The organism is Pedobacter sp. JCM 36344, from assembly GCF_046546555.1.
Classification (GTDB): domain Bacteria; phylum Bacteroidota; class Bacteroidia; order Sphingobacteriales; family Sphingobacteriaceae; genus Pedobacter.
This window is the reverse complement of sequence record NZ_JBKHKK010000002.1, coordinates 57,672-115,342: the sequence shown is the minus strand read 5'-3', so window position 1 is coordinate 115,342 and position 57,671 is coordinate 57,672. Positions and strand designations below refer to the sequence as shown.

General features: G+C 39.0%; 50 protein-coding genes and 1 pseudogene (1 of these 51 only partly in view). 24 read left to right on the top strand and 27 right to left on the bottom strand.

Annotated elements, in window-relative coordinates:
• Window positions 1-274: the end of a ribosome recycling factor gene (gene frr / locus ACHFIZ_RS02255; RefSeq protein ID WP_410882444.1), read on the top strand. The gene continues 290 nt to the left of window position 1, outside the view; 274 of the gene's 564 nt are visible here — the last part of the coding sequence; its start codon lies off the left edge, out of view; it ends in the stop codon at window positions 272-274.
• A gap of 44 nt (window positions 275-318) precedes the next feature.
• Window positions 319-2,067, top strand: coding sequence for an ABC transporter ATP-binding protein (locus tag ACHFIZ_RS02250; protein WP_410882442.1), 1,749 nt, complete (start codon window positions 319-321; stop codon window positions 2,065-2,067).
• Here ACHFIZ_RS02250 and ACHFIZ_RS02245 read toward each other — a convergent pair whose 3' ends face one another.
• From ACHFIZ_RS02245 to ACHFIZ_RS02220, 6 genes are all read right to left on the bottom strand, one after another.
• Window positions 2,068-3,342 (bottom strand): MFS transporter, encoded by a 1,275-nt coding sequence (locus tag ACHFIZ_RS02245; protein ID WP_410882440.1) that lies wholly within the window; start codon window positions 3,340-3,342, stop codon window positions 2,068-2,070.
• Between the two features lie 55 nt (window positions 3,343-3,397).
• Entirely contained in the window at window positions 3,398-4,033 is a 636-nt protein-coding gene (locus tag ACHFIZ_RS02240; RefSeq protein WP_410882438.1) for a thiamine phosphate synthase, read from the bottom strand.
• A gap of 4 nt (window positions 4,034-4,037) precedes the next feature.
• Entirely contained in the window at window positions 4,038-6,491 is a 2,454-nt protein-coding gene (locus tag ACHFIZ_RS02235) for a TonB-dependent receptor (RefSeq protein WP_410882436.1), read from the bottom strand.
• Window positions 6,492-6,692: 201 nt separating this feature from the next.
• On the bottom strand, window positions 6,693-7,214 hold the full coding sequence (locus tag ACHFIZ_RS02230; protein ID WP_410882434.1) for an AAA family ATPase: 522 nt from the start codon (window positions 7,212-7,214) through the stop codon (window positions 6,693-6,695).
• A complete protein-coding gene (gene pnuC / locus ACHFIZ_RS02225; protein ID WP_410882432.1) occupies window positions 7,198-7,812 on the bottom strand; it encodes a nicotinamide riboside transporter PnuC in 615 nt (204 codons plus the stop codon). Before pnuC ends, ACHFIZ_RS02230 begins: the two co-directional genes overlap by 17 nt.
• A 69-nt stretch (window positions 7,813-7,881) precedes the next feature.
• Complete coding sequence (locus ACHFIZ_RS02220; protein ID WP_410882430.1) at window positions 7,882-8,406, bottom strand: hypothetical protein; 525 nt, start codon at window positions 8,404-8,406, stop codon at window positions 7,882-7,884.
• Window positions 8,407-8,607: 201 nt separating this feature from the next.
• Between ACHFIZ_RS02220 and carB the strand changes: the two genes are divergently transcribed.
• Window positions 8,608-11,424 (top strand): carbamoyl-phosphate synthase large subunit, encoded by a 2,817-nt coding sequence (gene carB / locus ACHFIZ_RS02215; protein WP_410882428.1) that lies wholly within the window; start codon window positions 8,608-8,610, stop codon window positions 11,422-11,424.
• Window positions 11,425-11,454: 30 nt separating this feature from the next.
• On the opposite strand, the gene ACHFIZ_RS02210 is transcribed toward carB, so the two are convergent.
• From ACHFIZ_RS02210 to ACHFIZ_RS02180, 7 genes and pseudogenes are all read right to left on the bottom strand, one after another.
• The gene (locus ACHFIZ_RS02210) at window positions 11,455-12,120 is read right to left on the bottom strand and encodes a DUF3137 domain-containing protein (protein WP_410882426.1); all 666 of its coding nucleotides are present in this window, start codon (window positions 12,118-12,120) and stop codon (window positions 11,455-11,457) included.
• Between the two features lie 295 nt (window positions 12,121-12,415).
• Window positions 12,416-12,973, bottom strand: a pseudogene (locus tag ACHFIZ_RS02205) (LemA family protein).
• Window positions 12,974-13,114: 141 nt separating this feature from the next.
• Window positions 13,115-13,588 (bottom strand): DUF4920 domain-containing protein, encoded by a 474-nt coding sequence (locus tag ACHFIZ_RS02200; protein ID WP_410882424.1) that lies wholly within the window; start codon window positions 13,586-13,588, stop codon window positions 13,115-13,117.
• A gap of 322 nt (window positions 13,589-13,910) precedes the next feature.
• Window positions 13,911-15,287 (bottom strand): DNA repair protein RadA, encoded by a 1,377-nt coding sequence (radA, locus tag ACHFIZ_RS02195; protein ID WP_410882422.1) that lies wholly within the window; start codon window positions 15,285-15,287, stop codon window positions 13,911-13,913.
• 113 nt (window positions 15,288-15,400) lie between these two features.
• Window positions 15,401-16,951: an Rne/Rng family ribonuclease gene (locus ACHFIZ_RS02190; RefSeq protein WP_410882420.1), complete on the bottom strand. Its 1,551-nt coding sequence runs from the start codon at window positions 16,949-16,951 to the stop codon at window positions 15,401-15,403.
• 255 nt (window positions 16,952-17,206) lie between these two features.
• Window positions 17,207-18,076 carry a tetratricopeptide repeat protein gene (locus tag ACHFIZ_RS02185; RefSeq protein ID WP_410882418.1) on the bottom strand — a complete coding sequence of 290 codons (870 nt, stop codon included), beginning with the start codon at window positions 18,074-18,076 and terminating at the stop codon, window positions 17,207-17,209.
• Window positions 18,077-18,082: 6 nt separating this feature from the next.
• A complete protein-coding gene (locus tag ACHFIZ_RS02180; RefSeq protein WP_410882416.1) occupies window positions 18,083-18,385 on the bottom strand; it encodes an HU family DNA-binding protein in 303 nt (100 codons plus the stop codon).
• 173 nt (window positions 18,386-18,558) lie between these two features.
• Between ACHFIZ_RS02180 and mutY the strand changes: the two genes are divergently transcribed.
• Both mutY and ACHFIZ_RS02170 read left to right on the top strand, forming a co-directional pair.
• Window positions 18,559-19,614 carry an A/G-specific adenine glycosylase gene (gene mutY, locus ACHFIZ_RS02175; RefSeq protein WP_410882414.1) on the top strand — a complete coding sequence of 352 codons (1,056 nt, stop codon included), beginning with the start codon at window positions 18,559-18,561 and terminating at the stop codon, window positions 19,612-19,614.
• Window positions 19,615-19,624: 10 nt separating this feature from the next.
• Complete coding sequence (locus tag ACHFIZ_RS02170; protein ID WP_410882412.1) at window positions 19,625-20,050, top strand: single-stranded DNA-binding protein; 426 nt, start codon at window positions 19,625-19,627, stop codon at window positions 20,048-20,050.
• 55 nt (window positions 20,051-20,105) lie between these two features.
• Here ACHFIZ_RS02170 and glmS read toward each other — a convergent pair whose 3' ends face one another.
• The 3 genes from glmS to ACHFIZ_RS02155 form a co-directional block, all read right to left on the bottom strand.
• Window positions 20,106-21,944: a glutamine--fructose-6-phosphate transaminase (isomerizing) gene (gene glmS / locus ACHFIZ_RS02165; protein ID WP_410882410.1), complete on the bottom strand. Its 1,839-nt coding sequence runs from the start codon at window positions 21,942-21,944 to the stop codon at window positions 20,106-20,108.
• Between the two features lie 78 nt (window positions 21,945-22,022).
• A complete protein-coding gene (locus ACHFIZ_RS02160; RefSeq protein ID WP_410882408.1) occupies window positions 22,023-23,495 on the bottom strand; it encodes a DUF4270 domain-containing protein in 1,473 nt (490 codons plus the stop codon).
• Between the two features lie 17 nt (window positions 23,496-23,512).
• On the bottom strand, window positions 23,513-24,337 hold the full coding sequence (locus ACHFIZ_RS02155; RefSeq protein ID WP_410882406.1) for a glycogen/starch synthase: 825 nt from the start codon (window positions 24,335-24,337) through the stop codon (window positions 23,513-23,515).
• Window positions 24,338-24,491: 154 nt separating this feature from the next.
• Between ACHFIZ_RS02155 and panC the strand changes: the two genes are divergently transcribed.
• From panC to ACHFIZ_RS02140, 3 genes are all read left to right on the top strand, one after another.
• A complete protein-coding gene (panC, locus tag ACHFIZ_RS02150) occupies window positions 24,492-25,331 on the top strand; it encodes a pantoate--beta-alanine ligase (protein WP_410882404.1) in 840 nt (279 codons plus the stop codon).
• Window positions 25,332-25,344: 13 nt separating this feature from the next.
• A complete protein-coding gene (panD, locus tag ACHFIZ_RS02145; protein ID WP_410882402.1) occupies window positions 25,345-25,695 on the top strand; it encodes an aspartate 1-decarboxylase in 351 nt (116 codons plus the stop codon).
• Between the two features lie 96 nt (window positions 25,696-25,791).
• Window positions 25,792-26,931, top strand: coding sequence for an acyl-CoA dehydrogenase family protein (locus ACHFIZ_RS02140; protein ID WP_410882400.1), 1,140 nt, complete (start codon window positions 25,792-25,794; stop codon window positions 26,929-26,931).
• Here the strand turns inward: ACHFIZ_RS02140 and ACHFIZ_RS02135 are convergent, their stop codons facing one another.
• On the bottom strand, window positions 26,932-27,279 hold the full coding sequence (locus ACHFIZ_RS02135; protein WP_410882398.1) for a phage holin family protein: 348 nt from the start codon (window positions 27,277-27,279) through the stop codon (window positions 26,932-26,934). It abuts the gene before it with no gap.
• 17 nt (window positions 27,280-27,296) lie between these two features.
• On the opposite strand from ACHFIZ_RS02135, the gene ACHFIZ_RS02130 reads away from it, so the two are divergent.
• The 4 genes from ACHFIZ_RS02130 to infB all read left to right on the top strand — a co-directional run bounded on the left by ACHFIZ_RS02130 (window position 27,297) and on the right by infB (window position 33,035).
• Window positions 27,297-27,728 (top strand): hypothetical protein, encoded by a 432-nt coding sequence (locus ACHFIZ_RS02130; protein WP_410882396.1) that lies wholly within the window; start codon window positions 27,297-27,299, stop codon window positions 27,726-27,728.
• Between the two features lie 488 nt (window positions 27,729-28,216).
• Window positions 28,217-28,681: a ribosome assembly cofactor RimP gene (gene rimP / locus ACHFIZ_RS02125; RefSeq protein WP_410882394.1), complete on the top strand. Its 465-nt coding sequence runs from the start codon at window positions 28,217-28,219 to the stop codon at window positions 28,679-28,681.
• A gap of 2 nt (window positions 28,682-28,683) precedes the next feature.
• Window positions 28,684-29,919 (top strand): transcription termination factor NusA, encoded by a 1,236-nt coding sequence (nusA, locus tag ACHFIZ_RS02120; protein ID WP_410882392.1) that lies wholly within the window; start codon window positions 28,684-28,686, stop codon window positions 29,917-29,919.
• 83 nt (window positions 29,920-30,002) lie between these two features.
• Window positions 30,003-33,035, top strand: coding sequence for a translation initiation factor IF-2 (gene infB / locus ACHFIZ_RS02115; RefSeq protein ID WP_410882390.1), 3,033 nt, complete (start codon window positions 30,003-30,005; stop codon window positions 33,033-33,035).
• Window positions 33,036-33,143: 108 nt separating this feature from the next.
• Here infB and ACHFIZ_RS02110 read toward each other — a convergent pair whose 3' ends face one another.
• Window positions 33,144-34,034, bottom strand: coding sequence for a glycosyltransferase family A protein (locus tag ACHFIZ_RS02110; RefSeq protein ID WP_410882388.1), 891 nt, complete (start codon window positions 34,032-34,034; stop codon window positions 33,144-33,146).
• 28 nt (window positions 34,035-34,062) lie between these two features.
• On the opposite strand from ACHFIZ_RS02110, the gene ACHFIZ_RS02105 reads away from it, so the two are divergent.
• Entirely contained in the window at window positions 34,063-35,139 is a 1,077-nt protein-coding gene (locus ACHFIZ_RS02105; protein ID WP_410882386.1) for a glycosyltransferase, read from the top strand.
• Window positions 35,140-35,141: 2 nt separating this feature from the next.
• On the opposite strand, the gene ACHFIZ_RS02100 is transcribed toward ACHFIZ_RS02105, so the two are convergent.
• The 7 genes from ACHFIZ_RS02100 to ACHFIZ_RS02070 all read right to left on the bottom strand — a co-directional run bounded on the left by ACHFIZ_RS02100 (window position 35,142) and on the right by ACHFIZ_RS02070 (window position 42,182).
• Window positions 35,142-36,074, bottom strand: a complete 933-nt coding sequence (locus ACHFIZ_RS02100; RefSeq protein ID WP_410882384.1) for a nucleotide-diphospho-sugar transferase — start codon at window positions 36,072-36,074, stop codon at window positions 35,142-35,144.
• 3 nt (window positions 36,075-36,077) lie between these two features.
• Window positions 36,078-36,869, bottom strand: coding sequence for a DUF5672 family protein (locus tag ACHFIZ_RS02095; protein ID WP_410882382.1), 792 nt, complete (start codon window positions 36,867-36,869; stop codon window positions 36,078-36,080).
• Entirely contained in the window at window positions 36,866-37,579 is a 714-nt protein-coding gene (locus ACHFIZ_RS02090) for a glycosyltransferase (RefSeq protein WP_410882380.1), read from the bottom strand. The genes ACHFIZ_RS02095 and ACHFIZ_RS02090 overlap by 4 nt, the downstream gene beginning before the upstream one ends.
• A complete protein-coding gene (locus tag ACHFIZ_RS02085; RefSeq protein WP_410882378.1) occupies window positions 37,572-38,621 on the bottom strand; it encodes a glycosyltransferase family 4 protein in 1,050 nt (349 codons plus the stop codon). Before ACHFIZ_RS02085 ends, ACHFIZ_RS02090 begins: the two co-directional genes overlap by 8 nt.
• 16 nt (window positions 38,622-38,637) lie before the next feature.
• Complete coding sequence (locus ACHFIZ_RS02080) at window positions 38,638-40,470, bottom strand: ABC transporter ATP-binding protein (protein WP_410882376.1); 1,833 nt, start codon at window positions 40,468-40,470, stop codon at window positions 38,638-38,640.
• Between the two features lie 89 nt (window positions 40,471-40,559).
• Window positions 40,560-41,462 carry a glycosyltransferase gene (locus ACHFIZ_RS02075; RefSeq protein WP_410882374.1) on the bottom strand — a complete coding sequence of 301 codons (903 nt, stop codon included), beginning with the start codon at window positions 41,460-41,462 and terminating at the stop codon, window positions 40,560-40,562.
• A 57-nt stretch (window positions 41,463-41,519) separates the two neighbouring features.
• Entirely contained in the window at window positions 41,520-42,182 is a 663-nt protein-coding gene (locus ACHFIZ_RS02070; RefSeq protein ID WP_410882372.1) for a glycosyltransferase family 32 protein, read from the bottom strand.
• 90 nt (window positions 42,183-42,272) lie between these two features.
• Here ACHFIZ_RS02070 and meaB point away from each other — a divergent pair, with 90 nt between their 5' ends.
• The 5 genes from meaB (at window position 42,273) to recG (ending at window position 48,290) form a co-directional block, all read left to right on the top strand.
• Window positions 42,273-43,172 carry a methylmalonyl Co-A mutase-associated GTPase MeaB gene (gene meaB / locus ACHFIZ_RS02065; protein ID WP_410882370.1) on the top strand — a complete coding sequence of 300 codons (900 nt, stop codon included), beginning with the start codon at window positions 42,273-42,275 and terminating at the stop codon, window positions 43,170-43,172.
• A 272-nt stretch (window positions 43,173-43,444) separates the two neighbouring features.
• Window positions 43,445-44,782 (top strand): OmpA family protein, encoded by a 1,338-nt coding sequence (locus ACHFIZ_RS02060; protein ID WP_410882368.1) that lies wholly within the window; start codon window positions 43,445-43,447, stop codon window positions 44,780-44,782.
• A gap of 107 nt (window positions 44,783-44,889) precedes the next feature.
• The gene (locus ACHFIZ_RS02055; RefSeq protein ID WP_410882366.1) at window positions 44,890-45,270 is read left to right on the top strand and encodes a RidA family protein; all 381 of its coding nucleotides are present in this window, start codon (window positions 44,890-44,892) and stop codon (window positions 45,268-45,270) included.
• A gap of 25 nt (window positions 45,271-45,295) precedes the next feature.
• Window positions 45,296-46,180 (top strand): EamA family transporter, encoded by an 885-nt coding sequence (locus ACHFIZ_RS02050; RefSeq protein ID WP_410882364.1) that lies wholly within the window; start codon window positions 45,296-45,298, stop codon window positions 46,178-46,180.
• A gap of 4 nt (window positions 46,181-46,184) precedes the next feature.
• Window positions 46,185-48,290 (top strand): ATP-dependent DNA helicase RecG, encoded by a 2,106-nt coding sequence (recG, locus tag ACHFIZ_RS02045; RefSeq protein WP_410882362.1) that lies wholly within the window; start codon window positions 46,185-46,187, stop codon window positions 48,288-48,290.
• Here recG and ACHFIZ_RS02040 read toward each other — a convergent pair whose 3' ends face one another.
• Window positions 48,291-49,511 carry a serine hydrolase domain-containing protein gene (locus tag ACHFIZ_RS02040; RefSeq protein WP_410882360.1) on the bottom strand — a complete coding sequence of 407 codons (1,221 nt, stop codon included), beginning with the start codon at window positions 49,509-49,511 and terminating at the stop codon, window positions 48,291-48,293.
• 205 nt (window positions 49,512-49,716) lie between these two features.
• Between ACHFIZ_RS02040 and fumC the strand changes: the two genes are divergently transcribed.
• From fumC to ACHFIZ_RS02025, 3 genes are read left to right on the top strand one after another with little or no spacing between them, the layout of a single operon-like run.
• Complete coding sequence (gene fumC, locus ACHFIZ_RS02035) at window positions 49,717-51,114, top strand: class II fumarate hydratase (RefSeq protein ID WP_410882358.1); 1,398 nt, start codon at window positions 49,717-49,719, stop codon at window positions 51,112-51,114.
• A 6-nt stretch (window positions 51,115-51,120) separates the two neighbouring features.
• Window positions 51,121-51,615 carry a fumarate hydratase gene (locus ACHFIZ_RS02030; RefSeq protein ID WP_410882356.1) on the top strand — a complete coding sequence of 165 codons (495 nt, stop codon included), beginning with the start codon at window positions 51,121-51,123 and terminating at the stop codon, window positions 51,613-51,615.
• Between the two features lie 14 nt (window positions 51,616-51,629).
• Window positions 51,630-52,418 (top strand): S1/P1 nuclease, encoded by a 789-nt coding sequence (locus ACHFIZ_RS02025; RefSeq protein ID WP_410882354.1) that lies wholly within the window; start codon window positions 51,630-51,632, stop codon window positions 52,416-52,418.
• Here ACHFIZ_RS02025 and cphA read toward each other — a convergent pair.
• Window positions 52,415-55,030: a cyanophycin synthetase gene (gene cphA / locus ACHFIZ_RS02020; protein ID WP_410882352.1), complete on the bottom strand. Its 2,616-nt coding sequence runs from the start codon at window positions 55,028-55,030 to the stop codon at window positions 52,415-52,417. The two genes, ACHFIZ_RS02025 and cphA, sit on opposite strands and share 4 nt — an antisense overlap.
• Before the next feature lie 208 nt (window positions 55,031-55,238).
• On the opposite strand from cphA, the gene ACHFIZ_RS02015 reads away from it, so the two are divergent.
• From ACHFIZ_RS02015 to ACHFIZ_RS02005, 3 genes are read left to right on the top strand one after another with little or no spacing between them, the layout of a single operon-like run.
• A complete protein-coding gene (locus ACHFIZ_RS02015; RefSeq protein WP_410882350.1) occupies window positions 55,239-56,114 on the top strand; it encodes a cyanophycinase in 876 nt (291 codons plus the stop codon).
• 1 nt (window position 56,115) lies between these two features.
• Window positions 56,116-56,958, top strand: coding sequence for an isoaspartyl peptidase/L-asparaginase (locus ACHFIZ_RS02010; RefSeq protein WP_410882348.1), 843 nt, complete (start codon window positions 56,116-56,118; stop codon window positions 56,956-56,958).
• Window positions 56,959-56,982: 24 nt separating this feature from the next.
• Window positions 56,983-57,669 carry a hypothetical protein gene (locus ACHFIZ_RS02005; RefSeq protein ID WP_410882346.1) on the top strand — a complete coding sequence of 229 codons (687 nt, stop codon included), beginning with the start codon at window positions 56,983-56,985 and terminating at the stop codon, window positions 57,667-57,669.
• Window positions 57,670-57,671: the final 2 nt, after the last annotated feature.

The window sequence follows — 57,671 nt, the reverse complement described above, 5'->3', positions numbered from 1 at the left end:
TGGTATAGTAATCAGATTGGTTGTTCCGCCGCTTACTGAAGAAAGAAGAAAAGATCTTGTGAAGAAAGTGAAAGAAGAAGCAGAAAGAGGTCGCATCACCGTACGTAACATCCGTAAGGATGCGAACGAAAAGATCAAAAAATTGAAAGGTGAGAGCGTTTCTGATGATGAAATCAAAACTGGTGAGGGAGAAGTTCAAAAGATTACTGATGCTTACATTATTAAGGTTGATAAACATTCTGAAGCAAAAGAGAAAGACGTGATGACCGTATAAACAGAAATCACCCACCTGATCTTCTATAACCGAATAACAAGTTAATGAAAATACTTTTTAGCTATTTAAAAAACTATAAGAGCCTAATCCTTCTGGCGCTTTTTCTTGCCGCAATCAATCAGATTTTTTCTTTCCTGGACCCGTACGTATTCCGTTTGATCATAGACAAGTACGTGACCAACTATAAGAGTTTTACTACTCAAGAGTTTATTAAGGGCGCAGGGGTATTGATTTTATTGGCTATGGGCGCTGCCATGGTTTCAAGAATTGCTAAAGCCTTTCAGGATTATTATGTAAACGTTATTACACAGCGACTGGGTGCAAAGATTTACTCAGATGGGCTCGCTCACTCGTTGGAATTGCCGTATCAGGTTTTCGAGGATCAAAGAAGTGGGGAGACCTTAGGTATTCTGCAAAAGGTAAGGACGGATGTAGAGAAGTTGGTTCAGGCAGTAATAAACGTGTTATTTACGAGTTTAATCGGGATAATATTCGTTACAGTGTATGCAATTACAGTTTACTGGGTGATTGCTGTGGTCTATTTCTCGTTCATCCCATTATTGGGAATCTTAAGTTCTCTGTTAAGTAAAAGGATTAAGGTCGTACAAAGAAGTATTGTTGATGAAACGACAGCGCTTGCTGGTTCTACTACAGAATCTCTTAGAAATATTGAATTGGTAAAGAGCTTGGGTTTGGCGCAACAAGAAATTGGACGTCTAAATACGACTACAACTAAAATTCTGGGCCTGGAGTTGAAAAAGGTGAAGTACATTAGGAGCTTAAGCTTTATCCAAGGAACTTTTGTGAACCTATTAAGGAATGGTCTGCTATTTCTGATGATGTACTTGATCTTCGCTGGTCGTATAAGCGTTGGGGAATTCTTCTCCCTTTTCATTTACTCCTTCTTTATTTTTGGTCCTTTGCAGGAGCTTGGAAACATTATTAATGTATATAGGGAAACAGAGATTTCGATAAGCAACTTTTCAAGAATCATGTCTATGCCTAAGGACAAGAAACCCGATCATCCTGTTCATGTAGATAAAATCACTAAGCTGGAGTTTGATCACGTAGGATTTAAGCACCAATCAGCTTCAACTAATGCGCTTAATGGTATTAGTTTCCATACCAATATAGGAGAAACCGTAGCGTTTGTAGGCCCTTCAGGCTCCGGCAAAACGACCCTTGTTAAATTACTGGTGGGCCTGTATAATGCTAAATCCGGTGACATTAAGTACAACGGTGTAAGTAGTAAAAATATTGACTTGGATCTTTTGAGAGAGAAAATAGGTTTCGTGACACAAGATACACAGTTGTTTTCAGGTACGATCCGGGAGAATCTTCAGTTTGTTAGACCAGGTGCCAGTGATGAAGAGTGTTTGAAAGTACTCAATCAGGCCGCTTGTCAGAACCTGCTTGCTAGAGCAGAAAAGGGTTTGGACACCGTTATTGGAGAAGGTGGTGTAAAGGTTTCTGGTGGTGAAAAGCAACGTTTATCTATTGCAAGAGCTTTGCTTCGTAATCCTGATATCCTGGTATTTGATGAGGCGACCTCCTCCTTGGATTCATTGACCGAGGAAGAAATTACTGCAACGATCAGAGATGTATCAGACTTGACGGATCATATCACCATTTTGATCGCGCATAGGTTGTCGACCATAAAGCATGCAGACAGGATTTATGTGCTGGAGAAAGGTAATGTGATAGAACAAGGTACACACGACGAGTTAGTGATTGGAAACGGCTTATACTACGCTATGTGGAGGCAACAGATTGGTGAGCGGGAGAGCGTTTAGTTAGGCTGTCTGCTCATTAATTTCCTGTAGGCTCAGTTTTGTAAGCTCTTTGGTCTTGAAGTAAGTGATTCCCGCAATGAGGATTGTCATGCTTCCACCAAATACAACTGCTGGCACTGTTCTCATCAGTTTAGCTGTTAACCCAGACTCGAAAGCACCGATTTCATTGGAAGAACCGATAAACATACTGTTAACCGCAGAGACACGCCCACGCATTTCATCAGGAGTTAGTAACTGCATGATGGTAGAGCGTATGATTACGCTGATGCTGTCGAATGCGCCTTCCATAAACAAGAAAAACAATGTGAGGTAAAAGCTTTTGGATAGTCCGTAACAGATGATGCTTGTTCCAAAACCAATCACAGCAATGATCAGGTTCCTCCAGGGTTTATTCATTGGCGAGAAGCGGGTCATGGCCAACATCGTAATTACTGCGCCGCTTGATGCAGCCGCACGCATAAATCCTAAGCCTTCTGAACCTACCTTTAATATGTCATTTGCAAACACAGGTAGGAGTGCAACAGCGCCACCGAAGAACACGGAGAAGAGGTCTAAGCTCATTGCACCCAGCATCATTTTACTTTTAAACACGAACTTAACGCCTTCGGTTAAACTGGTAACGATACTTTGTTTCGGGATAAAAGTCGGTTCATGTGGTTTCAAGAAGAAGATGCATATCAACGCAATCAGTATGAAGGTAACTATTACCACATAAGTTGCTGTGATTCCATAAAACCCATATATTAATCCACCTACCGCGGGTCCTAGTATAGATGCGGCCTGCCAACTCGAGCTGTTCCAGGTGCTAGAATTGGGATATAATTTTTTAGGGATGATTTGTGCCATCAGGGAAAAGGTAGCAGGACTAAAAAAGCCTCTAGCAATACCTATTCCGAACACCATCAGGTACATGATCGGGATGATTGAACTCGTTGGAACGTACACTTGCATTTGCTTGGTAGTCACGATGAGCATCACCAGTGAGCAAAGAAATACACCAGAAAAGATCTTTAACAGGAGCCCTCTTTTTTCTGATTTATCTGCCACATATCCTCCATATAGTGCAATGCTGATTGCCGGGATCGCTTCGCAAAGGCCGACGAAGCCAAGTGCCAATGGGTCTTTTGTCAGGTGATAGATGTGAAAGCCGATGATTACAGCTTGCATTTGGTAAGCGAATGTAAAGAAAAAACGCATGCCTAGATAGGATCTGAATTCGGGGTAACGAAGCGCCGCGTACGGATCTGGTTTTTCTATCGGGTCTATAGTATCCAATTTGCAGAGAATTTGCGCAAAGGTAGGTGATCAGTAAATCAGTTGCGAAGATAAGTTAAAATATGACTTTGTCGTAGAAGTCAAGGTATGCATCTCTCATGTTTTCAGCCTGGTTGATGGCTGAAGATGCTGCAACGCCAAATACACCAGTTGCCATTATAGCCTCTAAATCTTCTAGTTTAATACCTCCGACAGCTAAAAATGGCATTTTAATATTCTGATTTTTCAATATGATAACTGCATTTTCGTAACCTTCAATTCCCAATAAAGGAGCGTTGTTTGGTTTCGTTGTGGTCACTTTAAATGGACCAAAGCCGGCATAGTCGGCGCCTTCATTGGCAAGTCGGAGGAGACCATCAACGGTATTTGCAGATCCCCCAATAGTTACTGCCTCACCAAGTGTTGTTCTTAGCTCTGTGAAATCAGCATCCATATCTTCTATATGAAAACCCTGGATATCTGCTTTTCCATTCAGGTGAATGTGATCTGTAACGATCAGAGTAGCTCCCCAATCGTCACAGATTTCAGCAATCACATTGATGTCTTTTAGAAGGTCATCATCGCCTTTAGTTAAGCACCTGTATTGGATCCATTTGGCACCTGCCTCACAAGCAATTCTTGCTTGCTCTATGTGCGTGTGTTGTTCAATATCATGGGTGATAAACTGCAGCTTTTCAATGAACTTCTTCATGTATTTAGAATTTGATGTTAAGCGAAAGTAGGAAATTTGTTCCTGCCTGCGGGAAATAAAAGTTTTCTGCAGTCACTGTTCCCTGGTAGGCATAGCTATACGTATAACCATTACTCTCATACATTTTGTTGAACAGGTTGTTTACCAGCAATCCAAGGTTCAGATTTTTAACACCTTTAAAAGCGAAATCATAACCCAATCTGGCGTTGTTTACCCAATATGCGTCCAATTGGCGGCTGCTATTCTGGGTGTTGTCCATGTATTGTTTGCTCACATACTTGCTTTGGAAAGCCACCGCAAAACCTGTTAATGGTTTGTAAATAAGCTCCCCAAATAATACAGATGCTGGAGAGAAGGAGATGTCTGGGTTTTTGTAGTTTGTAGTAAGGAGATTGACCACATCGCCATTATCATCATACTCAGAGACATAGTCTACATAGTCTTTAATCTTGTTTTTGCTTAAGGCCGCATTGGCATTAATGGCGAACTTAGTGCTAATGGTATAAGATGCATCAAGCTCCAGACCTGCACGGTAACTTTTGTCTACATTCTGACGGTAAGCGTCGGCGAATTCATTGATCTCACCAGTGAAGATTAGTTGGTCTTTATAGAACATGCCATAAACGTTTGCTCCTATATTGAAGTCTTGATTCTTGAACCGATAACCCAATTCGACGTTATTCAAGCTTTCAGATTTTGGCAATAAGCCTGTTTTGATGTTGGTGAAATCGTCTCTGTTTGGCTCTTTATTCGCCACGCTAAATGAAGTGTAGATATTGCTCTGCTCATTTAAGGAATATGTTGCCCCAAACTTAGGATTGAAGAAATCATATTTGTTGTTAAAGGCTAGCGTCTTCAGGTTTTTATCCGTTCCGGAGATGTCATAGTTTACCCTTCTATACTGAACATCGCCGAATAGGGTCAGTTTCTCGACAGGACTGTAGTTTATTTTTCCGTAAATATTAAAGTCGTCTTTGTTTCCTATTCCATCATAATAATGACGGAAGTTGTCTCCTGTAGAAGCGTACTCTGCCCAGGTAATTTGTCCGAAATGCTTTCCTCTGTATTCATTGTATGCTCCGCCTAAAGTGAAGTTTACCGTTGATTGAGGATTATAATTTAAGGCAAAGGTGGTACCGTAGAAATCATTGTCTAACCAGCGCCTGCGCACCAGATTGGAACGGTTAATAGTTACGCCACCCTGAATAATATTTGGCAAGCCGTACTTGCTTAACCTGTCTTTATTTTTGTATTCTTCGAAATAGCCTTCACCATTTGTATAGTGTAAAGCGGCATTGAAAGATAACTGGTCGTTCAGCTGTCTTGCGTAAATCGCCTGATAGTGTGCTTGCTTATAGTTGTCGTTCTGATCTCTGTAGGTAAAGGAATTGTAAGTTCTGCTATTAGAAGTTAGCAGATGCTGGGCATCTGCTTCTTCCAGATAGTTTCTGTCGATGTAAGCCTGCATTTCTGCAGTGTTGCCATTTAGCCGGGATTCCGGAACACCATTCCATGCTTGGTAGGTCTGCTCTTTTCCCGCAAAGATGTTTACTCTCAACAGGTCGCTTTTGCCGTGGTAAGCACCGGATAGAAAGTAGGATTGAAGATCTGAAGCAGCACGATCGATGAAGCCATCTGATTTGATTCTAGACAAACGACCGTCAAAACTCCAAATGTTGTTAATTAAGCCTGTTCCAATTTTCAGGGTATTTTTCAACGTATTGAAAGAGCCGAAAGTATTGTTCAGCTCTGCGTAGGTATTCTCAGAAGGGGAAGCGGTTTGAATGTTTAAACTTCCACCAAAGGCACCGGCACCATTGGTAGATGTACCTACACCCCGTTGGAGCTGGATATTATCTACCGAAGAAGCAAAGTCGGGCATGTTTACCCAGTAGGTTCCCTGACTTTCACTATCGTTATACGGGATGCCGTTGATGGTCACGTTTACCCTGCTGGCATCACTACCTCTAATTCTGATTCCGGTATAGCCAACTCCCGCACCAGCATCTGAAGTTACGACAACACCGGGGGTGTTGTTTAAAATAAAGGGAAGGTCTTGTCCGAAGTTATTCTGCTCTAGCTCTGTCTTACCAATGTTTTTGTAGGTTGTGGGTGATTTCTCACTTGCTCTTGTAGCCCTAACGATCACCTCATCTGCGAGAAATGTGGAAGGTGACAATTCAAAGTCAAGCTTTTGATCTGCACTTAGGTTGATGGACTTTTTAAGGGATTGGTAACCTACATAGCTTAGCGTTAACATATAGTTACCTGCTTTTACATTGGTAAATCGATAGTTTCCGTCTGTGTTGGTTTTAGTTGTTTTACCGTTAAGTTTTACGGTTGCACCCGATAGGATGTTTGCGGATTTATCGGAAATTTTGCCCGATACGGAAAATTGCGCTAAGGACATCAGCGGCAGCATAAACACAGCAAATGCCATGATCATTAATCTTTTCATTGTTTCTTGTTAAGTAAAACCACTGTAAGTAAGGGGCACTTACAGCCCAGTTAAACTCCATAACTCCAATCCCTACACCGGCATTATCCGGATCAGGTTCATATATCCTCTCGAATATAATGGGTATGTTCTCAGCCTGTTTTTGTGTTTTCGTAAAAAAACAAGGCACCCCCCTTTTGATGTGGCAAAAGTATAGAATTTTTATTTAAAATCATCAACAGCCTTAATGGCATTCTCCAAACGGTTTTCAATGCCGCCTATGACTACATAATTTGCCTGAAGCAATTGTAGCTCTTTGTGCCATATGTCCATGAAATGTTCCCGCTTATGGGGAAAGTCTCTTAAGGGATCTTCCTGCCAGGGAAGGTCGATGTCCATCAACAGATACAGGTCGTAATTGTGAATTGGTAAGGCCTCCAATACGATTTCTGGAGTTTCGCCGAACACCTCATCGCTCCAGATCTTAACGGTAATAAAGGTAGTATCGCAAAATATGAGGTTTTTCTCTGCGATTGCTAAAATAGAATCTTCTAATGCGAGTTGCCCATGGAACATATTCACTTCATCCTGAAGATTGCAAGGTTCTTTAAGCGCTGCGCAATAATAGCGCGCATATTCAGGAACCCATAGCGTGTTGTAATGTTTAGCAAGTTGTTGAGTAATGGTAGATTTTCCGGTGCTTTCCGGACCAACAATAGCGATCTTTTTAATTTGTTTGCTCACGATAAGTTCTTCTCCATGCCAGGTAACCAACAGTTGCTATATAAACGTAAAGTGCATACATAAATGCTGTTGCATATAGGTCTTTTGATAAGTACACACCCACATATATGATGTCAACAAATATCCAGATCAACCAGTTTTGTAACACCTTTCTTGCTAAAAAAATTTGGGCGATCAAGCTGCAGGCGGTACAAAAGCTATCTATAAAGGGAAAGGATGCATCAGTATTTTTGTGTAGTATAAATCCAAGGATTGCAGTGAAAGAGATGATACCAATAGCAGACAATACAACTTCTTTTTTAGTGATCATACTGACGGATCTTTCCGCTGTTTGATTGTTCTTATTTTTACTCCAGAAGTACCAGCCATAGAAGTTCATTGCAAGGAAGTAAAACTGTAGGCCCATATCCGCGTACAGTTTAGACTCAAAAAAGATGAATATGTAGATCACTACACTAATAACCGCAATGGGCCAATTGTAAATGTTATTCTTGGCCGCAAGCCACACACATAATATGCCCGTGAAAACGCCGAACCATTCCAGTATGCCAGTTTGTATAAAGAATTGCTGAAAACTGTCAGACACGCTTTGAATCATGTTTCAAATGTAATCAACGGGAAGTTAATCGCAATAGCTGCCTAGTTAATCTTTTTGTCAAGTAGCGGTTTATTGTTGTGTTTTGGGTACTGAGGTAAAACTTAAGGAAGTTTTGATACTGACATCGGCAGTCGTGTTATTTCTCAGTACATATTCAAGTCTTAAGCTGATACTACTACCCTGAACATAGGTGTCTAGAAAACGGGAATTGTCAATGTCCAGAACAAGGTCTGAACCAATATTTTCCTGTACTTCTGTTCTGGATGCAACAAGGATTTCGCCGCTACTGCCACTATAGATGTATAGTTTAATGGATTTAAACATCCCCAGACTAGTATTAGTTGGATTGTATGCGGTTAATTTAGCTGATGCGATGCGAACATCTTTTATGTAATTGGTTCCATTTTGGTTACCAAATACCTGGTCAATGCTGGTTGCCGACGACTTAGCGGAGGTGGTGGTACTGGCCTTCGTTGATGCAGGGATGACGATTGTTGCAGTATAAGGAAAGGTTGATTTTATAATAGATTGAACTGTCGCACATCCTGAGATGGCGATGATTAATGCGATTAGTATTGGAAATGTTTTTCTCATGGAAACATTATTACAAATCTTGTTCCAATAGGACGCGGTTACTTGTATGTAAGCAGTTGGATGTATTTTTTGCTTTTTGAAAAAATACCTAATTTATAATGTTCAAAAGCTTAACTTTGCATCCCGACAGAAGAGTCGGTGATCTATACTAAAAGATCAGTGTATTCTCACAGGCAATTCCGTCTTTAAATAGATCATTTTATGCCAAAAGACACCTCCATACGCTCAGTATTAATTATCGGATCTGGACCAATTATCATTGGCCAAGCCTGTGAATTTGATTACGCAGGGTCGCAAGCCGCTTTATCTTTGAAAGAAGAAGGAATTGAAGTATCAATTATCAATTCGAATCCTGCAACGATCATGACAGACAAGGTGATAGCAGACCATGTTTATCTGAGACCGCTGACCGTTGATTCCATTGAGCAGATACTAATTGAAAGAAAAATTGATGCTGTTTTGCCTACTATGGGCGGACAAACTGCTTTAAATCTTTGCAAAGAGGCGGAAGAACGTGGTGTTTGGGAAAAGCACGGCGTGAGGGTAATTGGTGTTGATGTTGCGGCAATTGAGAAAACTGAGAATAGAGAAGCATTCCGTCAGCTGATGATTGACATAGGTATTGGCGTAGCTAATTCTAGGATTGCGAACTCTTTTCTTGAAGGTAAAGAAGCAGCACAAGAAATAGGATATCCTTTAGTCATTCGCCCATCTTATACCCTTGGTGGTTCAGGAGGTGGATTTGTTCATAAGAAAGAAGAGTTTGATCAGGCTTTGAAACGTGGTCTGGAAGCTTCTCCGACCCACGAGGTTTTGGTAGAACAGGCGGTTATAGGCTGGAAAGAGTTTGAGTTGGAGCTATTGAGAGACAACAATGACAACGTGATTATTATCTGTTCGATTGAGAATTTTGACCCAATGGGTATTCATACTGGAGATTCCATTACTGTAGCGCCTGCTATGACATTGTCAGATCGTTGTTATCAGGATATGCGTAATCAGGCTATTAAAATGATGCGTGCAATTGGTAATTTCGCTGGAGGTTGTAACGTTCAGTTCTCAGTAAACCCTGATAACGATGAGATCATTGCGATTGAGATTAACCCAAGGGTTTCTCGCTCATCAGCGTTAGCAAGTAAAGCAACGGGTTACCCGATTGCTAAAATTGCTTCAAAGCTAGCAATTGGTTATAATCTTGATGAGATAGAAAATCAAATTACCAAAACTACTTCTGCTTACTTCGAGCCTACTATTGATTATGTGATTGTAAAGGTGCCAAGATGGAACTTTGATAAGTTTAAAGGTGCCAACATGGAGCTGGGTCTGCAGATGAAATCTGTTGGCGAGGTGATGGCAATTGGTCGCAGTTTTATTGAAGCATTACAGAAAGCTTGTCAGAGTTTAGAGATTGGCAGAGCAGGTCTGGGTGCTGATGGAAAACACAATAGGAGCATTGATGAAATTATGTACGGCCTCGAGCATGCAAGTTGGAATCGTTTGTTTCTAATTAAGGATGCGATGAGCATGGGGGTGCCGTTAGAATCTATCCGTAAGGTAACGCGCATAGATAAATGGTTTCTTACGCAAATTCAAGAGCTTGTTTCATTAGAAACCGAGGTTAAACGTTATTCATTAAATAATATTCCAAAGGACTTTCTCTTTACCCTTAAGCAAAAAGGATTTTCTGATATTCAGATTGCTTACCTGTTGGGCAATGTGACGGAAGATGAAGTGTACGACCGAAGAAAATCTTTAGGGATAAGCAGGGTTTATAAAATGGTTGATACTTGTGCTGCAGAATTTGCTGCGCAGACCCCATATTTCTATTCAACGTTTGAGGAGGAGAATGAGTCTATTCCATCAGATAGAAAGAAAATCATAGTATTAGGCTCAGGCCCTAACCGAATTGGGCAAGGGATTGAATTTGATTACTCTTGTGTTCATGGTCTTTTGGCTGCTAAGGAAAGTGGTTTTGAGGCAATCATGATCAATTGTAACCCTGAGACGGTTTCTACGGATTTCAACATGGCAGACAAGTTATACTTCGAGCCCGTATTCTGGGAGCATGTTCGCGAAATCATTGAGCTTGAGAATCCTGTAGGGGTTATCGTTCAGCTTGGTGGACAAACGGCTTTAAAAATGGCAGAAAAGCTTCATGAAAGAGGAATCAAGATCATCGGTACTTCTTATAATGATATGGATGTTGCTGAAGATAGGGGCCGTTTCTCTGATCTGTTAAAAGAGCTGGGTATACCTTACCCCAGATATGGTGTAGCTGAAAACGCTGAAGAAGCAATTGTTGTAGCCAATCAAGTTGGTTACCCGGTGTTGGTTAGACCAAGCTATGTTCTAGGTGGACAAGGGATGAGCATTGTCATCAACGATGAGGATCTTGAAAAAGCGGTTGTAAAATTACTTGGTGACCTTCCTGGAAACAGGGTTTTGATTGATCATTTCCTTGATAGGGCAGAGGAGACTGAGTCTGACTCCATTTCTGATGGCGAAGATGTACACATCGTTGGTTTGATGGAACACATTGAGCCTGCAGGTATTCACTCAGGTGATTCATTTGCAGTTCTTCCACCGTTTAGCTTATCTGAAAAGGTAATCAACGACATGGAGACTTATTCTAAAAAGATCGCGAGAGCATTGAACGTTATTGGACTATTGAATATTCAGTTCGCTGTAAAAGATGAGAAAGTGTATGTGATTGAAGCGAATCCGAGAGCTTCAAGGACTGTTCCTTTCATTGCTAAAGCTTATGATGTTCCTTACATTAATATTGCGGCTAAAGTAATGTTAGGAGTGAATAAGCTGAAAGATTTCAATATTGTTAGGAAGCTAGAAGGTTATGCAATCAAGGAACCGGTATTCTCTTTTGATAAGTTTCCTGAAGTAATTAAGGAGCTTGGCCCTGAAATGAAGTCTACGGGAGAATCTATTAGATTTATCAAAGATCTGGAAGACCCATACTTTAGAAAGTTATATAAAGACAAATCGATGTATCTATCGAAATAGTTATTGAAAGTTCCGAAAGGAACTTTTTTTTTATTTCTTAGTCCAGATTCTTGTGTTGAGATCAAGTTCTGCAATAATGTTGTACATGAAACGGATTATTTGCAGGTCCTCTTCAAGAAATTTGCTATCCATTAAGCTTTTAAATACAGGTGGCTCAAAGTAGTCTTTTGACAAGGGAAATGCGATATAGAGGTACGATTCTGTAAATGATATGGAAACGGTATCTCTTGTTTTATTGTTTAACTCGCAGAGGCGTTCCATCATGCTGGGAGTGAGAATATATCTTGTTTCTACCTGATCAGTGGAATAGGTAACAAATGCTTCGCAAAAAGCAATATTTTCCAACTTTATTACCTCTTTTCCTGAACTGGAAAATATCGGGATCTTTTCGGATATCCATGCTCCGATTGCCGCAACTATGTCTTTTGGCCGAATTACGATAACGTAATTGAAATTCTTGTTAAAGTCTGCTTTAAATACAATTCCTTTAAGAATAGTGTGCCAATGCTCTTGTATGCCGTTTTTAGTTTGCGTAACCGTTTTGTATTCGGCATGCACCTCAGAAAATGAGAACCTGGTTTTTCCAGCAGTTCCATAAACTTGGTCTTGGGCTTCATACCGATCTGGGCACTGAGAAAAAAGTTGAGAATTAATGAAATCTGTTTCAGAAAGACCTTTATTGTATTCCAGTTCCATGGATTCATCAATAGTTTTTAGGGCTGTCCAATAACACGTTGTTTAAAATCGTGTCGGTAGTGGCTGAATTTATCACCGGCCTTTTTTGAGAAATACAGGCCTACCAACAAAATTATGCCACCGACGATGGCAGCGTAAATAACTAAGAATGACAGAGCAAATGCGATCAATACGACTCCAATGCCAACAAATATTAAAAAGTAACTTTTAATTCTCCCAGCGGAAACTTCCTTTCTCAGAGTTTCTAATTCGTTTAAAGTATCATGAAGTAATACATTTTTAACAACGGCGTCCATTAGCTATTGAAAAAGTCTTTTGCACTCACGTTTTTACGTTCCTCGTCTATGTTAGAAAACACATTAATTGGTTGATAGTTAAGAATGCCAGCTAACAGGCTTCCTGGAAGGACCATGATTGCATCGTTGTAGTCAGTCACCGAGGCATTGTAAGTTCTTCTAGCTGCAGCAATTTGTTCTTCGCTTTCTGTCCAAGTGCTTTAAAGGTTGTTAAAGTTCTGGTCAGCTTTCAAATCAGGGTAATTTTCCACGGTGAGCATTAGCCCTCTAACTCCAGAACTTACCTGCTTGTCTAACTCAATTTTTTCGTTAGTATTAAGACTCCTTGCAGTAGCCTGACTTCTGAGCTCAACGATTCTAGAGAGGGTAGCAGATTCATGCTGCATATATTGTTTTACGGTCTCGATCAGATTCGGTAGCAGATCGAAACGTTTTTTAAGCATGACATCGATGCTGGAAAATGCATTTGTTATCTGATTTTTTTTTCCAATCAAGGAGTTGTAAAAGCCTATTCCAATCAGAAATATTACACTGAGGACGATAATTGCGATGATCATAGATAATGAGTTTGATAAATGGTTCATACTAATATATTGAAATATTAGAAATCTACGAGTGTTGTGGCGGATTTTGTCAAAAAGACCCTGTTCCGGAGAGAACAGGGTCATCAATCAATATTAAAAGGAGAATCTCTCCAGTTAATTCAAAATTACAACTCCTTTTGCTTCAAATGTAAGTTCTTTTTTAGGGTTAGTGATTCTCGCGATTTCTTCTGTGGATTGATGGGCATCCTCAGCATAGTGACGTAAAGTTTCGGCTGAAATTATTTGTTTTTTTGCAATGCCATCAAGTGCTACTTTTTTTCCAACTATATCCATTGGCATGAAAAATCCATAATCTTTAAACGTGATGCGGATGGTCTCTCCTTGTGGCATTTTTAGCGACATCCAGCATCCTTTTTTCTTACATACTTCAACCACCTCTCCAGTAATTTGTAAATCGGCAGTTTTTTTATTACCCATCGCAGCTTCCATTTCTTCCACTGGGAGCTTCTTTCCTGGTTTAACACCTTCACCGAAAGTAGTTGGATTTACAGACTTTGTCTTTTGAGCAAATGAGCCAAAAGTGATTAGAAAGAAAGCAAGACTAAATATTATGGCTTTTAATTTCATTATATTGTAATTTAGGAGTATTAGATCATGTATTAACGAAACAAAAATATTTAAATTTCTATTAATTGGTATTGTTACGGCATAAAAAATCCTCGCCATCTTACGATAACGAGGATAATCATCCCTATTGTTAGTCGTCAATCATAAATGGCTGACAACGATAATATTAAGACAATCTATAAGCCATATATATTGTAGCATATTTATTTTTGCAACCTATTGATAAACAATTTGTTATATCTTATCTTTGTAGGACTAATCAATATGGTCTGTAGAAATAATTTCTCTTTTCGAGTAGTTTTGTTGCCTATTCTCCTTTAGTTTACCCAAACAGATCCGAAAAAACGTCATCGATTTTGTTAACTTCTTTTATTTCAATATTGAACTTTTGTCTGGAAAGAGCTTTCATATTAAAGGTGGAGATAAAAATCTTTTCGAATCCGAGCTTTTCAGCTTCTAAAATTCTTTGCTCAATTCGATTAACAGCCCTTACTTCACCTGAGAGCCCTACTTCGGCAGCAAAACATGTTTTTGAAGAGATGAATACCTCTTCATGGGAAGAAACAATCGCCGCGACAATTGCGAGGTCGATCGCAGGATCTTCCACTTTTATCCCACCCGCAATATTTAGAAATACGTCTCTTGTACTTAGCTTGAAACCGCATCGTTTTTCTAATACTGCCAGCAACATGTTCATCCGTTTGGTGTCGAAGCCATTTGCAGATCTCTGGGGTGTTCCGTAAGCTGCAGTACTGACCAATGCCTGGGTTTCGATTAACATAGGCCTTGAGCCTTCTAAAGTGGCAGATATCGCAATGCCACTTAATTCTTCTTCGCGTTGTGACAGGAGAATTTCTGAAGGATTGGATACTTGCCGAAGACCTGTGCCATCCATTGCGTATATTCCTAATTCAGCTGCCGCCCCAAACCTATTTTTTATAGACCTTAATATTCGATAAACATGATGCCTGTCGCCTTCAAATTGCAGAACGGTATCAACCATGTGCTCAAGGATTTTGGGCCCGGCAATGGTTCCATCTTTTGTAATATGTCCAATAAGAAATACCGGCGTGTCAGTTTCTTTCGCAAATTTTAGCAGTTCAGCAGCACATTCCCTAATTTGAGATACACTACCTGGTGTTGATTCAATATGAGCTGAGTGGAGTGTTTGAATGGAGTCTACTATTACCAAATCTGGCTCCAGCTCTTCTAGCTGTTTAAAGATATTTTGGGTAGATGTTTCTGTCAATATAAAACAGTCTGCCTTCGGATCAGTTGTTATCCGTTCTGCCCGCATCTTTATCTGATGTTCACTTTCTTCCCCGGAAATATAAATGATCCTCTTTCCGACAATATTTAAGGCTAGTTGCAACATTAGTGTGGACTTACCTATTCCAGGTTCACCCCCAATTAAGATTACTGAGCCGGCAACTAATCCTCCCCCAAGAACACGGTCTAATTCCATATCGCCGGTAAGCGTTCTTTCCTCTTTGGTGGAATGAATTTCTTCGAGTTTCGAGGGCTTATTAACCCGAAGTGAAGCTCCGACTGATTTCCAAGATGGGACTTTTGGGCTAGATTTCTCGACTAATTCTTCAACCAATGTGTTCCACTGGCCGCAAGAAGGACATTTACCTAACCATTTCGGAGACTCATATCCGCAACTTTGACAGAAATACGCTGATTTACTTTTAGCCAATTTATATGATGTTAATTGCCGTTTTGAGAAACTAATTTAGTTTTAAATTCCAATATAAAACTATATAAAAAGGCCTGATCTTGTATAAGATCAGGCCTAGCGATTGTTATTATTTACAACTTGATTTCTTCGTCCTTAGCCGAAAGAAAGTGAAACTCAGTAAGGTTATATGAAGAGACAGCGCGTATCTTAATTCTCTGGCCAAACTTGAAGAACCATTTCCATTGCAGAGAAATAATTCCTTTTTTAATAAACGCTTCGATGTAAGGGTGCACACAAAGCGTAATGTTTTTTTCATTTTGCTCCTGCAAAATATAGTTTAGATTGTTTTCAATGTCATCCATTAAAACAATACTAGCCTTTATTTCTCCCGTACCATCGCAAGTAGGGCATTTTTCACTTGTAACAATGTTCATTTCCGGTCTAACACGCTGGCGGGTAATTTGAACTAATCCAAATTTACTTGGCGGCAGTATGGTATGCTTGGCACGGTCTAAAAGCATGAGGTCCTTTAGATAGTCGAACAAAATTTTACGGTTAACAGGCTTATGCATATCGATAAAATCGATTACGACTATACCACCCATGTCTCGTAGCCTCAGCTGTCTGGCAATTTCTTTGGCGGCTTCTCTGTTTACTTGTAAAGCATTTTCTTCCTGATTCTCTTTACTTGCTGTTCTGTTACCACTATTTACATCAACAACATGCAAGGCTTCGGTATGCTCAACAACAAGATATGCTCCTCCAGCTAGATTTACCGTTTTACCAAAAGAGTTTTTGATTTGTTTTTCAATGCTGAAATGCTCGAAGATATGCTCTTTGTGCTTGTAAAGTTTCACAATTTTTTCCATCTCAGGAGAGATCTCGTGAACGTATGAACGAATGTCTTCAAAGAGATTCGGGTCGTTTACATAAACATTAGTAAAATCCGTACTTAAAATATCACGGATTAATGTGGATGTACGATCCATTTCTCCCCAAACACGTTTTGAGGGCTCAGCTTCGGGTAATTTTTTGATGAAACTTTCCCACTTAGCAACTGAATCCAAAAGGTCTTTTTGAAGCTCAGCAACACCTTTACTCTCAGAAACAGTTCTGATAATGACACCAAAGTTCTTAGGCTTAATACTTTCTATAATCTTTTTTAAGCGATTACGTTCCGTATTGCTTTTGATCTTTTTTGAAATGGATATTACATTTGAGAAGGGGACTAAGACAATGTAGCGACCTGCGATAGACAGATCAGAACTTAACCTTGGGCCTTTCGTTGAAATTGGCTCTTTGGCGATCTGAACAGGAAGCACTAGATTCTTACTTACTACTTCAGAAATTTTACCAGCTTTATTAATATCACCTTCTAATTTGAAATTATCCAATAAGGTGCCGTTAACAGAGCCATTACGCTTAATTTTCGTGAGCTTTATTAAAGACTGAACTTGTGGTCCCAGATCAAAATAATGCAAAAAAGCATCTTTTTCATAACCAACATCTACAAAAGCAGCATTCAGGCCGGGCATAATTTTTTTAATGCGGCCTAAATAAATATCGCCAACGGCGTAGTTGTTGTTGATCTGTTCCTTATGAAGTTCTACAAGTTGTTTGTCTTCAACTAAAGCGATGGTCACTCCCAGAGGAGAGGAATCTATAATTAGTTCTTTTACCAAAAGCTACAGAATTAAAGGCTTTTAACGCCTAATTAACACATGGACAAAAACACAAAAAACTATGCAATCAGGAATTAGGGATATAAATATTTATACCCCTAATTATTGATGCATTATACTAAGAAAAACTATTTTTTCTTATGTCTATTTTTTCTAAGACGTTTTTTACGTTTGTGAGTAGCCATTTTATGTCTCTTTCTTTTTTTACCACTTGGCATAGCTTTGAATTTTAAATATTTTTTATAAATCTGTTTATTAACGTTTACTTTTCAGTTCAATGATCTTATCATCAATGAACTTCGACAATGTAGGGTTGCCTGCAAGATTTTTACTTTTACCATAGGCGTCAATTGCTTCCTCGTTTCTGCTCAAATTCTCATAGGCCGTAGCAAGATAGAAATAAGCATCGGGTGATGGTTTAATGGCAATGATCTCATTGAAACGTGTAATTGCCTTGTCAAACTGTCCCGATTTAATTGCAAATGTGCCAAGACTCATGTTAGCCTTAAGGTTTTTTGGATCTTTCTTAACTACGTCCAGCAACATCGCTATACCTTGCATTGGCATTCCCATGCCATCCACTATAGTGATGCCTAATCCTGTTTTCGCATCAATACTTGAAGAATCAATCGCTAAGGCTTTTTTATAAGATGTATTAGCTCTTTGCAACAGCGCTGACTGTAAAACACTATCGCGCGTGTTGTCAAAAGCCTTTACGAACCTATCACCAGCGGCTAACCAATTTGTTATTGATCGTTCTTTGCCAGCAAGAATTTCCAAATATAAAGCACTAGGTACGTCCTGGTCAACCGAATCCCACTTCTTAGCAAGCGCTTTAGCCGCAAAGCCCTTTTCACTTTCAGATGCAGAGTTATAGACTTGTTCCAAACTAGTTATTTCTGTAGCTATATTACCTCCAAGCGAGTTTTTTGCAGCTGTAGAAACTTGTAAAAGATCAATATCGGCTGGTATTTCAGATTTCAATCCAGCTCTGACAGCAGGCCCTTTTGTCGTTTCTCCTTTTGGTTTCACTAAACCTTTAATATCACGTGTAAACAAAAAACCTATAAGTAGCATTACTGCTCCTATCGCTATTATTTGTTTTGAACGGATACTGTTTAGCATAATTGATTAAGCCTCTATGCTTACTATTTTAGAATTGCTTTTCACTTTGTCAACAAAAACTTTAGCTGGTTTAAAGCTTGGAACAAAATGCTCTGGAATAATTATTGCAGTGTTTTTAGAGATATTTCTAGCAGTTTTTTGTGCTCTCTTCTTAACAACAAAACTCCCAAAACCTCTTACATAAACATTCTGTCCACTGATCATGCTAGTCTTGATCACTTTAAAAAATGCTTCAACGGTTTCCTGTACATCTACTTTTTCAATTCCTGTTTTCGTTGATATTTCTGAAATAATATCTGCCTTAGTCATATTTTACTTTATTTAATTTATTGTGATTATTACTATTATAACTGATTTGGGGTTGCAAAAGTATTGCTTTTTAATGAGATAGGAAAATAAAAGATGATTTATTTGTTCGTCATATATCAGGATATTGCAAGTTTTGCTTAAAAACAATTTTATAACGTCGTATTTTTGTCCTTATGAGTTTTCAGCATGAAATCGTTAATTGGTATGCTATAAATAAACGTAATCTTCCTTGGCGAAATACTAAAGATCCTTACGTAATTTGGCTTTCGGAAGTTATTCTTCAGCAAACAAGAGTTGAGCAGGGACTACCCTATTTTCATGCCTTTCATGAGGCTTATCCTACTGTCGAAGATTTCGCAAATGCTAGTGAAACTGAGATCTTGAAGCTTTGGCAGGGTCTAGGATATTATTCGCGTGGCAGGAATATGTTATTTACCGCGAAGCAGGTGTTGGAACTTTACAACGGAATTTTTCCTTCTAACTATAGCGTTTTAATTCTTTTGAAAGGTATAGGGGACTATACTGCTGCGGCAATCTCGTCTTTTTCATCTGATGAAAAGAAGGCGGTTCTAGATGGTAATGTGTTCCGCGTGTTAGCTCGGTATTTTGGAATCTCTACGCCGATAAACACTACGAATGGTAAAAAGGAATTTGGAAACCTCGCCCAACAGCTGATCGAAGGACAGCTACCTTCACTCTATAATCAAGCCATTATGGAATTTGGAGCATTGCAATGCAAGCCGAAGTCTCCGTCGTGTCCAAATTGTCCTCTGCAATCAGGCTGTGTAGCCAATAATCGCGAACTAGTGAATGTGCTTCCTGTAAAAGTTAAAAAGTTAGTGAAACGAATTCGATATTTTAATTATTTTGTAGCAACACAACAAGACAATATTTTAATTCATCAGAGAACTGAAGGAGATATTTGGCAACAAATGTTTGACTTTCCACTTATCGAAACAACTACCCCATACGATGAACTTTGGTCAACTTTTCTCGATGAAGCCAAATTGATTTTTGGAGAAAAGGTAAAACTAACTCACCTATTGCATAAAAAGCATTTATTGACGCACCAAACTATATATGTTGATTTTTTTGCTTTAGATAATTATATAGTTAACTTTAGTAAGGTTGCAGCCGTCAAATGGGTGTCATTCCATGATTTCGAACAATTACCCCAGCCAAAGGTTATAGCTAATTTTATGGACTTTTATCAAACTAACCAATTATAAACTACAATTCATGTCAGGTATTAACAAAGTTATTTTAGTAGGCCATTTAGGTAAGGATCCAGAAGTCAGGCATTTGGATGGAGGTGTAACAGTCGCCAGTTTTCCTTTAGCCACCTCAGAGACTTACAATAAGGACGGTAAGCGGGTTGAGCAAACGGAATGGCATAACATTGTCTTATGGAGAGGTCTTGCAGAGGTGGCGTCAAAGTATTTGCAGAAAGGGAAACTCGTTTACATAGAAGGCAAGCTTAGGACTCGCTCATTCGAGGATAGAGAAAAAGTAAAAAAATATGTGACAGAAGTAGTTGCAGAAAACTTCACAATTTTAGGAAGGAAAAGCGATTTCGAGAACACACCTGTAACGACAGATAACAGCACCCCAAAAAGTGAAGGTGATTATCTGGATGTTGATCCTTCCGGAGACCTACCTTTTTAATACAAAAAGGCTCATGTTTGCGACATGAGCCTTTCTTTAAATAACCAATCCGAAACTATTCTACCGTAACAGACTTCGCTAAATTTCTCGGTTGATCCACATTACATCCTCTCATTACAGCAATATGATAAGAAAGTAACTGAAGTGGGATTGTCGCCAGCAATGGTAAAAACGCTTCGCTTGCATCCGGGATCTCAATACAGTAATCAACCATTTTTCTAACGTCAACATCACCTTCAGTGACGATTGCCAGCACAATACCTTTTCTGGCTTTAACTTCCTGAATATTGCTGATCACCTTTTCGTAGGAAGAGTTTTTAGTCGCTATAACTACTACAGGCATCTCTTCGTCAATCAAAGCAATTGGGCCATGTTTCATTTCAGCAGCAGGGTATCCTTCAGCGTGAATGTAAGAAATCTCTTTTAGCTTTAAGGCGCCTTCCAAGGCAACTGGGAATCCGCTTCCTCTTCCTAAAAACAAGCAATTACGTGAATCCTTGAACTTAGCCGCGATCTCTTTAATTAACAAATCAGACTCAAGGGCCTTTTCTATTTTCGATGGAATATTGTCTAATTCAGTTAACAATTCAGCAAGTTTGGAAGTAGTTACAGTTCCTCTTTGTTGTGCTAAATGGAATGCGATAAGGGTCAGTACAGTAACCTGGGCGGTAAATGCTTTAGTGGATGCAACACCAATCTCGGGGCCTGCATGCGTATACACTCCAGCGTGAGTTGTTCTTGGAATAGATGACCCAACAACGTTACATACACCAAATATAGTTGCTCCCTTTTCTTTCGCCATCTCGATAGCAGCTATAGTATCTGCCGTTTCACCAGATTGAGATATCGCGATTACAACATCCTTCTCAGTTATAATAGGGTTTCTATACCTAAATTCAGAAGCATATTCTACTTCCACAGGGATTCTCGCGTATTCTTCGATAAGATATTCACCAACCAGACCCGCATGCCAAGAAGTACCACATGCTACAATAATTATCCTGTCAACATTTTTCAACTTATGTGCATACTCACTAATTCCACCTAATTGTACACGGCCTTCGTTAGGATAAATCCTGCCTCTTAAACAGTCGCGGACAGATCTCGGCTGCTCGTTGATCTCTTTAAGCATAAAGTGTTCATAGCCACCTTTTTCCAGCATCTCTAGCTTTAGTTCGAGCTCTTGTATATAAGGCGTCTGAACCACGTTATCTAACCTTTTTATTAAGAGGTCATCCCTTTTGATAAAAGCGATCTCGTTATCATTTAGGTAGATAACATTCTTTGTATATTCAACTATCGGTGTTGCGTCTGATGCTATAAAATACTCTCCTTCACCAACACCGATCACCATTGGACTACCTTTTCTTGCTGCGATAAGCTGGTCTGGCTGATCTTCATCCATCACAACTATTGCATAAGCACCGTTAACTTCCTTAAGTGCCAGTCTTACCGCTTCTAAAAGGTCATTTCCTTCACTTTTGTAAATCTCTTCTATCAAATGTATTAAAACCTCGGTGTCCGTGTCGCTTTTAAACTCATGACCTCTTAATACCAATTCTTCTTTTATGGTAGCATAATTCTCGATGATGCCGTTATGTATAATGCTAAGCTTACCATTTCCAGAAGTATGGGGATGAGAGTTTCTATCTGACGGAGCGCCATGAGTTGCCCATCTTGTATGGCCAATTCCAATTGTGCCGCCTAGATTTTTATCCTCTGCAAAGCCTTCAAGTTCAGAAACCTTCCCAGCCTTTTTATATATATTTAAATTATTGTGGTCAATAAGTGCAATTCCTGCACTATCGTATCCTCTGTATTCAAGTCGTTTTAGTCCTTTAATAATCAACGGCCAAGCTTCTCTGTGGCCTATGTAGCCAACTATTCCACACATATATTATTAGGTTAAAAAAAATAATCCTCCGAAATTAAGAACTCTCGGAGGATATAAATGTATAGTAATTTAAATTATCTAGTTAACTTTTGTGTAATAGATGTTCAGCTTAATTGCGCTATTGCCAGAGCTTGGGTTTGTGGTATTAATTACAGATCTTCCAGCAGTGAGTATAGACGGAGTTAGCGTGGTTGCATCGAAACTTGAAACTGATAAGAATGTTCCAAAGTCTTCAGTATCCCCATCTATCAAATTTTGAAGATAACTTGTCAGAACAAAAAGGTATCGTTTTTTTGATACGTCATAAAAGCCGTTTATTGCTCGATCAGCACCTACATATTTCGGATTGGTGTTATTGGTCGGTGTAGAGTAATCTATAAGGTTTAATCGGTTTCCGGCAATGTCATTTCTATAAAGAATAAGCTTTCTCGCCGGGGTATAAGGCAGAACATCTGTACCATTAGCTACATTCACTACGAGTTCTGCACGATTAATAATAATTCTTGATGCAGTATTTCCAGCCTTTACAGAGTTAACAAAAGCAGTAAGATCAGGGAAAGAGATCTTGTTTCTTAATCCCGAAAGGCCTTGTAAGTAAGTTACATTGTAAGGTGTAGCTGGATTAGGCGCGGATAATTGTGTTTGAACTGGAGTGCCAGTATAATCGTGTTTGATGTTTGCAGCAATGGGGCCGCTCGAGATAGAAATAGGGAAACTTACCCCAACCGTATCCTTACTTACCGAGTTGGTAATGTTCTTTTTATAGTAAAGTTGCAAATTCGCATTTGATCCTGCAAAATCTAAAAGAATAATACCACCCTTACCTGTAGATGTTGCCTTGTCTACGCTTATTCTTAATCCTTTGAAAGCAGCTCCGAACCTAGAGTTTTTAGCACGCGTTACCGAGTCAAGTGACAGGATTCGAGTTTGAATAAAGGTATTGTCAAGCTTAATCCTAATCTCCGGAACAATTGTTCTTATACTATCTGGCTTTCCAACTACAATATCAGTCACTTTAACATTAGTGTTGGGCATAATCTTAGCTGTAAAAGTACCTATAACGGGCGTTTCCACTGCAAATTCCCGGTTTGTTTGAAAGTTATTTTGTAAACTAATATCGTCTTTCAATTGATGTACCCTAAAGCTATACACTGAAGTTGCAGTATCGCCATAGAACTCATTTACTATTTTTGCAGTCACAGCGTCTGTAATCCTGCTGTAAGGAAGAACCAGGACAGCTGAGTCAATGATTGGATTGGTTCCAAAACTATATCCGTTCGATGGCAAGGAAACAGCAAATGCAAGATTTGCTTCTGTGTTTCCAAAAATTGGATCACCATTTATGTAGCCCAAAGGTTGTCTGCCCTGTGATACGGTACTGGTCTCATCATCTTTGATAGTAACTGATTTAACGGCCACGCTACTATTTAAAACTCCTTTAATTGCTAGGCTGGGATCGAGTTCAAAACCGATTGTATTAGCGTCTTTGCATGACGACAAAAGAAAAAGACCTATCAACAGGGTCAATAAGTCTAGTTTTATAAATTTCATATTTTAGTACCTGAGTTTTATGCTATTGAAACCAATTCTTCAGTCGAGATTTCTTCGTATAAATTGTAGAAGTTCTCGAAATTGTCGGTTAAATTAAAAGCTAAAGTTGGTTTATTAGAATCTTTAACAAATTTTAACACATCAGAATTAAGGTTTTCATCAGCTAAAACGACTGCGTCAGAGTAAGTTATAGCTCCGATATGTAGTGAATTACAATCTGCTTTTTCGAATACTTTTGTATCCTCAACAGTCATAGAATTCATCACTGCTTTTTTATAGAGATCCGTATTCATTGTTTCTGTAAAGCAGTCTTCATATACAGAATATACTACTTTAGAATTTTTGAAAGTTGGATCGTTCTTGTAGGTAGTTTTAATGTAAGCAGGAACTAAGGATGTCATCCAGCCATGGCAATGAACAATGTCTGGAGACCAGCCAAGTTTTTTAACGGTTTCCAAGGCACCTTTGCAAAAGAAAATAGTTCTTTCATCGTTATCTGCATAGAACTTATTGTCTTTATCTCTAAAAACATATTTGCGCTGAAAATAGTCCTCATTATCCAGAAAATATACTTGCATACGAGCAGCTGGAATTGAGGCAACCTTAATTATTAATGGATTGTCATTATCGTTGATGATAATGTTCATTCCAGAAAGGCGAATCACCTCATGTAACCTATTCCTTCGCTCGTTAATATTACCAAATCTTGGCATAAGAATGCGGATCTCAAATCCTTTATCCTGCATTGCCTGTGGTAACTGACGGGTAATTTCTGAAATCTTTGTGAGTTCAAGGAAAGGCGACATCTCGTGTGTAACAATCAGTAGCTTCGTTTTTGCCATCTCCATATTCGTAAATAAAAATTTATGTTAAAGAAAAGATTATCAAGGGGCAAAGGTACGCATAATTATAACATTTATCAATATAATACGCAAGATGTTTTGTTAGGAATGTAGAAATAACCAACTTTACCGACTTGAAATTTTACTTGCTGGTTTGAAAGTTATACATACTATTGCGGCGTTAAAGTCGCTGCTCAGTCCAATTAAATTGGCGAAACAGAAAATAGCTTTAGTGCCAACAATGGGTGCTTTGCACAAAGGTCACGTCTCGCTGATTAAAGAGGCTCAACAGCATACCGACCTGGTTGTTTGTAGCATCTTCGTAAACCCCACTCAATTTACCGATCCTAAAGATCTGGAAAAATATCCCAGACCTCTTGAACACGACATCCAAATGCTGAAAGATGCCGGATGTAATATTGTATTTATGCCTCCAGTAAAGGAGATGTATCCTACACAAGAGGACTGGCACATTGATTTGGGACCCGCCGAGTTTGTTCTTGAAGGGGAGTTTCGTAAGGGTCATTATCAAGGTGTTACTCAAATTGTAAAAAAACTTTTTGATGCTGTAAGTCCGGATATTGCTTTGTTTGGCGAAAAAGATTTCCAGCAAGTGCTGATGATTCGCCATATGGTAGATCATTTTAAAATGTCGGTTGAGCTTATTTCCTGTCCTATAATTAGAGAGGACGACGGGCTTGCAATGAGCTCAAGAAATATTAACCTAACTGCTGAAGACAGACAGCATTCATTGGTATTAAGCGCTGCTTTATTCTATATAAGGGATAATTTTCAAAGGGAATCAATTGCTACACTACTAACGAACGCTAAAGCAATGTTCAATGCAGTTCCTGGGGTGGAGTTGGATTACTTTACTATCGCAAATGGCGAAACACTACAGCCTGCCAGCCAAAAAAGCCAGCCAAACCTGGTTGCATTAGTGGCGGCCAAAGTGGGGCAGACCCGTCTGATTGATAATATGCTACTTTTTTAATTAACTTTGAAGCATGATTATCGAGATATTAAAATCGAAAATACACCGCGTTAAAGTAACACAAGCGGAACTCAACTACGTGGGGAGCATCACCATCGATGAAGATTTGATGGATGCGGCAAAGATTATAGCTAACGAGAAGGTTCAAATTGTGAACAATAACAATGGCGAACGGTTTGAAACCTATGTTATCAAAGGCGAGAGAGGCACGGGAACAGTTTGCTTGAATGGCGCTACTGCACGCAAAGTACAGGTAGGTGATATCCTCATTATTATGTCTTACGGCTCGCTTCCAATCCAGGAAGCAAAGCTTTACCATCCAGTTTTGGTATTCCCGGATGACAACAATCATCTTCTAAAATAGCTGTAAAGCTCTTCCAAAAGAAATTACTATGCAACCATAGTAATTTGCCTCAGATTCTTTAGCTTTGAAATAACTTATTATTTAACCAATTTAAATATGCTATTTCAATTAACTGAAGAACAATTGATGATCCAGCAGGCTGCAAGAGATTTCGCGCAGAACGAACTTAAGCCGGGAGTTATAGAAAGAGACGAGCATCAGAAATTTCCTACCGAACAAGTTCAAAAACTTGGAGAACTTGGGTTTTTGGGAATGATGGTTTCCGAGAAATATCACGGTAGCGGTATGGATGCGATGTCTTACGTACTTGTTATGGAGGAATTATCAAAGATTGATGCATCAGCTTCAGTAGTCGTATCTGTAAACAATTCTTTGGTATGTTATGGGTTAGAAGCTTACGGCTCTGAAGCGCAAAAGGAGAAGTATTTAAAACCTTTGGCATCAGGAGCACAAATAGGTGCCTTTTGTTTGTCTGAACCTGAAGCAGGTTCAGATGCAACTTCACAACAAACTACAGCGGAAGATAAGGGCGATTACTACCTGTTAAACGGGACTAAAAACTGGATTACAAACGGCAGTACAGCTTCAACTTATCTCGTTATTGCACAAACCGACCGGGCCCTGAAACATAAAGGTATCAATGCATTCATTGTAGAAAAGGGTGCAACCGGCTTTACCATCGGACCTAAAGAAAATAAGCTGGGGATCAGAGGTTCAGATACGCATTCGCTTATGTTTAACGATGTCAGAGTTCCAAAGGAAAATAGAATTGGAGAGAATGGTTTCGGTTTTACCTTTGCCATGAAAACATTAGAAGGGGGTAGAATTGGTATCGCTGCGCAGGCACTTGGCATAGCTGCTGGAGCTTATGAAATGGCCCTTTCCTATTCTAAAGAGCGTAAATCTTTTGGTAAACCCATTTCAGAACATCAGGCAGTAGCCTTCAAGCTCGCAGATATGGCAACCAATATTGAGGCTGCCCGCCTGCTTGTTTACAAGGCTGCATGGCTTAAAGATCAAGGCTTGTCTTATACCCTTGCTGGCTCAATGGCCAAGCTTTATGCTTCTAAAGTAGCAATGGATGTCACTGTTGAAGCTGTTCAAATCCACGGTGGTTACGGCTTTGTAAAGGAATACCATGTAGAACGCCTGATGCGCGATGCGAAAATTACGCAGATTTATGAGGGCACTTCAGAAATTCAGAAACTCGTGATTTCTAGAGATATCCTCCGGTAACTAGTCCTTATTTGATCCAAGCACAAGTCCGAATATCGCTTTAATTATCGCAACTACAATAGCCAGAAAAGCGGAAGCCCAGAAGCCTGAAGTACTGAATCCACTCATAATGTTTGAAACCAGCATGATCATCAATACGGTGATCACGAAAGACATCAACCCTAACGTTAAAAAGTTAACAGGAAAAGTGAGCAATCTAAGAATAAAGCCAATCGTTGCGTTTGCAAGAGCGATTAGTAACGCGGCAATAATGGCATTTCCATAGCCGTCAACAACAACACCTGGCACTAGTCGGGCGCCAAGAAATACAGCTAATCCCATTAATAAAATTTCAATAATCAGTCTCATAATGTTAATTTAGTGGTATGCTCAAAAATATTAATAGATTATCGCTGGCGTTAATGACGACATCTTTTCTTGGATGTGCATCATCAAATAGCAAGCCACTTTCCATTGCATTTTCTAAAGATAGCAGTGCTGTTGTTATCAGTGATATAGATAGGCCCGGTCTGTTAAGATTGCGGCAGCTAAAACCTCAGGATTCTATTTTCAAAGAATTGATAGCGGTGTTGCAAACTCCTTCTGAAAATGACAGTACTATTCGGGAAGAACTTATACCCGGGGATTATGCCGTTTCAGATACAGCGATAACTTTTACACCTGATCAACCCTTTGCTAAAGGGCGGGAATATCTGGTGATCAGCCATATAAATACAAAGTTTGGCGATGCGAAGCAGATTGCAAAGGGGCAGCTTAGCCTCGGCGTTAAGCCGACTCAAAAATCATTAATAAGGTAGTTTTACAGTTATTCATGGGAGTAACTATCAAGTCTAGCCTTGACTGAGGATAAATAGGGGACTAAGAGCATGTTCGCTGGGTTTAAGGGGGGTTTCGCCCAACAAGCTACCTTGTAGTCCCCTAGTTGCTACCTCTGAGATAAGAAGCTGACCCGTCTGAAAGTTATCTATATACTTCCGGATTAAGACATTCAGGTAACTGTTCGCCCTTCAATCCCGCAAGGATATTTTTTACAGAAAGGGTTGCCATTGCAGTTCTCGTTTAAAGTGTGGCGGAAGCAATAGGTAGCTAGTGCTCACGTTGAATGCACCTAGTACACAGTTTCCAGATTCACTATTGATTTGTTATAGGTTACTAATCAGTTTAACCTTTAAACCCTAATGTAAGGTTGCGTTTTTAAATTATAAAATTTTTTCTTATATTTGCTGCATAATAGTGGGTTAGAGGGGGCAGATGTCCCCTCTTTTCTGTTATTTGCAAATTGGTTATGCAGATAGAAAAGAGAGTTATAGAGTTAATTGAAGAGAAGATCTCGGATAGGCCAGAACTGTTTTTGGTGGAAGTAAGAATGTTGCCAAATAACAAGCTTATTATTCATGTTGATGGCGATGAAGGAATCAACATCCAGGATTGCGCTGCAATTAGCAGGCATGTTGGTTTCCATTTGGAAGAAGAGAATACGATTGACAAAGCTTACAATCTTGAAGTTTCATCACCAGGAGTTGGAGAGCCTTTAAAATTGAAAAGACAGTACGATAAAAACATTGGTCGTGAGGTTGGTATCAAGCTATCAAACGGAGAAGCAAAAGAAGGAAAATTACTTTCAGTTACTGATCAGGGAATTCTGATTGAAGCTAAGGTAAAAGAGAAAGGCAAAAAAGTTCAATTGGTAGAAACCAACATAGACTTTAGTGATATAACAGAAACAAAGGTTTTAATTTCATTTAAATAAAAATGAGCAATATTAATTTAATCGATTCATTTCAGGAGTTTAAGGACTTCAAGAACATCGACCGTCCGACGGTGATCAGTGTATTGGAAGAAGTTTTTCGTAGCATGCTGCGTAAGAAATATGGCACCGATGAGAATTGTGACGTAATTGTAAATCCAGATAACGGGGATTTAGAAATCTGGCGTACAAGAAAAGTTATGGAGGATGGATTTTCTGAGGATGATGATCTGGAGATTGAACTTAAAGAAGTAAAACAATTGGACGCAGATATGGAAGTTGGTGACGACTACATTGAGCAGATCACATTGGAGAGCTTTGGTAGGAGAGCTATTTTAGCTGCCCGCCAAACCTTGGTTTCTAAAGTTTTAGAGCTCGAAAAAGATGAGATCTTTAAGAAATATAAAGACAGGGTTGGTGAAATTGTAACTGGTGAAGTTTACCAGGTTTGGAAAAAGGAAACACTTGTTCTTGATGATGAAGGTAACGAGTTGATGATGCCTAAAAATGAGCAGATTCCGGCGGATTACTTCAAAAAGGGAGATACCGTTCGTGCGGTAATTCTTAAGGTGGATATGGTGAACAGTACGCCTAAAATTATTATCTCTAGAATAGCTCCAGAATTTTTACAACGCTTGTTTGAAATTGAGGTTCCAGAGATTTTTGATGGTTTAATCACTATCAAAAAGATTGTTCGCGAACCTGGTGAAAGAGCAAAGGTTGCTGTTGAATCTTACGATGACAGGATTGATCCGGTAGGTGCTTGTGTTGGTATGAAAGGCTCGCGTATTCATGGTATTGTAAGAGAACTTAAAAACGAAAACATTGATGTGATCAATTTCACAAATAATGTTTCCTTATATATTACTAGAGCCCTGAGCCCTGCAAAAATCACTTCTATTAAATTAGATGACGAAACAAAACATGCTGCGGTTTATTTGAAGCCAGATCAGGTTTCATTGGCTATTGGCCGCGGTGGACATAACATTAAACTGGCAGGCAAATTGACAGGTTATGAAATCGATGTTTATCGTGAGGCTGGAGAAGAAGACGAAGATGTCGATATCGAAGAATTCTCAGATGAAATCGATAGCTGGATCATTGATGAGCTTAAAGCCATCGGATGTGATACTGCTAAAAGTGTGCTGGCACTATCTATAGATGAGCTGGTTAAACGTACCGATTTAGAAGAAGAAACAATAAAAGAGGTAATGAGTATTTTAAAATCAGAGTTTGAATAACGCAAAAACTGGCTGTTTAGACATGAAATAAACAAGAATAAACGTTACTTTTGTATAAGAATTAAAGAAAAATAGGATAATCAATGTCAGACGACAAACCAATAATTTTATTCAAAGCAGTTAAGGAACTTAACGTAGGTATTGCTACGGCTGTTGACTTTCTGGAAAAGAAAGGCTTTTCTGTAGAGAATAAACCCACTACCAAGCTCTCTCGCGACATGTATGATGCGCTTCTGAAGGAGTTTCAAGGTGATAAGATTGTAAAAGAGGAAGCTAATCAGATTGTTATTGGTAAAATACGTCGTGATGAACCAGAAGTGACTGAAAAAGTTGCTGAAGCACCTAGAAAAAATGTAGAATTCGAGAATGAAGGCATTTTAATTAAAAACCTAAATTCTTACAGCCCTCCTGCTGAGAAAGTTAGAGAGGAAGCGCCTGCAAAACCGGCAGCACCTGTAGCAACTCCTGTTGCAACTGTAGAAGCTGAAACACCGAAAGCTGATGACAGTGCTTTGCCAGGTGTAAAAATTGTTGGCAAGATTAATTTAGATGATCTAAATTCTAAATCTCGCACGGTTAATAAAGAAGAGATTGTGGAGCCACAACCTGCTAAGTTAGAAGTTAAGGCTCCAGAGCCACAAGTTGTCAAGGAGGAAAAGCCAGTTGAAACTTTAGTTGCTGAAGTAAAACCTGAGCCGATTGTAGAAGCTAAGGTTGAAGAAGAACCTAAAGTTGAGGAGAAGCCACTTGCTGCCCCGGTAGTTAAGGCTACACCACCAGCTCCTGTTGCTACTGTAGTTCTTGCAACTCCCGTTGCTCCCCCTATTGTAGAGACACCAAAAGCCGATGACAATGAGGTTATTAAAGCAAGATCTGTAAAACTTTCGGGTCCAAATATCATTGGTAAAATTACTTTGCCAGTAACGCCTGATCGTAAATCATCACCTGTTGCTTCTTCAGGCGAAAGTGCTGAAGCAAAAAGAAAGCGTAAGCGTAAGAAAACACCTGGAGGTCCAGCTAACGGCCCGACAACAGGCGCAACGCCACAAGTTCATACGCCAGGACAAGCTACACCTGCAAGGCCTGCTCCAACCTTTGTAAACAGACCTGATTTCAGGAACAATACTAATAATACGGCCAACAGGCCAAACTTCAGAAATAGTAAACCAGGATCACCAGGCGGCGGTCCGAAGGAAGAACCAACTGAAAAAGAAATACAAGATCAGATCAAAGCTACACTTGCACGTTTAAGTGGAGCCGGTAAGTCTGGTAAGTTTGCTCAACGTGCAAAACTTCGTCGTGGTAAACGTGATGATGTTGCGTTATCTGCTGAGGAGGCTGCAATGGAGCAAGAGCTTCAGTCTAAAGTACTAAAGGTAACGGAGTTTGTTACGGCAAATGAGTTGGCTTCGATGATGGATGTGCCAGTTACAAAGATCATAGGTACTTGTATGAGTCTTGGTATGTTTGTTTCCATCAATCAACGTTTGGATGCGGAGACTTTAACTATCGTTGCTGATGAGTTTGGTTACGAAATACAATTCGTGAAACCTGATGATGAAAGTGATAGTATCATAGAAGAAGAGGATTTAGCGGAAACTTTAGAAGATAGGGCACCTGTTGTAACGATCATGGGTCACGTCGATCATGGTAAGACATCTCTACTGGATTACATCCGTAAGGCGAATGTTGTTGCTGGTGAGGCTGGTGGAATTACTCAGCACATTGGTGCATATATGGTGACTACGCCGACTGGTAAAAAAGTAACTTTCTTAGATACTCCGGGTCACGAGGCCTTTACTGCAATGCGTGCACGTGGTGCAAAGGTTGCAGATATCGCGATCATTGTTATTGCTGCGGATGATGCAGTGATGCCACAAACAAAAGAGGCGATCAGTCATGCGCAAGCTGCTGGTGTTCCTTTAGTATTTGCATTTACTAAAATTGATAAACCGGGTGCAAACTCAGAGAAAATACGTGAACAGCTTTCTGTCATGAACATCCTTGTTGAGGATTGGGGAGGTAACTTCCAGTCGCAAGAGATATCTGGTAAAAGCGGTCTGAATGTAGAATTGCTTTTAGAAAAAGTTTTGTTAGAAGCAGAGTTGCTTGATTTGAAAGCAAATCCTTCGAAACGTGCTACGGGTAGTGTTATTGAGGCTACACTAGATAAAGGACGTGGTATTGTGACTACAGTTCTGGTACAGGCAGGTACGTTAAAAGTTGGTGATCCTATTTTGGCTGGTAGTTATAGCGGACGTGTTAAAGCATTGTTTAACGAACGTGGTCAAAAGGTAGATCAAGCGGGACCTTCGGTTCCGGTTCAGGTGTTGGGTATGCAGGGTGCGCCTACTGCTGGCGACAGGTTCAACGCAATGGAGAATGAGGTTGAAGCGAGAGAGATTGCGAACAAACGTCTACAACTTATGCGTGAGCAGGGTCTTAGAACTCAGAAACACATTACTTTAGATGAGATAGGTCGTCGTTTAGCGATTGGTAACTTTAAAGAGCTTAACTTGATTGTTAAGGGTGATGTGGATGGGTCGATTGAAGCTCTATCAGATTCATTGTTGAAACTTTCAACTCCTGGAATACAGATCAATGTGATCAGTAAAGCAGTTGGACAGATCTCTGAATCTGATGTATTGCTGGCATCAGCTTCTGATGCGATCATTATCGGTTTCCAGGTTCGTCCTTCCCCAGGTGCGCGTAAGCTAGCTGAGGCAGAGCAAATAGATATTCGTTTATATTCGATCATCTACGATGCGATCAATGAGATCAAAGCGGCTATGGAAGGTATGTTGGCTCCAGAGTTTGAAGAGAAGATCACAGCTAACGTTGAGATTAGAGATACGTTCAAAATCACTAAAGTTGGTACAATTGCAGGTTGTATGGTATTAGATGGAACAATTACCCGTAACAGTAAGATCCGTATAGTAAGAGATGGGGTAGTAGTTTATACAGGTGAGCTGGCTTCATTGAAACGTTATAAGGATGATGTTAAAGAAGTTTCGAGAGGTTACGAGTGCGGATTGAACATCCACAACTTTAACAACATTGAAGTTGGAGATATCGTTGAAGCTTATGAACAAGTAGAAGTAAAACGTAAGTTGTAAAAGAATTATATCTAAAATATATCGGCAATCAGACTTAGTTTGATTGCCGATTTTGTTTATAAATTAATGGATAAAACGGATTGGAGCTTAAGAAGTGAGAAATATTCGTTATTCTGCCGAAGCACGTTTAAAGAAACCTATTATTGAAATCCTGAATATCGCTTTTACCAAATTTTTATAATAGCAGGTTTTTCCTGAAAGTGGGTTTCTGTATAAAGCCTGAATTTGTGATAGAAGGTTTGAGTCAATATTTTTATATTCAATCCAATAGGTTCTGTAATGATGCTTAAACCCGAAGTTATAGGCCTTGGAATCAATTAGATTCTGATTTGAAATAGCATTGAGTACGGACATTAATTCTAATAAGTATAATCCCGTTCCATAGGCGTGTGTACTTAAATCCTTGTCATGCTTTCTGAAATAATTTAAAGTTTTTCCACAAATATGGACGTTTCCAAGCTTGGCTAATTCCACCCAAAAGAGCCAATCACCGCAAAAGCGGTAGTTTAAAAAATTGCGTGATATCTTATTATATATCTCTTTTTTCCATAAAACCATACTTGCATTGTAAACTGCATTGTTTCTCAGCATATACTTTTTAATGAATTCAGTACCATCCATACCTTCATTTAGAAAAGGATGATGAGAGGTCCAACTGATTACATTAGCATCAAGAATACAATGAGACTGGCAATAACTAAAGGTACAATTCGGATCTTTATGGAAACTAGTAATTAGCTCTTCCAATAATGTGGGTTCACACCAATCGTCACTTTCGGCAATCCAGATAAGGTCACCTTTTGCGGCATTTATACCCTTTTCCCATTGCTTAAATGTACTGCCACTATTTACTTCATTTAAGATGATTTTGCTGACTCTAGGATGATTGCGATACGATTCTATTACAGTTGTACTGTCATCGGTAGACTCATCATCTAATATAATTAACTCAAAATCCTGATAAGATTGCACGAGAACAGATTCTATTCTTTGTTGCAAGTATTTCGAGTGATTGTAATTAGGGATTATGACAGAGACCTTTGGCATTTTAATTATAGGATGTTATCTTCGAAGCAAATTCAAATATACGATGTCTTTAAATAACGAAGTTGACTATTCGATTATTATCTGCACATACAATCCGGATCAGGTGGTATTTCAGCGCTGTTTGAATGCTGTGAAGGCCTTGGACCTAGATGATTTCAGGACAGAAGTCATTTTGGTAGATAATAACAGTAAAACACGAATTTCCGAAAGCGGATACATTCAATCTTTTATTGAAAACGTTTCTAATTCAAAGATAATTACTGTCACAAAACAAGGACTTAATCATGCTAGAATGGCCGGTATACTTGAGTCAAAGGGTAAAGAAATTATTTTTTTTGATGATGACAATGAGCCAGAAGCCGACTATTTAAGGGCTTTAAATTTTCTGCACATTAGCTATCCTCATGTTGGTGCCTGGGGGCCAGGAAATATAGATATAGATTTCTTATCTGCAGTTGAACCACATTTGTTAAACGAATCAAAGCAGGCGTTTCAAGATCGACATGAGAGTAACATCACGTATTCTAACCAGCGTTCGTGGCAATCATGCTATCCTTTTGGTACTGGACTATCTATCCGCAAAGACTATTGCCTGGAATATATTGAAGGGGTTAAGGCTGGTATTTTTACACTCTCAGATCGGAAAGGCAACGAACTTAGTAGCGGTGGGGATACGCAAATGGTATTTTTTCTGATTAGCAAGGGGGCGTCGGCGGGGGTCGCTCCGAGTTTGTCCATAACGCACATTGTTCCGGCAAAGCGAACTAAGTTCGAATACTTAAAAAGATTAACCTATGGTACCAGCGTTTGTTACAGCACCTGTTTATCAGAGGTTTTTCCAGAGGAACTGGAGCGCATTGAGTCTCACCTCGTTCGTCCAGAGAAATTTAATGTTAAAATATTAAAGAAAATGTTTCTTCTATTATTCAATGGTAAAGTAGAGAAAACTTTGGCAGTTGTATCCTACATTGGTGCTGTCAATGGAGATTACCTTGCACTTAAAAGACCTGTACCTTCCTTAGCTAGCTGGGCATTAAAAAAATTAAAAGCTAAATAAAGCTATTTGCCTTTTATCCAGCGTTTGAATCTTCTCCGTATTGAGTAATGTTTTTTGCTGCGCTCTTCTAGTTTAAATTCTTTTGCAAAAATATTGTAGTCAATCTGTTTCTCGGGTAGTATGTATTTTGGATGAATGAGTTGCCCGAGTTCCGATGTTTTAAGGTTGGCGAACTGATTGTTTGGATCGGGAGTATGGGTGGCATCTGGTCTGAATCCTATGTTGCTCACTAAATTCCTGTTGGGGCTTATTGAAAGACCATGGTTAAAATAATTCAGGAACGCAAGTTGATAGTCCCAGGTATCAATCTGCTTTTGTTTTAAAGCCTTGAAAATTTCGAGCCACTGTTGAGCTAAGAATTGGTCATCAAATATTTTATTGATGCGGCTTTCTACCTCTGGAAGGGTATATCTGGTAAGTTCGCTATCATAATCCTTCCAAACCCTGCGCCAACTTGCCCAACCCCAGATAATGGTGCTTTCGTGAAAATAATAGCTGGCTTCTGCCCATTGTTGTTGAGATTGAAGATTAGTACCGGAGATGTGCCTTACTCTGGTGTCATACCTATATCTCTTCAGCATTTCATCACAGAAATGGAAAAAACTTGTGGACGGAAGGCAGTCGTCTTCTAAAATTATACCTTCCTCTTCCTGCTCAAAAAACCAGGTAATTGCAGAAGACACAGCAAGGCGGCATCCTTGGTTCTCGGTTCTAAAAAGAGTTTTAACTTCACATTCCCAGTCGATTTGATTGATAATTTTTCTTGCCTGCTTACATCTTAACTCTTCATCAGGTAGGTTAGCTCTTGCGCCATCTGCCGCCAGGTATAATATGGAGGGTTTTACCTCTCTGATCTTATTAAAAACCTGTGCAGTAGTATCCGGTCGGTTGAATATTAAAAACAGCACCGGAGACTTTACAGTATAGTTGTCCATAAACTATTTTTTTGAGATAAACTTTTGCATATGAGGTTTCCAGAAATCCAATTCCTTCTCCCAGGCATGGCATCCGAAAGGAAGTTGATGTTGATTTAACTTGTAAGCTCTTTCTGGAAGTGTTTCAAAAGCAAACTTCAACGCGGTTCTATATTTTGGGATATGTAAATTCTTTTTTGTTCGGTTAATTGCAATCGACCAGAAGATATCTTCATTGAATTCGAGCTTTTGCTTATCTAGGTATTGGGCTGCTAGGTCTGAGAATTTGATACTCAGGTCATGGAATCTCTGGACTCTCCTGAGAGAGAAACCGCCATTGCCAACTTTATTATAGAATTGCTTTTTTTTGGGTACGCCGTTGATTTGCCAATTAAATGTTCCAAACAAGAAGCTTTTGAAAGTATAAATCAAATGCAAGAAAGAGTTGTTTTCTGAGTAGAGCCAGGGCGCGCCGATGTAATCATAGTTTTGGCTACACCAACGTAGTAATTGGTCGGAGAAGACAAATGCGTCCAATTGGTATATCAGAATATATTCGTAAGCCATGAATTTTTTATAAAATTCGCTGGAGAGCATTAATTCATTATAGCCATGGATATCTTTAAAGTATTTATTGTCAAAGGAGATAACTCGGCTAAAATCAACACAGTCAACAAACGAAAGGTCTAACGACTCAGGTTTCATTGCTATAATCGGATGATTTCCTAATATTCTAAATCCTTGATCGAGCGATATTTTTTCATTCGCCGTTAGGCTGTCTTTGTAAAATGGAATAACGATTGCTGCCTTATTCATTTATTGCCAGGTTTAAATCTTGACTTAAATAAGCGAAATATATATCTTGCCCAGATTTTAAAGCCAAAATTATAAAGGATAATTTTACTTTTATCATGTTCGAAAGGCTTATCTTTTGAAATCGCAGAGATACCGGTGTCATTATAATCTACTATGATATAGTTTTTGTATTCAAAAGTATAAACTGGATCTTTAAAAAGTCGCATGTTTAGGTGATAATCCGCAGCAATCTTGTATTTGATATTGTATTTGTATTTTTTAAATATGCTCGCCGGATAGATTATTGACTGATGGAAAATGCCAAGTTTTGCCTGATAATAAGGCCTTAGATGGCCCGATTGAGGTTTCCCTTTGTATAATACGTTGGCGTAATATATCACTTGCTTGTCGTTTAGTGCGGTCAACATCACTGAAAAATCTGGCAACATGCAATCGTCTGCACCTAAGAAGATTACATGTTCTGCTGAAATATAAGACAATGCTTTATTCATAGCGTCATAAATTCCATTGTCAGGTTCACTCTTCCAAAATGCGATCCTAGAATTATTTTCCTTTAGGATTGACGTCGTATCATCCGTGCTGGCTCCATCAATAACAATGATTTCAATGGAATTTGTCTCTTGATCATATATGCTATTCAAACATGTTTGAAGCGTGTTTTGGGCGTTAAAAGTAACAATGACAACAGAGGCTAGGTACTTTTTAACCATTTAGCACAGTTTTGTAAACCTCTAAATAAGATTTCGCACTATCTGACCAATTAAATTGCTCAGCATGCCTAATAATGGTATCTGCTGGTTGATGTTGAATATAGTCAGACATGCCCAGCGCAAATTGCTCCTGCATTTGTGTTGGCTTGAAATTGGTAAAGTAGTAAGCAGCTGACCCGCCAATCTCTGGCAGGGAGGTGGCGGTCGATAAGAATACAGGCTTGCCAAACTTCATTGCTTCAATGGGTGGAATGCCGAAGCCCTCGGCAATAGATGGGAATAGGAATGCTCTACAGTGTTGATAATACCAATATTTATCGGTTTCAGTAATTGCTCCTAATACATAAACTCTATCTTCTACCTCCAACCTTTTCGCCTCTTCCAAAATCTTATCAACATATTTTGGGTCAGGTTTTCCGGCAATAATTAGGTCATAATCATTGTTTTCTAACAATGGGATTAACACATGAAAGTTTTTCTTGGAATTGACTGTACCCAAAGCGAATAGGAACGGTTTATCTGGAATATAGTTTGGTTTGTGATCCAAAGTAAGAATTGGTTCTGCACAACCATTATAAATAACGGTAATTGGCTTATCACCCACCTTAAGATGCTGTAGAATTTCAGCTTTTGTGAAATGAGATATCGCGACAATGTGATCACATAAATCAATATTCTGTTGATGCTTGCGCAGATATTTATTAACCTTTGCAGCAGATTTTTCTTCGTGCAGGAAGTTTAAATCATGAATGGTTAACACCAGCTTTATTTTTTCACTTTTTGGAATATATCTGGAGAGCTGGTATGTGGTATGCCAGACGTCAATATTATTTACTTTGGGAAATATAAACTTTTGTAAACTATTCTGATTGATGAAACTATCGCCAGTTTCGAAGTATTGCTGAAGTGATGGATTCAGATAGAAAGAGATTTCATCATCAGATGCCTTTAGTCGCTTTAACGCATTTCCCAGTTGTAGACAATATTCAAATAGTCCGGTGTGGGCATATTTCATTCGTTCACAATCCAACGCGATCCTCATAGTTTTTATAAAATTATTAATCCATAAAGGATTGCATATCAATCAGCTTTCTGTAAAGCCCATTTTTTTGGAGTAGTTCAGAGTGTGTGCCGGACTCTGTAATTTGTCCCTTGTCAATGACCAGAATCTTATCAGCATGCTGGATAGTGCTCAGGCGGTGTGCAATAATTATAGACGTCCTGTTTTCCATTAATCTGTTTAAGGCATCTTGAACTAGTTTTTCTGATTCTGTGTCCAATGCAGAAGTTGCCTCATCTAACAACATTATCGGGGGGTTAGCCAATACCGCTCTTGCAATACATATTCTTTGTTTTTGACCTCCCGACAGTTTATTGCCTCTATCACCAATGTTAGTATCATAACCTTCCTCTGTATTTGTTATGAACTCATGGGCATTTGCTATTTTAGCAGCAGAGATAACTTCTTCATCAGTTGCTTCTGGTTTTGCGAAAGCAATGTTATTAAAAATGCTATCATTAAATAAGATAGATTCCTGGTTTACAGTTCCCATAAGCCTTCTTAAAGTATCTGCTGTAATGTCTCTTAGGTCGTGGTTATCGATCGAAATGACACCAGACTTTGGGTCATAAAATCTTGGAATTAGATCCATTAACGTACTTTTTCCTCCTCCGGACGGACCAACAAGGGCTATTTTTTCTCCTTTATGAATAGTGAGATTGATATTATTTAAAACTTTCTTATCTCCATAGTTGAAATGTACATCTTTAAATGTGAATGATTCTCTGAAATCATCCAACTCTAATGCGTTTTCCTTATCTTGAAACTCTTGCTTAGTATCAATTAAATCTAAGACCCTGACTCCTGCTGCTATACCTGAGTGAATTGTACTAAAGGATTCTGAGAGCGCTTTAATTGGTTGCATTACTTGTGAAAAAGTAGCCAGATAGACTAAAAATTTAGCTGGTTCCAGGCTTCCCGGTTCGTTACTTAGAATCATAGTGCCACCGTACAAAACTATAAATACGACAACTAGTACTCCCAAACTTTGTGATACCGGAGAAGCTAGTTGCTGGCGACGAGCCATCTTCTTTCCTAAGTTTGAATAGAAAACGTTTTCCTCATGAAACTTGTCTTTGATTCTTTGAGTTGCGTTGAATGCTTTAATAATTCTAACTCCACCCAGAGCTTCATCTAAAAATCCAATCATTTTAGCGAAACTCTCATGTGATTCCTTAGCTTGTTCTTTTAGTCGTTTTACAATCTTGCTAATGATAAAGCCGGAAACTGGGATAACCAGGAGTGCGAAAAGCGTTAGTTTGACTGAAATGGAAAGTAATACTGCTATCCAAAATATAAGCTGTAATGGCTCTTTGAAAACAACTTGTAAAGTGCTGGTAACAGTACCCTGTACAACTTGGACGTCAGAAGCAACTTTAGAAATAATGTCACCCTTTTTTTCATTGCTAAAGTAGCCTATATGAAGGTTCATGACGTTATCGAAAACAGCTTTTCGAAGCTTTAGGAGCGTATGAACTCTCAAATCTTCCATAAAGCGTTGAGATAGGTAACGGAAGAGATTGGAGAGAAATACCGTTATCAAAATGAATCCGCATACCAATTGAAGTGTGTACACGGCTCCATTAGACGTAATTGATTGCTTTATAAAATTGCTAAACCTGGCGATAACATCAAATGTCGATGCTTTTTCCATTGTTGTTGGCGTTGCACTGACTTCTCTACCAACGGAAAAAATGGTTTCCAGTAATGGGCCCAACAGCGTGAACAGGAAGGTGTTGAAGAAGATAGCAAGAATTGTTACCAGTACATATGGAATCGCGTACTTTTCTATTGGTTTTGCAAACGATAGTAATCGGAAATAGATCTTCATTAAAGACTTTAAAATTTGTCAAAGGTACAGAATTAGACGCACCTATAAAAAAGTGATCTTAACCAAGTTTCAAGAATCTTGGTTAAGATCTAACTTATAATCTTATAGTTTTTATACTCTCCGATCCGCCAGCCAATTAATTGCTCAATACGATGTAAAAATAAGCGGCGTGGAGATAGTGCTATTTTATTACGATTATGTTTAAATACCCAGTCTTGTGCGGTTATGGTTTCCAACATAGTTTTGGGATGGCTGTCTGTAAATTGAGTTAAAATATCAGCTACAGTTTCGAAGTCAAAAGTGTGATAGCCTTTGAACTGCTCTTCATTTTTTTCTTTTGATTGGTAGTAACTGCTAAAACTTTTAACCTTACCTACCAAACTTTCTGGGTTTCTGCAATATGAGTAGTGAAATATTTTTGCTTTAAGAAGCTTTACATTTAGTTTTCTGCTGTTTTGTTTTGTTTCATAATCAGCCGGCGTTGGATAAATACGAAAACCCTGTGAGTCTTTATAAGAATATACGTTAGGAACATTTCTGACGATTCTAACTTCTCTCCTGTGCCATTTCCTGGTAGTTCCAATATGTTTATAGTCACCAATGAAGTGATTAAAATTGAAAACAAACCCTTCAACACGCTTGTCATCTAAATTGTTAACCATCGCGTCATAAATTTCAGGAAGATCATCTTCGTGGAAAACTTCGTCAGATTGTACATGAAATACCCAATCTCCGGTAGCTGCTTTCAGACCAATGTTTGCCTGCTGAGCAAATACTTGTCCTCCAGTAATAAGTTCATCGTTCCACACCGTATCAATTATTTTAATTTTATGAGAATCAATTGTTTCAATTGCTGCTCTGGTTTGATCGTCCGATTTTCCTATTACGGCAATGAATTCATCGCATATAGGTAGGATTGATTTTATAGATTCTATTACAGGATATCCATATATAAAGCTGTTACGCATGTAGCTGAATCCGCTTATTTTCATCTTTGGGGCTTTAGATTGTGTAGTGTTAAACTTTTGCAGAAATATACAGATAGGCTCCTATAGTTCATCAGGTTTTAGAACCGGTGTACTCAATTGTTTTGTTTTCCAATGATCACCTTTTCGATAAAGAAAGAATTTTCCCAGTTTATATTTGACTTTGAAATGCTTATTGTAGTCAGTTCCCAATAAGCGATAAGGAATCGATGGGTTAAGAGAGAGGGATGCATTTATTCCTTCCGTATAAACTGAAGGGCCTGTCATCTTATGGACATCATTAGGATATTTATTGGTGACTATGTTGTCCTTAATTATTTCCATTGTTTTTTTAAGAAATGGATGACTTGGTGCAAATATTAATGCCCATTGTGCAAAGAGATTCGGGTCTCCCTCCCTGGTGATTATTGCCACGTCGTCAGAATTGATAAAGTTCCGCAGAAGGCCACTGATGCCACTGTCAATATCTAAATAGATGCCACCCTTTTTATAAAGAACTGCATATCTAAAAAAATCGGCTTTAGCCGCCCCAATATTTAACCTTCTGTAAAGTTTCAGTGTTTCTTGATCGTACTCCTCTGCAATAAAATGTTCTATCCTTTCGTCATCATAAAATTCATATCGGTATTCCGGATTTCTTTTTAGGAACCGACCGATGTGCCATCTCGTAATAAATGGCAGATTTTTATCTTTAAATGTTTGGTGTATAATTTTTGGTATAGACATATATTAAAGAATTCAAAATCAAACATTATGAGGTTTAGCGTTAGAAAAAAATATATATTTATTTCTTTGTAATCAAAGATAGCTTTATTGATGAAAATCAACCATGATCTAATTTACGGAATTCAGACAGGAGATTTCATGTCTTTAGCAAGAGCGCTAACCATTGTTGAGAACGATTTGTTAGGAAGCGATCATTTATTATGTTCCCTTGTGGTTCGTGATGAAAATAAAGTCATTGGGATAACTGGCCCTCCAGGTGCTGGAAAAAGTACATTGGTTAGTGCTTTGATCAATGAGTTAATTATCGGAGATCATAAAGTGGCTGTTTTGGCAGTGGACCCTACCTCGCCGTTCAATATGGGATCATTGCTAGGTGATAGAATCAGGATGTCTCCACATTTTAACAATCCATCTGTTTATATTAGGTCTGTTGCAACCCGTGGATCAGTAGGAGGATTATCCGCTAAAATTATTGAGATGACAGATGTCTTGAGGGCAGGTGTGTTTGATTACATAATCATAGAAACCGTTGGGGTTGGGCAATCGGAGATTGAAATTGCAGGATTGGCTGATAAAACCATCGTAGTACTCGTTCCTGAAGCTGGCGATGAGATACAGCATATTAAATCTGGATTGATGGAAATTGCTGATGTCTTTGTTGTTAACAAAGCAGATCGTGAGGGTGGTGACTCTTTTGCTAATGGTCTCATTAAAATGTTACATGGCAGGCAGGGTCAAATTCCGGTACTTAAAACAATTGCTCACAAGAGTCAGGGGATAAATGAAGTCATAGCCTGGATTAATAGTAATCACGAATTTAATAACAGGAAATCATTTTTATACACTGAAAAAGCCTTCAAACTAATTCAAAATAAAAGAATGATTGATATTTCGAGAAAGGATCTTTTTGAAAAAGTTGAGCTCGAAAGTCATCAAAGTAATTTCAATATTTATCGTTTCATTGATAGCTACCTATCATCATTAAAGTAGCTGATTTAATATAATCATCCTTGTACCAAAAACAGGACTCGCCTCTTTTTAAAACATACATCATTTTTAATTCCTTTAAGTTAAAAACATTTTGCACATTGTGATGTTTTTATAATTCAGCAGGAATAAAGTGTCAAATTAAGCCAATTTCATTAATTAGTTAAGTTTGGAACGGTGTTTGTACAGGTGTTGTAGAAAATAAAAATTTGTTTAATTTTGCTACACAAATAAATTACACAAGTAAAATTTGTTTAACCTTAAAAAAGAAAATTATGAATTATTCTACTTTAAAAAAGAGCTTAGCGGTATCTTTTGTAGCATTAATGGGAGCCACGACTCTCGCAAGCGCTCAAGACTCTACTATGACTTCTTCTTCTGCCAAGGTATTTGGTGGTAGAGGGCAGTACAGAACTTGGTCTTTCGGTGTAAATGCAGGTGTTTTGTCACCGTTCATTGCAATCGGTGGATCAAATGATTTCACTAACTGGGATCCAACTTTAGGTTATGGTATCTCATTGAGAAAGCAATTAGGACATGCATTCGGATTAGAAGGTAACATTTTCCGTGGAAAAGTTTCTGGAACTAACCAAGATGCTCCAGGTGGTGTAGTTAACGGTATCAGAGATTTCGAAACTGAAATCGGTTACTCTGCAGATTTAAGAGGTGTTGTTAACGTTGCTACTGTAGATTTCTTACGTCGTGAGAACTCAGTTAATTTCTTCGTAACAGCGGGTTACGGTTTAATCGCTTACGCTCCACACCCTAACACTGCAACTCCAGCTACAGATTTCAAAGACAAAGCTGGTGATAATCATGATAACAAGTATGTTAAAGAAGCTTATATCCCAGTTGGTGCTGGTATTAAATTTAAAGTTTCTGAGCGTGTTTCATTTAACTTAGGTTATACAATGCACTTCATCGACGGAGATAACTTTGATGGTGTTTATGCAAAGGCAACTACTAAAGACAAATTCTCTTACGGATATGCTGGTTTAGAATTCTCTTTAGGATCTAGTGCAAAACCGAACTTGGATTGGGTTAATCCTTTGGCTTTAATGTATGATGAATTAAAAGATCCTTCATTACGTCAAGAAGTTGAAGCTTTGAAAAACCGTGTATCTAATGTTGAAAAATCTATTGAAGATTTGAAAAAAGATACTGATGGTGATGGTGTTTCTGATCAATTTGACAAATGCCCTGGAACTCCAGCAGGTACTGCAGTTGATGGTTCAGGATGTCCACTTCCAAAGGCGGCTGAAGTAGTTGCTCCAATGGGAACTGCTACTGGTTTCGAGACTATCCAATTTGAATTCAACTCATCAGTTTTGAAAACTGAAGCTTATCCAACTTTAGATAAATTATCTTCAGTATTGCGTGAAAACGGTGGTAAAGTAGCTGCTAACGGTTACGCTTCAAGCGAAGGCACTGCTGCATACAATGTGAAATTATCTAAAGACAGAGCTAATTCTGTTAAAACTTACTTAGTTAACTCTGGTGTTAACGCAAGTCAAGTTTCAACTAAAGGAATGGGTGAAGCTAATCCAATAGCTTCAAACGATACTGAAGAAGGTCGTATCCAAAACCGTCGTGTTGAAACTGCTAGAAACTAGTATTTTCTAAAACATTTTTAAAAGAGGGCCTTTGTTAAAGGCCCTCTTTTTTTATTTATACATTTGTATAAACGCTTACAAGACTGTTTTACTTAAATCAATATCCTATGAATTTAGTGATCAACACCACAAATGCTCCAGCCCCAATCGGCCCCTATAGTCAGGCAGTTGTCGCAAACGGTTTTCTTTTCCTTTCAGGACAAATAGCCATTAACCCCGAGAGTGGAGAAGTTATTCAGTCTTCCACTCCTGAGGAAACACATCAGGTGATGCGCAATATAAAAGCCCTTTTACTTGAAGCCTCATATGAGTTCAAAGATGTTGTTAAGACTACAATTTTCTTATCCGACATGAGCCTATTTGTAGAAGTCAACGAAGTTTACGGTTCTTACTTCGATGGTAATTTCCCCGCACGTGAAACAATAGCCGTTAAGGGCCTGCCAAAAGGAGTAAATGTTGAAATTTCGATGACAGCATACAAAGGATAATCTGAAAACGCCTATTAAATATTTTTTGGCAGGAATCTTATCCTTTGCCATTTGGGGCTTCTTCTCCATACCGCTTAGAAATCTACAAGTATTCCCATCTCAGGAAATTCTCTACTATAGGGTGTTTTCATCCTGTGCCCTGATCTGGGTAGCGATTATTCTTTTTAGAAGGAAGTATTTAAAGCGGGATATTCAGTATTTGAAGCTTGCAAAGGTCAAAGAACGTAAAGCTATTTTATTTAAAATTATTGCGGCTACCATTTTTCTTGTGCTAAATTGGTACACATTCATCTATGCTGTAAATAATGTGAGTTTGCAATCTGCTGCTTTTGCTTATATGGTCTGTCCACTTTTGACTGCATTTGGTGGATATATATTGTTGAAGGAGAAATTGTCTTTTTTGAAGTTAGCTTCTCTTGGTATTGCTTTAATCAGCATCATTCTTCTGGCAACAGGATCCATTATTGATGTAGCATGGTCAGTGGGCATCGCGATTTTATATGCGTTTTATTTAATCATACAAAAAACAATGAAGCATTTAGATAAGCTCAATGTACTGGCAGTCCAGATCAGTTTTGCAGTAGTGTTGATGCTGCCGTTTTATTTATCTGGACATGATGCCATTCCTTCGGGAAGCTGGTTTTGGGGAAATATTTTAGTCGTAGCACTGGTATTTACAATCATTCCTCTTTTTCTTAGCTTGTATGCGTTAATAGGCATTCCTTCCTCAACGCTTGGGATTATCATCTACGTGAACCCAATTATAGCCTTTACCGTAGCCGTATTTTATTTTAATGAGCAGATTGATCAGCATAAATTGTTCTCTTACATGCTACTGGTTGTCTCTATAGTAGTTTTCAATTGGACATTATTAAAGGATATATTTGTAGCTAAGACTCCTAAAGGATAACATTTTGTTTGCTTCAACATTAGATACCAACATAGAATTTTTAAAAGGTGTAGGTCCCAAACGTGCCGAACTTTTGCAAAAGGAATTAGGTATTTTTACATGTGGACAACTCCTTACGCTTTATCCTTTCAGGTATATTGATCGCACCAGATATTATAAGATCAATGAGCTAAATCCAGATTTTCCCTATGTCCAGATTTTAGGAAGAATCACTGCCAAAGAGGAAGTCGGTGAAAAGCATAAAAAAAGAATTGTTGCTAAACTTACTGACGAAACTGGTACGATCGAACTGGTTTGGTTTCAAAGTTTAAAGTGGGTCACAGATAATGTGCAGACTGGTAAGGTTTACATCATATTTGGCAAGCCAGTAGTTTTCAATGGCGCTTTCAGTATTTCACATCCAGAGTTAGAAACCTACCCCAGACCAAGGAACACCATCGGTAATCTGGTGCTTCAACCGGTCTATTCCACTACAGAAAAATTAAAGAAATTCCTTCTTGACAGTAGAGGAATTCAGAAACTCCAAGCTTTGCTGATTGACCAATTCATAGGCGATATCAAAGAAACGATCCCTTCATATATTTTGAATAAATATAATATTATAGGGCGGAAGCAGGCGATCTTAAATATTCATTTCCCTAAAGACACTACACTTTTAAAAGAAAGTGAAAGGAGGTTGAAGTTTGATGAACTATTTTTTATCCAGCTCTCTATGCTATACGGAAAACAGCAAAGGGAGCTAAAGTTTAAAGGGCATCTATTTCCTGTTGTTGGAGAACGCGTCAATGTTTTTTATAGTGAGCTATTGCCTTTCGAGCTAACAAATGCTCAGAAAAGAGTAGTCAAAGAAATCCGGCAGGATACTCAGAAGGGTATCCAAATGAACAGATTAATCCAAGGGGATGTTGGTAGTGGAAAAACGGCAGTTGCACTATTAAGTATGTTGTTAACAAATGATAATGGGCTCCAGGCATGCATGATGGCGCCAACCGAAATATTAGCGCGCCAGCATTATGAATCCATTGTTTCTATGTTACAAGGGCGATTGGCAAATGTTACTATTTTAACTGGCAGTACTACTAAAAAACAGCGGCTGCAAATCCATGAGGATCTTGAGAATGGTAAAACAGATATTTTAATTGGAACGCACGCGCTAATTGAAGATAAGGTAATTTTCAAGAATTTAGGGATGGTTGTGATTGATGAGCAACATAGGTTTGGCGTAGAACAACGGGCTAAGTTGTGGCGGAAAAATACGATTCCTCCTCATATTTTGGTGATGACAGCAACCCCTATTCCAAGGACACTTGCTATGACATTATATGGCGATCTGGATGTCTCTATCATTGATGAATTGCCGGCGGGTAGAAAGCCCATTGACACCAAACATTTCTTTGAAGGGCAAAGACTCAGGATGTTCGGACTTATGAAACAGGAGATCGCTAAAGGGCGTCAGGTATATGTCGTTTATCCTTTAATAAAGGAAAGTGAGAAGTTAGACTTGCTTCATTTGGAAGCTGGAATAGAACAGATGAGTTACCAGTTCCCTTTGCCAGACTATCAAATAAGTATTGTGCACGGTAAGATGAGAAATGCTGATAAGGACTACGAAATGCAGAGATTTGTTACTGGTAAAAGCCAGATTATGGTGGCAACTACTGTTATAGAAGTGGGCGTAAATGTGCCAAATGCTTCTATCATGATCATTGAAAATGCCGAACGTTTTGGGCTTTCTCAGCTGCACCAGTTACGTGGAAGGGTTGGTAGAGGGGCAGAGCAATCTTACTGTATTTTGATGTCGGGCAACAAGTTAAGTAAGGAAGGTAAATTGAGACTGGAGACGATGGTTCACACCAATAACGGTTTTGAAATATCTGAGATTGACCTGCAACTACGTGGCCCAGGTAATTTATCTGGCACCCAGCAAAGTGGTGTACTTGAACTCAAACTTGCGAATCTGGCTACCGACCAAGTCTTACTCCAACAGGCCAGAGATACAGTAATTGAAATTCTCGCAGAAGATGCTATCTTGATTGATCCTAAAAACAGCTTGTTAAAAAGTTACCTCGCAAAGCGTTTGCGAGGAATATCTCTTGATAAGATATCTTAGTTAATCTTCGTCGCTTCCTGGTAATGATCCTGAGCCTGAATATGCACCTTTTCTTATGATTGGAGTTTTTAGGTATTTGTAAAGCTCATCAAGATGTAATAAACTTCCGTTAGTCAAGTTGCCCAGAAATATGATAACGATATTTTTCTGTACGTCACGGATATAAATATGTCTGAAACCGTGCCACCAACCAGTATGGTAAACAACTTTACGTCCGTTGTCTCCATCGAAAATCCTCCAGCCGTAGCCGTAGTTAAAGTGGCCGTTTATTGCTTTATTATGCCCTTTGTACGCTGAGTCCAGACTTTGTTTTTTCAAAAGTCTACCGTTCTTTAAGGAATTGTCGAAAAGAACTAAATCGTGTATCGTACTATAGATCCCTTTATCACCAACAGGGCCGTCCAAAAAGTTTTGTACCACAGAGTAGCGCCAGGTACGATCGTGGCCAACAACATCGACAGGAATCTTTGGATATACTGTGGTAGAATAAACATGAGTATTCTTCATGCCAGCGGGCTTAAATACATTCTCCATCATGTAATTAGCATAAGTCTTGCCTGTTACTTTTTCAAGAATAGCAGCAAGAACCATGAAATTTGAATTGTTGTAATGGAACCGAGTATCTGGTTTCGCGTATCGGTTAGGTTTATATTCTGCAATCAAGTTCATTACATCCAAATTGCTCATAGGTTTTTTCTTATCCTTCCAAATCCCGTCGGTGAAATACACATAATTCATCATCCCGCTTCTGTGGGTAAGTAAAAGCTTTACGTTAATACCTTCATACGGGAAATTTGGATAAAATTTCTTCACATCATCATTTAGTGAAAGTTTTCCTTTTTCAATCAACTGCATGATGGCAGTGCCTGTAAATGTTTTTGTGACTGAGGCGAGTTCGAATTCGGAGTTGATCTTTAAACTATCCCGATGAAGGTAATCTGCCCAGCCTATCGCTTTTTCGTAAAGTATTTTTCCATCTTTTGCCACCAGCATGTTTCCGTTAAAGCCATATTTTTTATGCAGGGTATAAACAAAATTAGCAATCCATTTATCTCCTTTTGCGGGGTTGTAAACTAATAAAAGACTATCTTTTTTGTCGTCCTCGGTGGTTCGTTCGGTGCTGGGCTCTGTCAGGACTTGATCTTTTTTTGCCTTTGAAGAACAGCCAAAAAATAAAAAAGAGGCCATAATTGCCCCTATTAAGGTATTGCGGTATATCATTATAGGTGGATAATTAAAGCCGGAAAAGTAAGGATATTTAGTCTTTTATACCAAAAAGAGTTTTGCACATTGTTTAAATCTATTGGCTGTTGCGGTAAATTGTTAACTGTCTTAAATATCTTACACAAATCCAATACTTTAAAAATCTAAACCCTTAAATTTGGGGCGTAAATAAAAGTATTAAGATCCGTATAGAATTTAAACTATGAGCTTTAGAATAGAACACGATACCATGGGTGAAGTGCAGGTTCCATCAGATAAGTACTGGGGAGCCCAAACAGAACGGTCAAGAAATAACTTTAAAATTGGGCCCGAAGCTTCCATGCCCAAAGAAATTATTCACGCTTTTGGATACCTTAAGAAAGCAGCAGCGCTTGCCAATACGGAGCTCGGCGTGCTCAGTTCAGAAAAATCAGTTCTGATTGCCAAAGCCTGCGATGAAGTAATTTCAGGAATCCTTGATGAGCAGTTTCCGCTTGTAATCTGGCAGACAGGATCTGGCACCCAAAGTAACATGAATGCCAATGAGGTAATTGCAAATAGGGCTCACGTGCTAAATGGAGGGGATCTTAGTGATGATAAAAAAGTATTGCATCCCAATGATGATGTAAATAAATCTCAGTCGTCAAACGATACTTATCCCACGGCAATGCATATTGCTGCTTATAAACAAGCCGTTGAAATTACAATCCCCGGATTAGAGAGGCTTAGAGATACCCTTCATCAGAAGGCGATAGAATTTAAGGATATCGTGAAAACTGGTCGTACGCACTTTATGGATGCTACTCCTTTAACATTAGGTCAGGAATTCTCAGGGTATGTTCAACAAATAGATAACAGTATTCGGACAGTCAAAAATGCATTGGTGATGATTAGCGAGCTTGGGCTTGGAGGTACAGCTGTTGGTACTGGTCTAAATACACCTAAAGGATACGATGTTTTGGTTGCTATGAAGATTGCTGACCTAACTGGACTTCCGTTTGTAACCGCGCCGAACAAGTTTGAGGCCCTTGCCGCTCATGATGCAATGGTTGAACTTTCAGGTGCCTACAGAAGAACAGCCGTTTCATTGATGAAGGTGGCAAATGATGTGAGGATGTTAAGCTCCGGTCCGCGTTGTGGAATAGGAGAAATCATTATCCCGGACAACGAGCCTGGTTCTTCGATTATGCCTGGTAAAGTTAATCCTACGCAACCTGAAGCAATGACTATGGTTTGTGCCCAGGTAATGGGTAATGATGTAACTGTGGGTATCGGAGGAAGTAATGGGCATTTTGAGTTAAACGTATTTAAGCCTGTAATTGCCGCCAATGTTTTGCAATCAGGAAGACTAATTGGCGATGTTTGCGTTTCATTCAATGATAAATGTGCGGAGGGGATATTGCCAAACTTACCAGAGATTAAGAAACACTTACAGAATTCGTTGATGTTGGTAACCGCTCTAAATCCGCATGTAGGCTATGAAAATGCGGCCAAAATAGCTAAGAAAGCACACAAGGAAAATAGAACCTTACGTGAGGCCGCTATAGAGCTGGGCCTGCTAACAGGAGACCAGTTTGATGAATGGGTTCGTCCAGAGGATATGGTAGGTAGCTTAAAATAATTTTGAATGTTTAGGACGTCAATTCTATTTTTGTGCATTCTTTGTGCTTTTACTGCATGTACACGTTTGCCTAACATACAGGGAAAGGGCTCTGCCATTTTTCAAGGCATTTGGAACCAGGACAGTGTGGAGAATGAAAGCAAGCTGTTGAATTATACACAGCACAAATTTAAAATTACTTGTGACTCATTCTATGTGGATTTGACCACACATTCGAAGGTAAATTACTACTCAGACTCCTGTTTTAATAATGGCGTCTGGAAAGAATACGCTAAAGGAGTGTATGCGATAAGAAATGATAGCCTTTTCTTGGTTGGAACTTTTACAAAGGAAAATTACAGGCAAAAAATCTCAGGATGTTACCAAATTGGACAATATATCAAAGCCTTCAAAATTTTGAAAACAGCAGCCCAAAAGATTGTTATGGAAAGCAGCGACAATCAAAGGATTGTGACGCTTGTCTTGAAAGAACAAATCATATGTGTTCCTAAATCATTATAAAAACTAAGTAAGCCATGACAAAATACATCAAAACACTTGCATTATTAGTAGTATTTTTTATCCCTTCCAGTGCTGGTGCATGGAGTACAATCGGACATAGAATTGTTGGGCAGATCGCAGAGAATCATTTAACGAAAAGATCCAAGAAGGCTATTTTAGGCATCCTAGGAACCGAAAGTCTGGCAATGGCTAGTAATTGGGGAGACTTCATTAAGTCAGACTCCAACTACGATTCATTGTACAACTGGCATTTTGTAAACCTTCCTGCAGGACTTGATCAGGCTGGAGTATTCAGTTACCTGGATATCGAAAAAGAGCCTAATGTTTACAATAAGACACTTCAAATGATCTCTGTTTTAAAGAACAACCAAAGTACTGCCGACCAGAAGAAGTTTGCGCTAAGGATGTTGGTTCATATGGTTGGCGATTTAAATCAACCTATGCATACGGCTCACAAGGATGATCTCGGCGGTAACAAGGTTTATGTGACCTGGTTTGGAGAAAAATCAAATCTTCATAAAGTATGGGATGATCAATTGATTGATTATCAGCGTTTGAGTTACACTGAATTTGCTGAAGCAATTGATTTTTCAACTAAAAAAGAGTTGATCTCCTGGAAAGGGAAGTCCCTTAAAGATTATATTTATGGATCATATCTGATTTCGACGAAGATATATGAAACTACAAAACCTGAAGCTAAGCTCGGATATAAGTATAATTTCGATTATGTAGGCACTCTTAATGCGCAGTTGTTAAAGGGTGGAATTTGCTTGGCTAATGTGATTAATGATATCTACAATTAAACTCCAAATTCTTTATCTAAGTATTCAGTTACCTTGCCAATCGCATTGTCAATGGTGTCACTTAAGATCGTAATATATGATCCTGGTTTTGCTGTTGCTACGATGTACCTAAAACAGTCGTCACCATTGTTGTTTATAATTACCTCTTTATTTGGATCGATCTGGTGTATCCCTGTTAATAACAGATCGATTAACTCCTGACTTGTTCGTCCCCTAAGATATTTCTCCTGGCAAATGATGATTCGATCGAACATCTGGGCAGCAATCCTCGCGGTCTCTATTATATCTTCATCTCTTCTATCTCCCGTTCCCGAAATCACACCTACATGTTCTGTCGCCTGGATGGATTGTAAAAACCCCTTGATACCATTAAACCCATCCGGGTTATGTGCAAAGTCTACCAATACCCTGAAGTCTTTAAACTTAAAAGTATTCATCCTTCCAGGAGTTTGAGCTGCTGATGGAATAAATGTCTCAAGAGACATTTTTATATCTTCAATTTTATATCCTTGAAGAAAGGTTGCTAGTGTAGCTGCCAGAACGTTTTCTATCATAAAGTCAACTGTTCCACCAAATGTTAAGGGAATGTGCGTAACTTTTTCCACCCTAATTTTCCATTCTCCTTTTTTGATGGTGATATAGCCATTTTCATAGACTGCAGCAATTCCTCCCTTTTTACCATGATCAAGGATTACAGAGTTGTGCTCGTTCATGCTAAAATAGGCCACATTACAATCGGCAGTTTTAGCAATCTTAAGGCAGTATTTATTGTCTGCATTAAGTACAGCCCATCCGCTCCTTTTTACCGCGCCAATCACTACAGCTTTAACTTTAGTCAGGTCGTCCAGTGTATTGATGTCGGCTATGCCCAAGTGATCTTCTTGAATATTTGTAACTACACCAATATCACAACTGTCGAATCCCAATCCTGCACGTAGGATTCCTCCTCTGGCTGTTTCTAGAACAGCAAATTCAACTGTTGGGTCTCGCAATATAAACTCAGTGCTAACAGGCCCTGTAGTGTCGCCTTTCATGAGCTTAGTATTCTGCACATAGATCCCGTCAGAGGTTGTAAAACCAACCCGCGTTCCATTGCTTTTTACGATGTGAGCAATAAGCCTTGTAGTAGTCGTTTTTCCATTTGTACCAGTAACAGCGATTATAGGTATTCGGGCAGATTTGCCCACCGGATACAACATATCGATCACCGGCGCTGCAACATTTCTGGCTAAACCTTCGCTTGGAGCGAGATGCATCCTAAAACCTGGGGCAGCGTTTACCTCTAGTACGACGCCTCCATTTTCCGGTAGCGGCTGGGTTAGATTTTCTGCCATAATGTCAATCCCGCAGATGTCGAGCCCAATTACTCTGGAGATCCGCTCTGCAATAAATATATTTTGAGGATGAACAAGATCTGTAACATCAATAGATGTTCCTCCAGTACTTAGGTTTGCAGTTGACTTTAAGTAAATGATTTCACCCTTTGACGGAACCGTTTCAAGAGTATATGACTTCTTCTCAAGAAGGTCTAAAGTATCCCTATCAACATTGATTTCCGTAAGAACATTTTCATGACCATAACCCCTTCGTGGATCCTCATTCTCTTTGTTAATCAATTCTTTAATAGTGCTTACATTATTACCGGTCACATGAGCTGGGACTCTTAATGCTGCAGCAACCATTTTGTTGTCTATTACCAAAATTCTGAAATCATACCCGGTGATAAATTTCTCAATAATGATCTTTCTAGAGTAGTTTTTTGCGTACTCAAAAGCTTCTTTTGCAGTTGCATCTGTTTTAACATTGATCGAAGCTCCTTTCCCATGATTACCGTCAAGCGGCTTAAAAACTAATGGGTACCCCAGCTTTCTAATGGCATCTGGCAGGTCTGAGATATCAGATAGCGTTACACCTTTAGCTACTGGAATGGCAGCATCCTGTAAGAGCCTTTTAGTTTCATCTTTATTGCAGGCTATGTCAACCGCAATACAATTCGTACGCTCTGTCATAGTCGCTCTAAAACGTACCTGGTTTTTCCCATATCCTAACTGAACTAAAGAGCTTTTATTTAATCTTATCCACGGAATATTTCGTGCAATGGCTTCATCTACAATAGAACCTGTGCTTGGGCCAAGCCTTTCCAGCTCTCTTAACTCACGCATTTTCTGAATATCGCTTTCCAAATCGTACTCTCGGTTATTGATTAAAGCATCAGCAATATTGACAGCTGATTCTGCTGCAAACAACCCGGCTTTTTCTTCTGTATAGCTGAAAACGACATTATAAATACCTTCCTTTTGGGTTTGGCGCGTTCTTCCAAAACCTGTATCCATACCTGCCAGAGTCTGTATCTCTAAAGCAATATGTTCGATGACGTGCCCCATCCAGGTTCCTTCCGATACACGGGCTAAAAATCCACCAGGCTCACCTTTAGAACAGCGATGTGTTTCAAGGGACGGAATTAATCTTTCAATCCGCTCTCTAAAACCAGCTATTACGTTGGTCGGCCGTTGCTCCAGATCCTCCAGGTCCAATCTCATTTGTATAAGTTTTTTCCGGTTTATAGACCATATGTTGGGCCCACGAAGTGCCTGAATATTTAATATTTTCATGGATAATAATTTGTTTTGTCTCTTGTAGCTTACTTGAGTGAAATTTAGTCAATTTATAAGCCAAGTTTTAAGTAGTTAAATTAAATAATTTATTCTTTGTTACTACAGGGATCCAAATTTTAAATACAAGGGTAATAATGATAAAAAAAACTATATTATTTGTTCAATGACCATATATTTGGCATTATCAGAAATGTAAACACTTGAAATGACTCCAAAAGGTAAATTAATTATTATAGGAGGCGCGATAAATACTGGAAGTTTTACTGAAACTCAGTTCGGCCTGCCTCAGAATATGAATTTTTTTGAAAGAGGTATTTTAAAAAAAATTACGACTGAATCTGTTAAGAATACAAAGTCTCGATTTGAGATTATAACAACCGCTTCGCTCATTCCCGAAAAAGTAGGTGAAGAATATGTTAAGGCATTTGCTCAGCTCGATGTCCATAATGTCGGCGTATTGTCCATTAACAACAGAGAACAGGCCAATTCTGATGAAAACTGCGCCCGCGCAAAAGCCGCAGATGTTATCATCTTTACCGGCGGTGATCAGCTACGACTATCCTCTATTTTCGGAGGCACAAAGTTTCATCAGATTTTACTTGACAGTTATCATAACGAAGAGATTGTCATTGCAGGCACTTCAGCAGGAGCGGCCGCGAGCTCAAAAAATATGATCTATCAAGGCAGTAGTAAAGATGCGCTCTTGAAAGGTGAAGTTAAAATTACCGGTGGACTAGGGTTTATCGACGGAGTAATTGTTGATACGCACTTTGTGCAGAGAGGCCGCATAGGACGTTTGCTTTATGCTGCAGCCAGTAATCCTGGTATACTTGGGATAGGTTTAGGTGAAGACACAGGCCTGTATATTTCGAATGGAAGTAGAATGGAAGCAATTGGTAGCGGAATGGTAATTTTGGTAGATGGCAGACACATGACAGATACTAATCTTACTGACGTCGAGATGGGACAACCGGTATCCATTAAAAATATGGTTGTACATGTCATGTGCGATGGGGATATCTACGATCTTTCAGCGCATAAACTGACAATCCAACACCCTAAGGTTATTTCAATCGAATAGTATGAAGTTGATTATCCATGGAGGATTTTTTAGTGAATCTGCCACCAATCAGGAAACAAAACGAGCAAAGCAAGACGCTTTATCTGAAGTTGCTCAACTAGCCCACAATTACCTTGTAAATCACACCGCCGTTGAAACGGTTGTTTATACGATCTCTTTGTTAGAAGATAATGAGCTCTTCAATGCCGGCTTAGGGTCGCAAATTCAAAGTGATGGTAGAGTACGTTTAAGCGCCGCTCTGATGGACGGGAAAAGCCAACGGTTTAGTGGAGTAATTAATATTCAGGATGTTAAAAATCCGATTCAAGTCTCTCAAAAGCTGCTAAGCTTCGAAGATCGTGTGTTAAGCGGATCAGGAGCATTAGCTTTCGCCAGAAAAAACGGATTTGAGTATTTTGATCCAATAACACCTCAACGGCGGAAAGAGTACGAGCAGAAGTTAAACAAACAATATAGGCAGGGAACAGTCGGTTGTGTAATACTGGATCGCCATGGTAATCTTGCAGCAGGAACTTCTACAGGCGGCAAAGGGTATGAAATTCCTTGCCGCGTTAGCGATTCTGCTACTGTGGCGGGCAATTTTGCGAATTCATTTGCCGGAATTTCTTGCACAGGTGTTGGTGAAGATATAGTAAATGCTGCTCTCGCAGCAAAAATCGTAACCAGAGTAACAGATGGCTTTACACTACGTGATGCCTGCGAAAAATCTTTCCTTGAAATGAAGGAATTTGATGGTTTTGCCGGTGTTATCGGCATCGCCAAAAATGGCGATATCTATCACCTTGATTCATATCCCAATATGGTATGGGCTTCATATGATGAAAAAGTAAGAGTTTTCGATTAAGCGTTTTTGTACTATCTTTATAGCATGAATAAGAGCTGGTTAACTATAGTCTTTTTAGGCTTCGCAACTCAGGCAATGACTCAAACCAGCCATTTCTTACCTCAGCAGGGGCCATCAGATGCATCAATAAATATTGCGGTTTCCAGCGATGATGAGAACAATGGAAATAGCTATTTTGAGGAAGCTGAAAAGAATGAGCGCAAGGGAGAGCTGAATGAGGCGATTACTTTATTTGGAAAGGCGGCTTTTGAATACAATAGCTCAAGGCAATTGGACCGCTACGGATCTGCTTTGTTACGACTTAGTAACGTCCATTATTTGCTAGCGCATTATACTGAAGCTGAACAGGTGATTTTAAATGTTGCGCTTAAAAATTATTCAAAACTTGGCAGCAAAAGTGGGCTCCTTGATAGTTATAGCCAGCTCGGAAAAATATATCTGGCGGATACTAAATACACTCAATCGCTATGGTTTTACACCCAACAGGGGATTTTGGCAAAGCAATTAGGAAATAGTCGCGCATACATTGAGTCTGTGATTGGTATCGCTAACGTTAAAATAAAAAAGAAAGATTACATTCTTGCCAGCCGAGACCTTACAAGGGCAGAGCTGCTGGCGAGTGCTTCAAATTTTAATCAATACAAACTACAAATTAGAGAGGCGAGAGCTTTAATTCCAATCAAAAAAGCCCTTAAAAAGGAGTCCAAATAATT

Bases quoted from the DNA above. Each gene is read 5' to 3' on its own strand.
- ACHFIZ_RS02085 (WP_410882378.1), bottom strand. From the start codon at position 38,621: ATGAGGATCGCGTTGGATTGTGAACGAATGAAATATGCCCACACCGGA.
- pnuC (WP_410882432.1), bottom strand. From the start codon at position 7,812: ATGATTCAAAGCGTGTCTGACAGTTTTCAGCAATTCTTTATACAAACT.
- rimP (WP_410882394.1), top strand. From the start codon at position 28,217: ATGCAGATAGAAAAGAGAGTTATAGAGTTAATTGAAGAGAAGATCTCG.
- meaB (WP_410882370.1), top strand. From the start codon at position 42,273: ATGAAAATCAACCATGATCTAATTTACGGAATTCAGACAGGAGATTTC.
- ACHFIZ_RS02075 (WP_410882374.1), bottom strand. From the start codon at position 41,462: ATGAAAATAAGCGGATTCAGCTACATGCGTAACAGCTTTATATATGGA.
- ACHFIZ_RS02185 (WP_410882418.1), bottom strand. From the start codon at position 18,076: ATGCTAAACAGTATCCGTTCAAAACAAATAATAGCGATAGGAGCAGTA.
- ACHFIZ_RS02220 (WP_410882430.1), bottom strand. From the start codon at position 8,406: ATGAGAAAAACATTTCCAATACTAATCGCATTAATCATCGCCATCTCA.
- mutY (WP_410882414.1), top strand. From the start codon at position 18,559: ATGAGTTTTCAGCATGAAATCGTTAATTGGTATGCTATAAATAAACGT.
- ACHFIZ_RS02180 (WP_410882416.1), bottom strand. From the start codon at position 18,385: ATGACTAAGGCAGATATTATTTCAGAAATATCAACGAAAACAGGAATT.
- ACHFIZ_RS02060 (WP_410882368.1), top strand. From the start codon at position 43,445: ATGAATTATTCTACTTTAAAAAAGAGCTTAGCGGTATCTTTTGTAGCA.
- ACHFIZ_RS02240 (WP_410882438.1), bottom strand. From the start codon at position 4,033: ATGAAGAAGTTCATTGAAAAGCTGCAGTTTATCACCCATGATATTGAA.
- ACHFIZ_RS02155 (WP_410882406.1), bottom strand. From the start codon at position 24,337: ATGGCAAAAACGAAGCTACTGATTGTTACACACGAGATGTCGCCTTTC.
- ACHFIZ_RS02135 (WP_410882398.1), bottom strand. From the start codon at position 27,279: ATGAGACTGATTATTGAAATTTTATTAATGGGATTAGCTGTATTTCTT.
- ACHFIZ_RS02015 (WP_410882350.1), top strand. From the start codon at position 55,239: ATGACTCCAAAAGGTAAATTAATTATTATAGGAGGCGCGATAAATACT.
- ACHFIZ_RS02200 (WP_410882424.1), bottom strand. From the start codon at position 13,588: ATGAAATTAAAAGCCATAATATTTAGTCTTGCTTTCTTTCTAATCACT.
- ACHFIZ_RS02095 (WP_410882382.1), bottom strand. From the start codon at position 36,869: ATGAATAAGGCAGCAATCGTTATTCCATTTTACAAAGACAGCCTAACG.
- ACHFIZ_RS02025 (WP_410882354.1), top strand. From the start codon at position 51,630: ATGACAAAATACATCAAAACACTTGCATTATTAGTAGTATTTTTTATC.
- nusA (WP_410882392.1), top strand. From the start codon at position 28,684: ATGAGCAATATTAATTTAATCGATTCATTTCAGGAGTTTAAGGACTTC.
- ACHFIZ_RS02170 (WP_410882412.1), top strand. From the start codon at position 19,625: ATGTCAGGTATTAACAAAGTTATTTTAGTAGGCCATTTAGGTAAGGAT.
- ACHFIZ_RS02105 (WP_410882386.1), top strand. From the start codon at position 34,063: ATGACAGAGACCTTTGGCATTTTAATTATAGGATGTTATCTTCGAAGC.
- cphA (WP_410882352.1), bottom strand. From the start codon at position 55,030: ATGAAAATATTAAATATTCAGGCACTTCGTGGGCCCAACATATGGTCT.
- infB (WP_410882390.1), top strand. From the start codon at position 30,003: ATGTCAGACGACAAACCAATAATTTTATTCAAAGCAGTTAAGGAACTT.
- ACHFIZ_RS02090 (WP_410882380.1), bottom strand. From the start codon at position 37,579: ATGGTTAAAAAGTACCTAGCCTCTGTTGTCATTGTTACTTTTAACGCC.
- fumC (WP_410882358.1), top strand. From the start codon at position 49,717: ATGAGCTTTAGAATAGAACACGATACCATGGGTGAAGTGCAGGTTCCA.
- ACHFIZ_RS02210 (WP_410882426.1), bottom strand. From the start codon at position 12,120: ATGGAACTGGAATACAATAAAGGTCTTTCTGAAACAGATTTCATTAAT.
- ACHFIZ_RS02055 (WP_410882366.1), top strand. From the start codon at position 44,890: ATGAATTTAGTGATCAACACCACAAATGCTCCAGCCCCAATCGGCCCC.
- ACHFIZ_RS02010 (WP_410882348.1), top strand. From the start codon at position 56,116: ATGAAGTTGATTATCCATGGAGGATTTTTTAGTGAATCTGCCACCAAT.
- ACHFIZ_RS02140 (WP_410882400.1), top strand. From the start codon at position 25,792: ATGCTATTTCAATTAACTGAAGAACAATTGATGATCCAGCAGGCTGCA.
- ACHFIZ_RS02030 (WP_410882356.1), top strand. From the start codon at position 51,121: ATGTTTAGGACGTCAATTCTATTTTTGTGCATTCTTTGTGCTTTTACT.
- carB (WP_410882428.1), top strand. From the start codon at position 8,608: ATGCCAAAAGACACCTCCATACGCTCAGTATTAATTATCGGATCTGGA.
- ACHFIZ_RS02080 (WP_410882376.1), bottom strand. From the start codon at position 40,470: ATGAAGATCTATTTCCGATTACTATCGTTTGCAAAACCAATAGAAAAG.
- ACHFIZ_RS02100 (WP_410882384.1), bottom strand. From the start codon at position 36,074: ATGGACAACTATACTGTAAAGTCTCCGGTGCTGTTTTTAATATTCAAC.
- ACHFIZ_RS02040 (WP_410882360.1), bottom strand. From the start codon at position 49,511: ATGATATACCGCAATACCTTAATAGGGGCAATTATGGCCTCTTTTTTA.
- ACHFIZ_RS02250 (WP_410882442.1), top strand. From the start codon at position 319: ATGAAAATACTTTTTAGCTATTTAAAAAACTATAAGAGCCTAATCCTT.
- ACHFIZ_RS02070 (WP_410882372.1), bottom strand. From the start codon at position 42,182: ATGTCTATACCAAAAATTATACACCAAACATTTAAAGATAAAAATCTG.
- ACHFIZ_RS02130 (WP_410882396.1), top strand. From the start codon at position 27,297: ATGCTCAAAAATATTAATAGATTATCGCTGGCGTTAATGACGACATCT.
- panD (WP_410882402.1), top strand. From the start codon at position 25,345: ATGATTATCGAGATATTAAAATCGAAAATACACCGCGTTAAAGTAACA.
- ACHFIZ_RS02005 (WP_410882346.1), top strand. From the start codon at position 56,983: ATGAATAAGAGCTGGTTAACTATAGTCTTTTTAGGCTTCGCAACTCAG.
- ACHFIZ_RS02160 (WP_410882408.1), bottom strand. From the start codon at position 23,495: ATGAAATTTATAAAACTAGACTTATTGACCCTGTTGATAGGTCTTTTT.
- glmS (WP_410882410.1), bottom strand. From the start codon at position 21,944: ATGTGTGGAATAGTTGGCTACATAGGCCACAGAGAAGCTTGGCCGTTG.
- ACHFIZ_RS02235 (WP_410882436.1), bottom strand. From the start codon at position 6,491: ATGAAAAGATTAATGATCATGGCATTTGCTGTGTTTATGCTGCCGCTG.